Origin of the sequence: Kitasatospora sp. NPDC089797, assembly GCF_040684795.1 — a bacterium.
Taxonomy (GTDB): domain Bacteria; phylum Actinomycetota; class Actinomycetes; order Streptomycetales; family Streptomycetaceae; genus Kitasatospora.
Genome location: NZ_JBFBGS010000002.1, coordinates 56,558 through 111,608, shown reverse-complemented (window position 1 = coordinate 111,608; position 55,051 = coordinate 56,558). Strand labels below are relative to the sequence as shown.

Sequence of the window (55,051 nt, the reverse complement as noted above, 5' to 3'; positions counted from 1 at the left end):
CTCGGCGAACGGGGTGTCGATGAAGCGGCAGAGCGCCACGATGCCCTGCGGGGTCACCGTGTCGCAGATGTCGGCGATCACCTCGTCGGTGGCGGTCAGCACCGGCAGTCCCTCGGCCAGCGCGGCCTCGACGATGTCCGCGTGCCGCTCGGCGGCCTCCAGGCCCACGTACACCTCGACCACGGCGTGCTCGGACGTCCCCGGCAGCCGGCCGAACCCGACGGCCTCCCGGACGGCCTGCGGGCCCTCGACCAGGAAGCGGCGCTCCTTGGTGCGCTGGTTCCGCTTGGCGAGCCGGCGGGCGGCGACGACGCGCGGCGAGCGCAGGGAGGTGAGCAGGGGGGTGTCGGTGCTCGGCATGGTCTCGTTCTCTGTGGCGGGCGGCGCTGGTGAATGCAGAACCGGACCCGCAGAGAGCCTGCGGGTCCGGTCGGAGCTCAACCGATCTCGGAAGATCAGGCGGCGTCGGCGGCAGCCTTCGGGGCGTTCACGTCGGCCGGCAGCGCCTTCTGGGCGACCTCGACCAGGGAGGCGAACGCACCCGGGTCGTTGACGGCCAGGTCGGCCAGCATCTTGCGGTCGATCTCGACGCTGGCGGCCTTCAGGCCCTGCACGAAGCGGTTGTAGGTGATGCCGTTGGCACGGGCCGCAGCGTTGATGCGCTGGATCCACAGCTGACGGAAGTCGCCCTTGCGCTTCTTGCGGTCGTTGAAGTTGTAGACCAGCGAGTGGGTGACCTGCTCCTTGGCCTTGCGGTACAGGCGCGAACGCTGGCCACGGTAGCCGCTGGCGCGCTCCAGGATGACCCGGCGCTTCTTGTGGGCGTTGACTGCCCGCTTGACGCGTGCCACTTGATTACTCCTTGGGTTGGACCACGGACTACTTCACGTGGTCCGTCATTCGAATGGGTCGGGAAGGATCAGCTGCCCCGCACGCGGCTCGCGCCGGGCGGGAGGGCGATCACTTGCCGAGAAGCTTCTTGATCTTCTTGGCGTCAGCGGGGGCCAGCTCGACCGTCCCGGCCAGCTTGCGGGTCAGCGTCGAGGGCTTGTGCTCCAGGAGGTGGCGGCGGCCGGCGCGCTCGCGCAGCACCTTGCCAGAGCCACTGATCTTGAAGCGCTTGCTGGCGCCACTGTGCGTCTTCTGCTTCGGCATTTCGCCGTATCTCCTCGTCGGTCCCGTTCACGCCCGCGCGGCCTGAACCGGCGGGCGTGAACTGGATGGATCTGCGGTGACCGGGCGGGTGCCCCGTCACCGTGGGGGCCGACCCCGGACTGCCGTGAGCCTCGCGGCTCAGGCGCCCTGGGGGGCGGCCGGCTGCTCGACCGGAGCCTCGGCCTCGGGGGCCTCGACCTCGGCCGGGGCGTCCTGCACCTCGGTCACGTCGACGTCGTCGGCGATGTCGTCAACGATCTCGTCGGCGGCGTCCTCGTCGGACCCTGCGGTCCGGCCGAGCCGCTCGGCCTTACGGGCGTCCGCGAGGGCGCGGGCCTCGGCCATGGCCTCGGTCTTCTTCTTGTGCGGGCCAAGGACCATGATCATGTTTCGGCCGTCCTGCTTCGGCGAGGACTCGACGAAACCCAGGTCCTGGACGTCGTCGGCGAGCCGCTGCAGCAGACGGAAGCCCAGCTCGGGGCGGGACTGCTCACGACCGCGGAACATGATCGTGATCTTGACCTTGTCGCCCTGCTTGAGGAACCGGACGACGTGACCCTTCTTGGTGTCATAGTCGTGCGGGTCGATCTTCGGCCGGAGCTTCATCTCCTTGATGACCGTGTGCGCCTGGTTCTTGCGCGCCTCACGGGCCTTCATGGCCGACTCGTACTTGAACTTGCCGTAGTCCATGAGCTTGCACACCGGCGGCCGGGCGGTCGCCGCGACCTCGACCAGGTCGAGGTCGTACTCCTGCGCGAGCTCCAGCGCCTTGGCAAGCGGCACGATGCCGACCTGCTCGCCGCTGGGACCGACGAGTCGCACCTCCGGGACGCGAATCCGGTCGTTGATGCGGGGCTCGGTGCTGATGGGGCCTCCTCGGTTGCACCTTCTGCGATGCGGCCGTCGGACGGCGGTCGCACGTAGTGGACTCGACCACTGGGCGGGGCTTCATTCGTGCTGCGCTGCCCGGCACCTCTCGGTACCGCGTGCACCGCCACACGAAAAAAGCCCCGCTCGGTACAAGCGGGGCTCCACACAACCGGGGGCGGCGTCCGGTGAGGGACGCTGCGGGCGACTCGGCGCCGTGGCGCCCGTCGCGGACCGGGACCCGTCGACCGTGAGGCCGCTCAGGTGGGAGACTTTCGCGGTTGCCCTCTAGGGCCTCCTCGCAGTGGAGCCTCCACTTGCTGGCCGAGCGCCCATGCGGGATCCCGGCCGGTCAGTCTCGAAGCTTACAGCGTCCCGCTGTCGAACGCTATTCCGCCCCCGCGCACTGCCCTCCGTGCGCCTCCCGGGCCCCTTGTACGCTCCACCTGTACCCACACCGCACGACGGAACGAGCCCCCCTTGAGCAGCGAGCCCACCCAGAACCCCGGCGCGGACGACGACGCGATCGGCTTCGACGACCTCACCCGCGACATCGCCGAGGTGCCGGCCGTCGAGGTGATCACCACCGTCGCGGTGCACCTGATGAGCGCGGCGGCGGTCAAGTGCGGCCTGGCCGAGGGCGGCGAGAAGGACAAGGACCTCGACGAGGCCCGCAAGCTGATCACCGCGCTCGCCGGGCTGGTCACCGCCGGCGCCCCGGAGATCAGCAACTTCCACGCCGCCCCGCTGCGGGACGGGCTGCGCTCGCTCCAGCTGGCCTTCCGCGAGGCCTCGCTGGTGCCGGACGCGCCGGGCACGGGGCCGGGCGAGAAGTTCACCGGGCCGGTTTACAGCTGAGCGGGATCGATGAGGACCACCTACCGGATCCGGTAGGTGGTCTTCTTCGTTCCGGCTACCGCCGGTACAGCGGCTCCCCCGGCAGCTCGGCGCCGGCCGGCAGCACCGCGAGGTCCAGCCCCCGGTCCAGCCGGACCCGCAGCACCGGGTCCTCCGCCACCGCCCGGCCGACCCGCTGGGCGGCCTCCTGGAGTCCGGACCGGTCCAGCGCCGGGTCGAAGACCACCGCGAGCACCCCGTCCGCGTCCTCCGACGGCGCCAGCAGCCCGCCGGCCACCTGCGGTTCGGCCGCCAGCAGCGCCCGGACCGCCTCCCGCACCTCCGGGTCGCGCACCGGCGGCAGGTAGCGGCGGTTCTCCGCCAGGGCCCGCAGCCGGGCGCCGGTCAGCAGGAAGGTCACCGGCCCGGCCGGGTCGATCAGCAGCGTGTCCGCGCGCTCGGAGAAGGCGACCATCGCGGCCTGCGGGGCCGCGGTCGGCGCCGGGCGGGCGTCGGCGCGCCAGCGGGCCAGCGCCTCGAGCGACGTGAAGGCGGGCAGTGCGCGGCGCCCGTCCGGGGCCTCCAGCACCGGGACGGCCATGTCGCTGGTCTTGTCGTGCTTGTGCCCGTGCTCGTCCACCTCGACCTCGCCGAGGACGGCCACGATCGGGACCATCAGCCGGGTCGGGGCCAGCGCCGCCAGCACGTCGGGCTCGACCGCGCGGTCCTGCGACCAGCGGGCGAGGGCCGCGGTCAGCGCCGGGTCCGCCGTACCGTCGTCGTCGGAGAAGCCGGGGTTCGGGATGCTCTTGCCGACGAACGCCGGGTTGGAGAAGTCTTTGCGGTCCACCCGGCCGACCCTATGCCACCCCGGTCCGCGCGCGTCATTTCCCTGCACGCACCCCTACCCCCCGGTAGCGCACCTGTGGCAGCCTGCGCGCATGGTCATCCTCGTATCGCGCACCCCTGTCACGGACCGGCACCGGTACGACCGGGCCACCGCCCACCTGGACGGGCCGGTGGCCGTCGTGGACCTCGCCGCGTTCGACGCCAACGCCGCCGACCTGGTCCGCCGGGCGGGCGGCAAGCCGATCCGGGTCGCGAGCAAGTCGCTGCGCTGCCGGGCGCTGCTGGAGCGGGCGTTGGCGATGGACGGCTTCCTCGGGGTGATGAGCTTCACCCTGGACGAGTCGCTCTGGCTGGCCCGCACCGGCGTGCGCGACGTCCTGCTCGCCTACCCCTCCACCGACCGGACCGGCTACGCCGAGCTGACCGCCGACCCGGAACTGGCCGGCCGGGTCAGCGTGGTGGTGGACGACCCGGCCCAGCTCGACCTGATCGACAAGGCCCGCACCGGCGACGCCGAGGTGCGGGTCTGCCTGGAACTGGACACCGCGCTGCACCTGTTCGGCGGCAGGGTTCGGGTGGGCGCCCGGCGCTCGCCGCTGCACACCCCGGAGGAGCTGGGCGCCTTCGCCGAACTCGTCCAGCGCCGGGCGGGGTTCCGGGTGGTCGGCCTGATGGCGTACGAGGGGCACGTCGCCGGCGTGGGCGACCGGGTGCCGGGACGGCCGGTGCGCTCGCAGCTGATCCGGCTGATGCAGGCCAGGGCGCGGACCGAGCTCGCCGAGCGGCGCGCGGCGGCGGTGCGGCGGCTGCGGCAGGTGGCGGACCTCGAGTTCGTCAACGGCGGCGGCACCGGGAGCGTGGAGTCCACCGTGGCCGAGCGCGCCGTCACCGAGGTGGCCGCCGGCTCCGGGCTGTACCAGCCGCAGCTCTTCGACAACTACCGCGGGTTCCGGGGCCGGCCGGCCGCGCTGTTCGGCCAGCCGGTGGTGCGCCGCCCCGGTGTCGGGGTGGTGACCGTGCTCGGCGGCGGCTACCCGGCCTCCGGCGCGGCCGGGCCGGACCGCCTGCCGATGCCCTACCTGCCGCCGGGGCTCCAGTACGACCCGATGGAGGGCGCGGGCGAGGTGCAGACGCCGCTGATCGGCCCGGCCGCCGACGACCTGCTGATCGGCGACCGGGTCTGGTTCCGGCACGCCAAGGCGGGCGAACTGTGCGAGCGCTTCGCCGAACTGCACCTGATCGAGGGGGACCAGGTGGTGCGGACCGTGCCGACGTACCGGGGTGAGGGGAAGACGTACCTCTGACGGGCCGACGCCCGGTGCCCTACCGTGGGCGGCGGAGGCACCTGCGGGAGCGCGTGGGTGCTCGCGAAACGGAGGGGCCGCATGGACGCCGAGCTCGTTCAGGAGATGGTGAAGTCGGGGGCCACTGCGCTGGCCGGCCTGATGGCCAAGGCGGCCTGGGGGCAGGCCAGTTCGCGGGTCGCCAGGATGTTCGGGCGGGGCGATCGGGACGAGGAGGCGACCGCCGAGCTGGAGGTGATCCGGGCCGAGGTGCTGGAGGCCGGCGACGACCGGGAGGTGCTGGCCGACCAGACCGCGGCGCTGCGCAACCGGCTGCGCGCGCTGTTCCGGGAGAACCCGGAGGCGGTCGATGAACTCCGGGAGATCATGCGGGAGTTCACCCCTCAGGGGGCGATGCGGGTGCACAACGTGATCCGCGACTCAACGGTGAACAGCGACATCGTGATCCAGTCCGGCACCACCGACGCGCGGTTCTGACGCCGCCGATCTTTCCGGAGCCTTAAGCGGGCCCGATGGAACGCCTAACCCGGGCGCCCCGTCGGGCCTTTGCGCTGTTCGCGGCCTACGATCCGTCAACAGACGGCAATGACCGGACTATTGCGCTCTGGTCCAGACCAATCCTACGCTCTGGCCGGGGGTCGGCGATCCGGGCCGGCGGCCCCCGAACGGGCAGGCGTGTCCGCTCCCCCACACCCGCCCGGGACGACGGTCAAGGAGTCCCCACCCCATGTCCATCAAGCGAAGCGCCCTGTCCGTCGGCGTGGTCGGCGCCGCGGTGCTCGCGGTGGCCGCGACCACCGCCGGCACCGCCAGCGCCCACGGCACCATGACCGGCCCGGTCAGCCGGATCGCCGCCTGCTACGCCGAGGGCCCCGAGCACCCGGTGTCCCAGGTCTGCAAGGACCTCGTCGCCGCGAGCGGCACCCAGCCGCTGTACGACTGGAACGAGGTCAACATCGCCAACGCCAACGGCAACCACCAGGCGCTGATCCCGGACGGCAAGCTCTGCTCGGCCAACCGGGACAAGTACGCGGCGCTGGACTGGCCGCGCACCGACTGGCCGGCCACCCCGGTCCGCGCGGGCAGCTTCACCTTCCAGTTCCGCACCACCGCGCCGCACGTCGGCACCCAGACCGTCTACATCACCAAGGCGGGCTACGACCCGACCAAGCCGCTGAAGTGGTCGGACCTCGACCCGGCCCCGGTCGCCCAGGTGCAGGTCGACCGCACCGCCGTGAACGGGTACTACACCTACGCGGGCACCCTCCCGCAGCGCACCGGCCGCCAGCTGCTCTACACGGTCTGGCAGCGCAGCGACAGCCCGGAGGCGTTCTACAGCTGCTCGGACGTCGACTTCGGCGCCGCCACCACCGCCGGTGCCCCGGTGGTCTCCTCGCTCGCCGCCCCGGCCGCGCCCAGCGACGCCCAGATCGCCGCCGACGCGCCCAGGTCCACGGTCGCCCACCACGGGCACGGCGGGGACCCGAACGCCCCGGCCGGCCAGCCGATCCCGACCAGCTCCGCGGCCGTGGCCGGCACCTCCGCCACCGGTCCGCTGCTGCTCGCCGGGGCGGCCGCGCTCGGCGTCGGCTGGGCGGGCATGGTGCTCCGGCGCCGTCGCATCGAGGCTGTTCGACGCGACGCCTGACGCCGGACGACGCGGGCCGGGCCGGCCCACCCCCGTCCGGTCCGGTTCCGCGACTCCGGCAGGACCGGAGGCAACGGCGACGGCCCGCCCGGGAGGAGTCCTCCCGGGCGGGCCGTCGCGGTGCGCGTCGCCGGCTGCGTCGCGGAGTGAGCAGCGGGACGGCTCAGGTGCTGGCCGTCCCCGAGCCGTCGGAGCCGGCCGAGCCACCGGTCGAACCGGAACCACCGGAGGACCCGGACGAACCGGAACCGCCACCGGAGCCGGTGCCCGGCAGGCCGGGGATGCCGCCCGGCAGGCCCGGAACCTTGCCCTTGAAGTCGGCGATGCCCTTCACGATGGTGTCCATCACGGCGACGTCCGGCGCCTTGTCGGCGATGTCGAAGCCGAAGTGCACCGAGACCAGCGCCTTGCCGTCGGTGGTCGGGAAGACCACCGTCTGCACGTAGCCGCTGTTGCCCTTGGTCGCGTCCACCTTCCAGCGGATCAGGTAGCCGTCCTGGCCGTTGACCTTCACCGCCTCGGACTTGAGCTCCTGGTGTCCGCTGACGTCGTTGTAGGCGTCCTTGACGGCCTTGTCGATGTCCGCCTTCGCCGCCGCCTGGACGTCGGTGCCGCCACCGGTGATCCGTCCGGTGGTCACCCCGCCGAGGGTGCAGCGGTCGGTGCCGTCCGGGCAGGTGTACGCGCCGATGTTCAGAGCGGCGTAGCCGGCGTCGGTGGTGCCGCCCTGCCAGCCGGCGGGGGCGGGCAGGGTGAGGCCGTTGACCATGTCGATCGCCTTGCCGGCCCCGGGCTTCGCCTTCCCGCTGCCGCTGCCGCCGTTCCCCCCGGTGCCGCCGCCGTTCCCACTGCCGCCGCTGCCGTTGCCGCCACCGTTACCGCCGCTGCCGCCGCCGAACCCCGGGAAGCCGAACGGCCCGCTGCCCCCGTCGTTCGGCACCGGCTGCTGCCGGGCGCTGCTCAGCGGGCGGGAGTCGTTGTGGCCGTCCATCGCCAGGTAGGTGATCCCCGAACCGGCGCCCAGGCCGAGCACGGCGGCGACGACGGTGGCCACCACCAGCTTGGAGGGCTTGCGCCGGGGCCGGCCCGGCAGCGGCCCGCCCGGCACGCCGTACGCGGCGCCGAAGGGCGGGGGCTCCGGGTAGCGGACCATCGGCCCGCTCTCCAGGACCTCGCCCTCCAGCACCCGGGGCTGCTCGGACGTCTCCGGCCCCGGAGCCGCGGCGGCCGGGGGCTCCGGCTGCGGGGCGTCCGAGGGTGCGGGCCGGGTGTCGGCCGTCCAGCCCTTTCCGTCCCACCAGCGCTGTGCTCTCGGGTCGCCGGTGGTGTCCTTCGGGTCCGGGTACCACCCGGCGGGGATCTGCTCACTCACAGCAAAGAATCTAAAGGTAGCCGGATAAACGCGAAATCAGCGCAGCCGGGGATTCCGGTGGTTTTCGATGAGATTACGGTGAGAAGGCCGTCCGTGGCGGGCCGGAGGCCTACAGCGGAGTGACGTACGCCCCGGAGATGCCGCCGTCCACCAGGAACTCGCTCGCGGTGATGAACGAGGAGTCGTCGCTGGCCAGGAAGGCCACCGCGGCGGCGATCTCCTCCGCCCGGGCGAACCGGCCGAGCGGGATGTGCACCAGCCGGCGGGCCGCCCGCTCCGGGTCCGCGGCGAACAGCTCGCGCAGCAGCGGGGTGTCCACCGGCCCGGGCGACAGCGCGTTCACCCGGATCCCCTCCCGGGCGAACTGCACGCCCAGCTCGCGGGACATCGCCAGCACCCCGCCCTTGGAGGCGGTGTACGAGATCTGCGAGGTGGCCGCGCCCATCCGGGCCACGAAGCTGGCGGTGTTGATGATCGAGCCGCGCCCGTGCCGGCGCATGTACGGCAGCGCGGCCTTGCAGCACAGGTAGACCGAGGTCAGGTTGACCTCCTGGACCCTGCGCCAGGCGTCCAGGCCGGTGGTCAGGATCGAGTCGTCCTCCGGCGGCGAGATGCCGGCGTTGTTGAACGCGACGTCCACGCTGCCGCAGGTCTCGTACGCCTCGTCGAACAGCGCCTCGACCATGTACGGGTCGGTGACGTCGGTGTGCACGAACAGGCCGCCGACCGCCTTGGCGGCCGCCCGGCCGCTCTCCTCGTCCAGGTCGGCGCAGACCACCTTGGCGCCCTCGGAGGCGAGCCGGCGGGCGGCCGCCAGGCCGATCCCGCTGCCCGCGCCGGTGACCACGGCGGTGCGGCCGACCAGGCGGCGGCAGACCCTCTCGTCCTGCTCGGTCATCGGCGGTCACTCCTCGCTGTGGATGAAGACGTTCTTGGTCTCGGTGAAGTGGCGCAGGGCGTCCGGGCCCAGCTCGCGGCCCACCCCGGACTCGCCGAAGCCGCCGAAGGGCGTCCAGTAGCGCACCGAGGCGTGCGAGTTGACGGACAGGTTGCCCGCCCGCACGCCGCGGGCCAGCCGTAGCGCCCGGCCGACGTCCCTGGTCCAGATCGAGCCGGAGAGGCCGTAGCGGGTGGCGTTGGCCAGGCGCAGTGCGTCCGCCTCGTCGGTGAACGGCAGCACGGCGGCGACCGGACCGAAGATCTCCTCGGCGACCGCCGGGACGTCCGGGTCGGCGGGCGCCAGCACCGTCGGCGGGTACCAGTAGCCGGGCCCGTCCGGCACCGCGCCGCGGGCCAGCACCGGGAGGTCCGGGGTGACGTAGGACGCGACCCGGCGGACCTGGGCGGCCGAGATCAGCGGGCCGAGCTGGGTGTCCGGGGCGCTCGGGTCGCCGGTGCGCAGCGCCTCGACGGCAGGCAGCAGCAGGGCCAGGAAGTCGTCGTAGGCCTCGCGCTGGACCAGGATCCGGCTGCGGGCGCAGCAGTCCTGGCCGCTGTTGTCGGCGAAGGACATCGGGTCGGCGGCGCGGGCCAGGTCGGCGTCGGCGAAGACGATGCTGGGGCTCTTGCCGCCGAGTTCCAGGGTGACCCGCTTGGCCCGGGCGGCGCAGCGGGCGGCGACCTCCTTGCCGACCACGGTCGAGCCGGTGAAGACGATCTTGCGCACCGCCGGGTGGTCGACCAGGGCCCGCCCGGTGGTGCCGCCGGCGCCCGGGACGACCTGGAACAGCCCTTCCGGCAGCCCGGCCGCGAGCCCGAGCTCGGCCAGCCGCAGCGCGGTCAGCGGGGTCGCCTCGGCGGGCTTGAGCAGCACCGCGTTGCCGGCCGCGAGGGCGGGGGCGAAGCCCCAGGCGGCGATCGGCATCGGGAAGTTCCAGGGGGCGATCACCCCGACCACGCCGACCGGTTCGTGGAAGGTGACGTCCAGACCTCCGGAGACCGGGATCTGACGGCCGGTCAGCCGCTCCACTCCGCCGGCCGCGTACTCCAGCAGGTCCCGGACGTTGCCGGCCTCCCAGCGGGCGTTGCCCGGGGTGTGCCCGGCCTCGCGCACCTCCAGGGCGGCCAACTCCGGTACGTGCACCTCGATCTGGTCGGCGAAGCGGCGCAGCAGCCGGGCCCGGTCACCGGGCGGCAGGGCCGCCCAGCCCGGCTGGGCCTTCAGGGCGCGCCGGACGGCCGCGTCCACCTGCCCGGCCGTGGCGTCCGGGACGGTGGCGAGCAGTTCGCCGGTGGCGGGGTTGCGCACCTCGCTGCTGGTCGGATCGCTCATCTCTCACATCCGCTCGAAGGACCGGTAGCGCTCCCAGTCGGTGACCGTCCCGTCGTAGGCGGCCTGCTCGACCCGGGCCATGTTCAGGTAGTGCTCGACCACGTCGTCCCCGAAGGCCGTCCGGGCCAGCTCGCTCTCCGCCCACAACTCGGCCGCCTCGCGCAGCGATCCGGGCACCCGGGCGTACTCCTCGGCCGCGTAGGCGTTGCCCAGGCAGGGCGTCGGGAGGTCCAGTTTGTGCTGGAGGCCGTACAGTCCGGCCGCGATCATCCCGGCCACCGCGAGGTACGGGTTGACGTCACCGCCCGGCACCCGGTTCTCCATCCGCAGACCCGGGCCGTGGCCGACCACCCGGTAGGCGCAGGTGCGGTTGTCCCGGCCCCAGGCGACGGCCGTCGGGGCGAAGGAGCCCGGGCGGTAGCGCTTGTAGGAGTTGATGTTCGGCGCGTACAGCACGCTGAACTCGCGCAGCGCGACCAGCTGTCCGGCCAGGAAGTGCCGCATCGTGTCGGTCATCCGGCCGTCCCGGTCGGCGAAGGCGGGGGCGCCGACGGCGTCGCGCAGCGACAGGTGGATGTGGCAGCTGTTGCCCTCGCGCTCGTCGTACTTGGCCATGAAGGTGAGCGCGCAGCCCTGTTGGGCGGCGATCTCCTTGGCGCCGGTCTTGTAGACGCTGTGCTGGTCGCAGGTGGTGAGGGCGTCGGCGTAGCGGAACGCGATCTCGTGCTGCCCGAGGTTGCACTCGCCCTTGGCGGACTCGACGGTCAGCCCGGCGCCGGCCATCTCGTTGCGGATCCTGGACAGCAGCGGCTCGACCCGGGCGGTGCCCAGCATCGAGTAGTCGACGTTGTAGAGGTTCGCCGGGGTCAGGCCGCGGTAACCCCCCAGCCAGGCCTGCTCATAGGTGTCGCGGAAGACCAGGAACTCCAGCTCGGTGCCGATGTCCGCGGCCAGCCCGTACTCGGCGAGCCGGGCGATCTGGCGGCGCAGCAGTTGGCGCGGGGCGGCGTCCACCGGGCGGCCGCCGTGCCGGGCCAGGTCGGCGGTGACCTGCGCGGTGCCGGGCTGCCAGGGGGTCAGGCGCAGCGTCCCGAGGTCGGGGCGCATCGCGAAGTCGCCGTAGCCGGTGGCCCAGGAGGAGAAGGCGTAGCCGTCCACGGTGTTCAGGTCGACGTCCACGGCCAGCAGGTAGTCACAGGCCTCGGCGCCGTTCTCCGCCACCTCGTCGAGGAAGAAGCGGGCGGCGAACCGCTTGCCCTGCAGTCTGCCCTGCATGTCGGTGAAGGCGAGCGCGACGGTGTGCACCTCGCCCGCGTCCACCAGGGTGCGGAGCTCGTCCAGGGTCAGTGGCGGCCGGGGCCGCGGGCCCGCGGGGGCGTTCTCGGACATGCCGAAACCCTCCTCCTCGATCACTCTTCGAGATCAAGCGGTCACAGGTTCACGTTCACAGCGAACCGTACGGCCTGCGGCTCGCGGCGCGGAAGAGGGCGGACGGGTGTGGCGCGCCGATGCGCGTGTTCTGCGAGGTACCGGACGGTACGGGATGGAGAATGCCCGCCATGGATCGCAGGCCTTTCATCGGCGTCAGCACCTACCTGGTGGACGCGAGTTGGAGCGACTGGCGGGGCCGTCGCGTCGCCCTGGTGCCCGAGCGGTACACCGCCTACGTGCAGGACTCCGGCGGCATCGCCGTCCTGCTGCCGCCCGACGCCCCGGAGCGCGCCCCCGAGGTGCTCGCCCGGCTCGACGCCCTCGTCATCGCCGGCGGCCCGGACATCGACCCGGCCTACTACGGGGAGCCGGCCCACCCGCTGACGGACGTCGACTCGCCGGAGCGGGACGTCTGGGAGGTCGCCCTGCTGCGCGGTGCCCTGGCGGCGGGGATGCCGGTGCTCGGGATCTGCCGGGGGATGCAGGTGCTGAACGTGGTCTGCGGCGGAACCTTGGTCCAGCACCTCCCGGACGTGCTGGACGTCGACGTCCACGCGGGCACCCCCGGCCACTACGGCGCCCACCTCGTCCGGCCGGTGCCGGGGACGCTGGTCGGCGGCCTGCTCCCGGAGAGCGAGCTGGAGGTCCCCACCTTCCACCACCAGGCCGTCGACCGCCTCGGCGCCGGCCTGCGGGTCAGCGCCCTCGCCCCCGACGGGACGATCGAGGCCGTCGAGGGCGCCGGCTTCACCGTCGGCGTCCAGTGGCACCCCGAGCAGGGCGACGACCTCCGCGTCATGCGGGCCCTCGTCCGCGCCGCCACGGCGGCCACCCTGGACTCGGTGGCGCTGGCCTGAGCCGCGGCGGGGGACGGAATCGACCGCCATCGACCTGACGGTCTGTCATGTCGCGCTCGGCAGCAGCCCTTCGGGATCCCGACGGGCGGATTCCCCGGTGGCCGTCCCGGCGGACCGCGATCGCCGTCGACCGGCGCGTGACGGCGCGGACCGGGTGCACCCGGGCGGGTGACGGCCGCCTCCGGGGCGCCCGGGGCCCGTGCCGGCGGCATGCGACCGGGCCGTCCGGCGGAGCCCCTGATCGGCAACGACAACGGTCACCAGTACAGCCTTTGGATCTTTGTCGATTCTGCGGTTCACTTCGAGTGCGGGGCGATCGCCCCCTGTCTCCTTCCACCCCGTGCGTCCAGAGAGGACTTCGATGGCCGGGCACGAGCATTCCCACGATGATCATGCGCATGACCACCAGGATTCGCACGGCCACGAGCACGGTCATCGGGGCCACAGCCACGGACACGGACACGGTGGCCACTCGCACGGTGTCGCCGCCGACGCCGACCGCCGCTGGCTGGTCAGTGCCCTCGCCCTGATCGTCGTCTTCATGGCGGGCGAGGTCGTCGTCGGCTTCGCCGCCCAGTCCCTGGCCCTGATCTCCGACGCGGCGCACATGCTCACCGACGCCGCCTCGATCGTGCTCGCCCTGATCGCCATGCGGCTCTCCGCCCGCCCGGCCCGCGGCGGCTACACCTACGGGCTCAAGCGCGCCGAGATCCTCTCCGCGCAGGCCAACGGCGTGACCCTGCTGGTGCTGTCGGCCTGGCTCGGCTACGAGGGCATCAGCCGGCTGATCTCGCCGCCCGAGGTCACCGGCTCGCTGGTACTGGTCACCGCGCTGATCGGGATCGTGGTCAACCTGGCCGCCGCCTGGTGCATGTCGAAGGCCAACCGCAGCTCGCTGAACGTCGAGGGCGCCTTCCAGCACGTCCTCACCGACCTGTACGCCTTCATCGCCACCGCCGTCGCCGGTGCGGTCATGCTGACCACCGGCTTCGCCCGGGCCGACGCGATCGCCTCGCTGATCGTCGTCGTGCTGATGCTCAAGGCGGGCATCGGCCTGGTCCGGGACTCCGGCCGGATCTTCCTGGAGGCCGCCCCGGCCGGGATCGACCCGGACGCGGTCGCCGACCGGCTGGTCACCGAGCCGCTGGTCGAGGAGATCCACGACCTGCACATCTGGGAGATCACCTCCAACCAGCCGGCCCTGTCCGCGCACATCCTGGTCACCCCCGGCGGCGACTGCCACGCCGTCCGGCGCGAACTCCAGCGCCGGCTGGCCAAGGAGTACGGCATCACCCACAGCACCCTCCAGGTCGACCACGTCGGCGAGGACGCGGCCGGGGCCCTGCTGCAGATCGCCGGCCCGGGCGAGCCGGCCCCCGAGCACTGCGCCGACGCCCACGGCCCGGTGCACCGCGCCGGCCCGCACGAGCACTGAAACCGCTGCTTGTCGTCGCGGTGCGGCATGATCTGACGCGTGACCGCACCGCGACTGATGCTCCTCGACTCCGCCAGCCTGTACTTCCGGGCCTACTTCGGCGTACCGGACTCCCTGCGCTCGCCGCAGGGAGAGCCGGTCAACGCCGTCCGCGGCCTGCTGGACTTCATCGCCCGGCTGGTCCACGACCACCGGCCCGACGAACTCGTCGCCTGCATGGACGCCGACTGGCGCCCCCAGTGGCGGGTGGACCTCATCCCCTCGTACAAGACCCACCGGGTCGCCGAGCAGCCGGAGGCCGCCGCGGCCGGTGAGGAGGAGGTGCCCGACACCCTCGCCCCGCAGGTCCCGGTGATCGAGCAGGTGCTGGACGCCCTCGGCATCGCCCGGATCGGCTCCCCCGGCTACGAGGCCGACGACGTCATCGGCACCCTCACCGCCCGCGCGAAGGGCCCGGTGCAGATCGTCACCGGCGACCGCGACCTCTTCCAACTCGTCGACGACGCACGGCGGATCACCGTCCTCTACCCGGTCAAGGGCATGGGCAACCTCCAGGTCACCGACGACGCGCTGCTGCTGGAGAAGTACGGCGTGCGCGGCGCCCAGTACGCCGACATGGCCGCCCTGCGCGGCGACCCGTCCGACGGCCTGCCCGGCGTCAAGGGCATCGGCGAGAAGACCGCCGCCCAGCTCATCAACGAGTACGGCGACCTGGCCGCCATCCGCGCCGCCGCCCTGGACGTCGGCTCCAGGCTCACCCCGGCCCGCCGCCGCAACATCGTCGAGGGCGCCGGCTACCTCGACGTCGCCCCCAAGGTCGTCCGGGTCGCCGAGGACGCCCCCCTCCCCGCCTTCGACCCGGCCCTCCCCCACGAGCCGCTCGACCCGATGACCCTCGAACACCTCTCCACCCGCTGGGGCCTCGGCACCTCCCTCGACCGCCTCCTGGAGGCCCTCGCCGGTGGTCGCACTAGCCGACCGAGGAGTAGGCGATGATGCCGCGGCGGAGGCCGTCGACGGCCTTGCGGGCCGTCCTGCGGAGTTCGGCGTCCTCGCCGGCCGCGTCCTGGATCTGGCCGAGGACGTCGATCAGTTGCTTCGTCCAGCGGACGAAGTCGCCGGCCGGCATCTCGGCGTCGCGCAGGACCTGGTCGAGGTTGTGGCCGAGGGCCCAGCGGTAGGCGACCCAGGCGAAGCCGAGGTCGGGTTCGCGCTGGCCGACGCCCTCGGCGGTGTTGATCCGGTGCTGCTCCTCCAGGGCGTCCAGGTGACCCCAGATCCGGACCATCTGGCCGAGCGCCTCCTTGGTCGCGCCCTCCGGCACCCGCGGGGCGCCGGCGTCGTCGGCCTGGCGCGACTCGTAGACCAACGCCGAGGCGCAGGCGGCGAGTTCGGCGGCGGCGAGGCCGCTCCAGACGCCCTCGCGGATGCACTCGGAGGCGAGCAGGTCGAGTTCGCCGTAGAGCCGGCCGAGCCGCTTGCCGTCGTCGGTGACGGTGTCCCCGCTGAGGTAGCCGAGGTCGGTGAGCAGCGCGCAGACCCGGTCGAAGGTGCGGGCGATGGTGTGGGTGCGGGAGCGCATCCGGCGTTCCAGCAGCTCGGTGTCGCGGTGCAGCCGGTGGTAGCGCTCGGCCCAGCGGGCGTGGTCCTCGCGGTCGGAGCAGCCGTGGCAGGGGTGCTGGCGCAGTTCGGTGCGCAGCCGGGTGATCTCCGGGTCGTCGGCGGCGGCCGCGCGGCCGCGCCGGAACCGCTCGGGTTCGAGGTGGCCGGCCTTGGTGCGCAGCGCGGAGGCGAGGTCGCGCCGGGACTGGGGGCTGCGCGGGTTGAAGGACTTGGGGATGCGGACCCGCTCGATCGCCTCGACCGGGTGCGGGAAGTCGATCATCGCGAGCCGCTTGACCTGCCGCTCGGCGGTCAGCACCACCGGGCGCGGGCCGTCCTGGAAGTCGGGGTGGCGCGGGCCGCCCCGACCGGAGCGGTTGACCGGCGGCAGGCCCGGGTCGAGGACCAGCGCGAGCCCGGCGAACTTGCCGGTGGGGACGTGGATGACGTCGCCCGGCTTGAGCTGCTCGATCGACTCGACGGCGGCGGCCCGGCGCTGGCTGGTGCCCTCGCGGGCGAGCTCGTTCTCGCGGTCCTTGAGCCGGCGGCGCAGCTCCATGTACGCGTCGAAGTCGCCGAGGTGGCAGGTCATCGACTCGCGGTAGCCCTCCAGCCCCTCCTCGTTGCGCTGCACCTGGCGGGCGATGCCGACCACCGAGCGGTCCGCCTGGAACTGGGCGAAGGAGGTCTCCAGCAGTTCGCGCGAACGGTGCCGGCCGAACTGGGAGACCAGGTTGACGGCCATGTTGTACGAGGGCCGGAACGAGGACTTCAGCGGGTACGTGCGGGCGCCCGCCAGGCCGGCCAGCGCCTCCGGGTCGAGGCCGCGCTGCCAGAGCACCACGGCGTGGCCCTCGACGTCGATGCCGCGCCGCCCGGCCCGGCCGGTGAGCTGGGTGTACTCGCCGGGGGTGATGTCGGCGTGGGTCTCGCCGTTCCACTTGACCAGCTTCTCCATGACCACCGAGCGGGCGGGCATGTTGATGCCGAGCGCCAGGGTCTCGGTCGCGAAGACGGCCTTGACCAGGCCCTTCACGAAGAGCTCCTCGACGACCTCCTTGAACCGGGGCAGCATCCCGGCGTGGTGGGCGGCGATGCCGCGCTCCAGCCCGTCCAGCCACTCGAAGTAGCCGAGGACGTGCAGGTCCTCGTCGGGGATGTCGGCGCAGCGCTCCTCGACGATGGCGCGGACCCGGGCGCGGTCGGCGTCCTTGTTGAGCCGCAGGCCCGAGCTGAGGCACTGCTGCACGGCGGCCTCGCAGCCGGCCCGGCTGAAGATGAAGGTGATCGCGGGCAGCAGGCCCTCGGCGTCGAGCCGGTCGATGACGTCGACCCGGCCCGGGGTCCAGACCCGGCCGGGACGGCCGTTGGGCATCGAGCGGCCCCGGCCGCGGCCGAAGCGGTCGCGCGGGTTGCGGTCGAGCTCGGAGCGGGCCAGCCGGACCAGCTCGGGGTTGACGGCCTTGCCCGGGTTCTTGAGGCCGTGCTTGGGGCGGCCGTCCCGGTCCGGGTCCGCGAACAGGTCGTACATCCGGTTGCCGGCCATCACGTGCTGCCACAGCGGCACCGGGCGGGTCTCGGAGACGATCACCCTGGTGCCGCCGCGGACGGTGTCCAGCCAGTCGCCGAACTCCTCGGCGTTGGAGACGGTCGCGGAGAGCGAGACGAGGGTGACCGACTCGGGGAGATGGATGATGACCTCCTCCCAGACGGCGCCGCGGAAGCGGTCGGCGAGGTAGTGCACCTCGTCCATCACGACGTAGCCCAGGCCGTCGAGGGTGCTGGAGCCCGCGTAGAGCATGTTGCGCAGCACCTCGGTGGTCATCACCACCACGGGGGCGTCGCCGTTGACGGTGTTGTCACCGGTGAGCAGGCCGACCTTGGCGGCGCCGTAGCGCTTGACCAGGTCCCCGTACTTCTGGTTGGACAGCGCCTTGATCGGCGTGGTGTAGAAGCACTTGCGCCCGGCCGCGAGGGCCAGGTGCACGGCGAACTCGCCGACGATGGTCTTCCCGGAGCCGGTGGGGGCGGCGACCAGGACGCCGGATCCGGCCTCCAGCGTCCGGCAGGCCTCCAGCTGGAAGTCGTCCAGCGGGAAGTCGTACAGCTGCTGGAAGCCGTGCAGGGCGGTGGCCTGTTCCTGGGCCCGGCGACGGCTGGCCGCGTACGCCTCGGCGGGGCTGAGCTCCTGGACGTCCTGGGGCTCTGGATCGGGGGTGTTCATCGCCGTCCGGGTGTGGTTGGTGTGATCTCGCATCTCAGCGAGAGGTTACCCGGGAGGAGTGACATCGATAGCACCGTTTTTCCGTGCCGGGGGAGCGCCGGGGGATCACCGGAGGAGCGCCCGGGGATCACCCGAGGAGCATCGGGAGATCACTCCTCTCTCAGATCCATAGTTGCAAATGTCTTCAAGTGATCGGAGTTCGGCCGACTTCGAACGTCTCCGGTCATTCCCGGTGGAGCACGGCCCCGGCTCCCTACCTTCGGGTGCCACAGCCACCAACTCACGGGAGGACAGCGACGATGGCGAACCTGGAGACGTCCCTCAAGGACGCCCTCGGCATCGACGGCGCGATCGGCGTCGCCCTGGTCGACTACAGCAGCGGCATGGCCCTCGGCACCCTCGGCGACACCAACGAGCTCAACATGGACGTCGCCGCGGCCGGGAACACCGACGTGGTGCGCGCCAAGATGCGGGCGATGGAGATGCTCAACCTGCACGACAACGAGATCGAGGACATCCTGATCACGCTGACCCACCAGTACCACATGGTCCGCCCGATCACGACGCCCAGCGGCCGCGGCCTGTTCCTGTTCCTCGCGCTCCACCGCAACCGCTCCAACCTGGCGATGGCCCGCCACCAGCTCAAGCGGATCGAACTCGCGCTGGAGATCTGAGCCCACCGACACCAGGGAAGGGGGGCCTCGTGACGATGGGAGTACCTCCCGGCCGACGGCTGGGGGAGCTCTACCAGGTCAAGGCCGAGTTCTTCCGGATGCTCGGCCATCCCGTCCGGATCCGGGTGCTGGAACTGCTCCAGGACGGCCCGACGCCCGTCCGCGGGCTGCTCGCCGAGCTGGAGGTCGAGCCCTCCAGCCTGTCGCAGCAGCTCGCGGTCCTGCGGCGGTCGGGCATCGTCACCGCCACCCGGGAGGGCAGCACGGTGGTGTACGCGCTGGCCGGCGCCGACGTCGCCGACCTGCTGCGGGCGGCCCGGCGGATCCTCACCGGGCTGCTCGCGGACCGGAGCGTGCTGCTCGCCGAACTGCGGGCGGCGGGCGAGCAGCACGCTCCGGTCACGCCCCGCCGGCTCACTCCTTGAGCAGCTCCGCCAACCCGTCCGCGAGCCGCTCGTACTCCCCCGCCCGGTTGTACAGCTGGGCGCTGACCCGCAGCAGTCCGCCGCCCTCCCACGGCCGGACGGCGACCCGGGTGCCCAGCCGGCGCCACACCTCGCCGGTCAGCGGCCGGACGTCCTCCTCCGCCTCGACCCAGCCGACCGGCAACCGGACGGTGCGCATCGACACCCCGGGCGTGGCGGGCAGCGCCCGCAGGCCGGCCCGCTCGACCAGCACCCGCTGCCCGTAGGCCGCGAGCGCGGCGTTGTGCCCGGCCACCGCCGCCCAACCGAGCCCGCGCAGCAGCTCGAAGCCGGCCGGGGCGGCCAGCCAGCCGGTGTAGTCGCAGGTGCCGCGCCACTCGACGTTCCACGGGAAGCCCCGGTCGTGCTCCCAGGAGAAGGCGAGCGGCCGGACCCGCCTCGCCCACTCCGGGCGGACGGCGAGCAGCCCGGTGCCGCGCGGGGCGAAGGCCCACTTGTGCAGGTTGCCGAACCAGAAGTCGGCGTTCGGGTCGACCGGATCGGGCAGCATGCCGGGCGCGTGGGCACCGTCCACGACCGTGGTCACCCCGCGTTCGCGCAGGTCGGCGAGGAGCGCCGGGCCGGCCACCAGGCGGGCGGTGGGCGAGGTGATCTGGTCCAGGACGGCGACGGTGGTGCGGTCGTCGACGGCGGCGAGCACCGCCTCCCGGACGGCCTGCTCGTCCGGGGCGTCCAGCGGGAGCTCGACCGTGACCACCTCGGCCCCGGTCTCGTCGGCGCGCCGTCTGGCGGCGCGGTTGACCACGCCGTAGCCGTGGTCGGTGACCAGGATCCGGTCGCCGGGGGAGAACACGATGCTGTCCAGGGCGATCGCGACCGCCTCGGTGACGTTGGCGACCAGGGCGAGCCGGTCGGGGTCGACGGCCAGGTCGGCGGCGATCCGGGCCCGGGCCGCGCCGACCCGGGCGGGCAGGTCGGCGAAGAAGCCGTCCGGGTCGAGTTCGTGCTCGGCCCGCAGCCGCTCCTGCGCCCGGCGGACCGGGTGGGGCACGGCGCCGAACGAGCCGTGGTTCAGGTGGGCGGCGTCCGGCGAGACGTCGAACAGGCCGTCCGCGGCGGTGAGCGGGGCCGGCGGCTCGGCGGTCCACAGGTCCCCGGGCGTGTGGTTCATCAGGTTCCTCCCCTGGTCGTGACGCACTTTCGTGATGTGTGACATTTCACATGGCAGACTACTGGTCGGGGCACGCACCGCACGACCACCATCGGGCCGTGACCATCACCGACGCCCTCCTCGCCCTCAGCGCCCGCACCGGCCGGTTCGGCTACGGCGCCCCGCGCGCGTACACCCTCGCCGAGGACGGTACCCGGCTGCTGCTGCTCCGCTCGACCGGTCCGGAGGACCCGGTCGAGCGCCTCCACCTGCTGGACACCGTCACCGGCGCGGAGCGCCCGGTCGCCGACCCGGTCGCGCTGCTGCCCGGCCGCACCGGCGCCCGCGAACAACTCCCCACCGTCGAACGGCGGTTGCGCGAACGCACCCGGCTGGTCGCGGCCGGAATCGGCGACTACGCGGCCACCCCCGACCTGGCGGTCGCCGTCTTCACCCTCGACGGCCGGCTCTTCCGGACCGACACCGCCACCGGCACCACCGACGAACTCCCGGTCGCGGGACCGGCGTTCGACCCCCGGCCGGACGCCACTGGCCGACGCGTCGGCTACGTCGCCGACGACGCCCTGTACGTCACCCCGGACCCGACCCCGCTCTCCCCCGCCGACGGCGCCCGCTGGGGCGTCGCCGAGTTCGCCGCCGCCGAGGAGCTCGGCCGCTCCCGGGGCCACTGGTGGCGCCCCGACGGCGGTGCGCTGCTGGCCGCCCGGGTCGACGAATCCGCCCTCCCCCGGCGGTACTTCGCCGACCCGGCCCGCCCCGGCGAGCCCGCCGAGGACTTCGCCTACCCGCAGGCCGGCGGCCCCAACGCCGACGTCCAGCTCTGGGTGCTCGGCCTGGACGGCAGCCGGGTCCGACTGCACTGGGACGCCGCCGGGTTCCCGTACCTGTGCGCCGCCTCCTGGGCCTCCGACCACGAGGTGCTGCTCACCGTCGCCGACCGACTCCAGCAGCGCGTCCTGCTGCTCAGCGCCGACCCGGCCAGCGGCGAGACCAGTGAACTCTCGCGCACCACCGACGAGTTCTGGGTGGACGAGCTGCCCGGCACCCCGGCCCGACTGTCCGACGGCCGGCTGCTCACCCCCCACGACACCCCGCAGGCGCGCGGCCTCGCCGTGGACGGCGCACCGCTGGACACCACCGGACTGCAGATCCGCCGGGTGGTCGGCCGCCACCGCGGCCGGCTGCTCTGCGAGACCGGCCGGGGGGACCCGGCCGACCAGTACGTCCACCTGATCGACCCGGACGGCGGCGCCCCTGAACTGCTCAGCACCGGACCGGGCGTGCACTCCGCGCTCGCCGCCGCCGACACCCTGCTGCTCACCTCCGCCGCAGCCGAGGGCGTCCGCCGGGTCGTCGAACGGCCCGACCGCACGCTCCGGCTCACCGACCTCAGCGCCGCCCTGCCGTACGTCGTCCGCCCCCGGCTCGCCCGGGTCACCGACCGCGCCCTGCCCACCGCCGTGGTCTACCCGCGCGGGCACACCCCCGGCCGGCGACTGCCCGTCCTGCTGGACGTCTACGGCGGGCCCGGCTTCCAGGCCGTGTCCGCCGAACCGCGCCGCTGGCAGCTCCGCCAGTGGTGGGCCGACCAGGGCTTCGCCGTGGTCACCACCGACAACCGCGGCACCCCCTTCGTCTCCCCCGCCTTCACCCGGGCGGTCTTCCGGCGGTTCTCCCAGGTCGGCCTGGACGACCAGGTCGACGCCCTGCACGCGCTCGCCGCCGACCACCCCGACCTCGACCTGCGCCGGGTCGGCGTGCGCGGCTGGTCGTACGGCGGGTACCTCGCCGCACTCGCCGTGCTGCGCCGCCCGGACGTCTTCCACGCCGCCTGCGCGGGCGCCCCGCCCACCGATTTCCGGACGTACGACACCGCGTACACCGAGCGCTACCTCGGGCTGCCGCAGGACAACCCGGAGGGCTACGCCGACGACTGCCTGCTCACCGACGCACCGGGCCTGACCAGGCCGCTGCTGCTGATCCACGGGCTGGCCGACGACAACGTCCACTCCTCGCACACCCTGCTGCTCTCCCAGGCGCTCACCCGGGCCGGCCGGCCGCACAGCGTGCTGCCGCTGCCGGGCGTCACCCACATGACCCCGGGCGGGACCAGCGAGCAGCTGGCCACGGTCGAACTCGCCTTCCTGCGGGCCTCTTTGGGGTGATCCCCGGAGCGCCGCCGGTCCGGCGCAACGGACGGCGCCGGCGCACCGGACGGCGAAGGCCCGACGGACGGCGAAGGCCCCGGATCCCCCCGACGAAAAGGGATCCGGGGCCGGTCCGTACCCGCCTCACCGCCCGAGGCGGCGGGCGGTGAGCGCGGCCGTGGCCACCCCGGTCACGGTGATCGCGGCGATCCCGAAGGTCATGTACCGGGCCGAGGCCAGCAGGTCGTCCCCGCCCAGGGTGACCAGCGTCCCGGCCAGCGCCGAGGTCACCGAGAAGGCGATCAGCTGGGTGGTGTTGATCGCCGCGGCCGCCTTGCCGCCCTCGACCGGGTCCGTGCTGCTGCGCATCGCGGCCACGCTCAGGTGCGGGAAGGCCAGCCCGATCCCGGTACCGGCGGCGAACAGCGCCACCGCCCACACCACCACCCGCAGCCCGGAGGCGTGCCCGGTCTGGGTCAGCGCGTACACCAGCAGGCCCGCCACCAGCACCACCGGCGCGGTCCGGATCGCCCGGGCCCGGCCGCGGGCGGACTCGATCCCCACGCTGAACAGCTGCGCGGCCGTCCAGCCCGCCGAGGTCGCGGCGCCGAGGAAACCGGCCACCAGCGGGCCCAGCCCGCCCAGCCCCTGCCCGAACAGCGGGATGAAGTTCTCCGCCACCACGCCCGCGCACAGCACCGCCACGGTCAGGTACAGCCACTTCAGACCGTTCCCGGCCCGGTACGTCCGGTGCGGCAGCACGGTCGCGCTGCTGCGGCGTTCGACCGCCACGAAGCCCGCCAGCAGCACCGCCCCGCCCACCAGGCAGGCCACCGTCGCCCAGCCGACCGGGACGGTCGAGCTGACGCTGAAGACGGCCGCCGCCAGGGTGAGCAGCAGCAGCGAGGGCAGCGGCACCGGGCCCGCGCCCGTCCCGGGGCCGGACGCCGGGCCGGGCAGCACCCGGCGGGCCAGCACCGCCAGCACCAGCGCGGCGATCAGCAGCAGGACGTACGCCCCGCGCCAGGCGCCGAACTGGGCGAAGAGCCCGCCCAGCGAGGGCCCGACCAGGGTGCCGACGCCCCACATCGCGGAGACCAGCCCGGCCGCGCGGGTCCACAGCCGCTCCGGCAGCGCGCTGCGGATCACCGCGTAGCCGAGCCCGGCCACCAGCCCGCCGCCGAGGCCCTGCACCACCCGGCCGAGGATCAGCGCGACCATCGACGGGCTGGCCGCGTTGAGCACCGCGCCCGCGCCGAACACCAGGAAGCCGAGCACGTAGGCGCGGGCGGCGCCCAGCCGGGCGAGCAGCCGGCTGACCAGCATCGAGGCGATCACGGCGGCCATCAGGAAGCCGGTGGCCACCCAGGCGTAGTACCGCTCGCCGCCGATGTCGGCCACGATCGAGGGCATCAGCGCCGCCGTGAAGTACAGGTTCATCGCGTACAGCGCGACGCCCCCGGCGAGGATCGACGCGGCGGCCGCGAATCGGCGGGAGAACAGTTCGCCCCAGCCCCCGCCGGTACCGTCCGGCGGTGGTTGCGGAGCGTAACTCGGCTGGTCGGCAAGGGCAGTGGAGGCCTGAGCGGCGGAAGATTCGGTCACGTCCGGTACGCTAGGACTTCAACAGAACTTGAAGTCAAGGAGCGGCCATGAGCGGCGGCGGCACGGCACCGGTCGACCTGCTGAGCGTCGGGGAGGTGGCCCGGCGGGCGGGCATCGCCACCTCCGCGGTGCGCTTCTACGAGGACCAGGGGCTGATCTCCTCCGAGCGCTCGGCCGGCAACCAGCGCCGCTACCGGCGGCACGTGCTGCGCCGGATCTCGCTCATCCTGGTCGCCAAGCGGCTCGGCATCCCGCTCGCCGAGGTCGCCGAGGTCTTCACCGGACTGCCCGAGGACCGGATGCCCGGCAAGCACGACTGGGAGCGGATCTCCCGGCGCTGGGCCGAGCAGCTGCGCGCCCGCCGGACGGAACTGGAGCGCCTGGAGGGCGAGTTGACCGGCTGCATCGGCTGCGGCTGCGTGTCGCTGCGCCGCTGCCGGGTGCTCAACCCGGGCGACGAGCTCGCCACCGAGGGCCCCGGTCCGCGCCTGCTGCTGCCGGCCGACGACCACTGACAGCCGGTGGTACCCGGTCGGACGCGGCCCTCGTGAGGTTCCCCGCCGCGCCCGACCGGGGGCTTGAAGGAGCTACCCCGGGAAGTGGCAGGCGGCCTCCCGCCCACCCGTCCCGACGATCCGCAGCAGCGGCCGTTCCGTCCGGCACACCTCCTGCGCCTTGGGGCAGCGCGGGTGGAAGCTGCACCCGGGCGGCGGGGCCGCCGGGCTCGGCGGATCGCCGAGCAGCACGATCCGCTCCCGGGCCCGCTCGGCCGCCGGGTCCGGCAGCGGCACGGCGGACAGCAACGCCCGGGTGTACGGGTGCGCCGGACTGCCGTACACCTCGGCCTTGTCGCCGATCTCGACGATCCGGCCCAGGTACATCACCGCGACCCGGTCGCAGACCCGCTTCACCACCGAGAGGTCGTGCGCGATGAACACGTACGCCAGCCCCAGCTCGCGCTGCAACCGCTCCATCAGGTTGACCACCTGGGCCTGGATGGAGACGTCCAGCGCGGACACCGGCTCGTCGGCGACGACCAGCTTCGGCGAGGTGGCCAGCGAGCGGGCGATCCCGATCCGCTGCGCCTGGCCGCCGGAGAACTCGTGCGGGTAGCGGTCCAGGTGCTCGGGGATCAGCCCGACCAGCTCCATCAGCTCGGCGGCCCGGGTGCGCGCCTGCGCCGCACTCCCGCCCTGGACCAGCAGCGGCTCGGAGATGATCCGGGCCACCGTCTGCCGGGGGTTGAGCGAGGAGTACGGATCCTGGAACACCATCTGCAGGTGCCGCCGGTGGGGCCGCAGCCGGCGCTGCGGGAGCCCGCCGATCTCGGTGCCGTCGAAGGTGACGGTGCCCGCGGTCGGGTCGAGCAGCCGGACGATCATCCGCCCGGTGGTGGACTTGCCGCAGCCGGACTCGCCGACCAGGCCGAGCGTCTCGCCCGCGCCGAGGTCGAAGCTGACCCCGTCGACGGCCCGGATCGGCGCGCCGGCCCGGCCGGTGCGGCTCCGCCGCCCGGCGAAGGTCTTCACCAAGTCCCTTACCGACAAGAGCGGTTCGGTCATCACGACACCCCTTCCGGCACCAACGGCAGGTGGCAGGCGGCCTGGTGGCCGGGGGCGAGCGGGCCGAGCGTGGGTCGTTCGGCCCGGCAGCGGGCGTGCTCCTCGGCGGACGCGGCGGTGGTGCGGGCGCAGCGCGGGGCGAAGGAGCAGCCGGGGGCGGGGGCGAGCAGCGACGGCGGGCTGCCGGGGATGGCCCGCAGCGGGGCGTCGTCGGTGTCGTCCAGGCGCGGCAGCGAGTCCAGCAGGCCGCGGGTGTACGGGTGCGCGGGCCGGGCGAACAGCCGGTCCACCGGGGCCTGTTCGGCGGCCCGGCCGCCGTACATGACCAGCACCTCGTGGGCGACCCGGGCGACCACGCCCAGGTCGTGGGTGATCATCACGACGCCGAGGCCGCGCTCCTGCTGGATCCGGGCGATCAGGTCGAGGATCTGCGCCTGGACGGTGACGTCCAGCGCGGTGGTCGGCTCGTCGGCGATCAGCAGCTCGGGTTCGCAGGCGAGCGCCATGGCGATCATGACGCGCTGGCGCATGCCGCCGGAGAACTGGTGCGGGTACTCGTCCACCCGGCGGGCCGGCTCCGGGATGCCGACCTCGGCCAGCATCTCGACGGCCCGGGCCCGCCCGGCCCTGCGACCGGCCTTGAAGTGCACCCGGTAGTGCTCGGCGATCTGCTCACCGACGGTGTAGAAGGGGTGCAGGCTGGACAGCGGGTCCTGGAAGATCATCGCGATCCGCCGGCCCCGCACGGTGCCCAACTCCCGCTCCCCCAGGCCGTTCAGCTCCCGGCCGTCGAGCCGGATCGAGCCGGTGACGGCGGCGCCGCGGTGCAGGCCCATGACGGCGAGCGAGGTGACGGACTTGCCGCTGCCGGACTCGCCGACCAGGCCGAGGGTGCGCCCGGCCTCGACCGCGAAGGAGAGGCCGTCCACGGCCCGGACGGTGCCGCGCGGGGTGTCGAAGCAGACCCCGAGGTCTGCCACCTCCAGGAGGGCCATCAGTACCTCACTCTCGGGTCGACGAACGCGTACAGCAGGTCGACCAGCAGGTTCGCCGCGACGATGAAGAAGGCCGCGAGCAGGGTGACGCCGAGGATGACGGGCTGGTCGGAGCGGACCAGCGCGTCGTAGAAGAGCCGGCCGACGCCGGGCAGGCCGAAGATGGACTCGGTGATGACGGCGCCGGCCAGCAGCCCGCCGAGGTCCATGCCGAAGAGGGTGAGGATCGGTGTCATCCCGGAGCGCAGCCCGTGCTTGACGGTCACCGTGCGCGCCGGGAGCCCCTTGGCGCGGGCGGTGCGGATGTACGGCTCGGCCATCGCCTCGATCATCGAGTTGCGGCTCTGCCGGGCGTACATCGCCGCGTACAGCAGGGCCAGCGCGATCCAGGGCAGCAGCAGGTTGGAGGCCCACCCGGCCGGGTCGTCGGTGAACTGGTGGTACGCCGGGTAGGGCAGCAGGCCGGCGGTCCGTACGACGCCCCAGATCAGCATGATCGAGGTGAAGTAGACCGGCAGCGAGGCGGCGCCGACCGAGAGCACCATCAGCGTCCGGTCGGTGGCACCGCCCTTGCGCAGCGCGGAGGTGACGCCCGCGCCGAGGCCGAGGAGCAGCCAGAGCACCGACGCGCCGAGGGCCAGCGAGACGGAGACCGGCAGGCGGTCGGTGAGCAGGTTCCACACCGGCAGCGAGTACTCGTAGGAGTAGCCGAGGCAGGGGAAGGAGCAGTGGGTGGCGCTCGCCCCGGTGCCGTAGTCGCGGCCGGCGAAGATGCCGGTGACGTAGGTGAGGAACTGGTCCAGGACCGGCTTGTCCAGGCCCATCGCGGCCTTGACCTCGGCGATCCGTTCGGGGCTGCAGGTCTTGCCGCACGCGGCCACCGCCGGGTCGGCGGGCAGCAGGTAGAAGATGGTGAAGGTGATCGCGCAGATCGCCAGCAGGATGCCGAGCGCGGCGAGCAGGCGTCGGCCGAGGTAGAGGATCACGACCGGCCTCCCCGGGGGTCGAGGATGTCGCGCAGCGCGTCGCCGAGCAGGGTGAAGGCGAGCACGGCCAGGAACAGGAAGACCGTCGGGATCAGGAAGTACGTCGGGTCGGTCTCGTAGAAGCTGATGCTCTCCGCGATCATCTGGCCCCAGGACGGGGTGGGCGGGCGCACGCCCACGCCGAGGTAGCTGAGCGCCGCCTCGGTGGCGATCATGCCGGGCACCAGCAGCGTCGTGTAGGCGATGATCGGGCCGGAGACGTTGGGCAGGATCTCCCGGGTGAGGATCCGCCAGGGACGGGCGCCGCCGACCTTGGCCGCCTCGACGTACTCGCGGTGCTTGAGCGAGAGGGTCTGGCCGCGCACCACCCGGGCGATGCCGGGCCAGGTGAACAGGCCGATCACCAGGGTGATCAGCAGGATCCGGTTGGCGTCCTTGGCCACCGACATCATCGAGATCATGAAGATCAGCGACGGGAAGGACATCGTGAGGTCCATCAGCCGGGAGAGCACGGCGTCGGTGCGGCCGCCGAAGTAGCCGGCCGCGATCCCGACCAGGGTGCCGGTCGTCACGACCACGGCGGTCGCGACGAAGGCGATCAGCAGGGAGACCTGGCCGCCGTGCAGCACTCGGGCGAACAGGTCGCGCCCGGTGCCGGGTTCGGCCCCCAGCCAGTGCCGGGTGCCGATCCCGCCGAAGTCGCCGATCGGCTGGCCGCCCAGGTACGGGTCGATCGCCCGTTTGTCGAACTCCTCGGGCGTCCATCCGCCGAGCGCGCTCAGCGGGTCGGCCAGGGCCGTCAGCAGGACCAGCAGGGCCACGGTGACCAGGCCGAAGCGGGCCGAGCCCTTGGCCCAGAGCTGGGCCCGGACCAGTCGCCAGGGGCCTCGTCGGGCGGCCTTCGCCGGCCCCGCCGCCGCGCCGTCGTCCACGGCGACGGGCTCAGTGGTGGTACTCATCGTCGGACGACCCCTCAGCCCTGGCCCTTGGCGGGGTCCTTGAGGCCGATGGTGGCGAAGTCCCACTGGCCGGTCCACACCGGGCTGCCGAAGGCGCCGGCGATGTTGGTGCCGGCCAGCAGCGGACGGCGCTGCCACAGCAGCGGCACGGTCGGCGCCTTCTTCAGCAGGTCGTCGTTGAGCTGGAGCCAGGCCTTGTTGGCCTCGGTGACGTCGGTCATCGCGTTGATCTGGTCGATCCGGTCCGAGGTGGCCTGGTCGCGGAACTGCTCGACGTTGCCCTGGTTGCCCTTCTCCTTGATGGTGCGGCCGTCGAAGACCATCGGCAGGAAGGTCGCGCCGGAGGGGTAGTCCGGGCACCAGCCGAGGATGGCGAGGTCGGGGGCGTTCTTGGTGTCGCCGACGGTGTCGTAGTAGACGGACGGGTCGGCGGTGTTGATGGTGACCTGGATGCCGACCTTCGACAGCGACTGCTGCAGCGCCTCGGCCCGGGTCTTGTCGCCGGAGGAGACGGTCAGCGAGACCTTGAGGTCGGCCTTGCCCGCCTCCTTGAGCAGTTGCCTGGCCTTCTCGGGGTCGCCGGTCGAGGGGATCTTCAGCGGGTCCAGCTTGGCGCCGCCGGCGAGCGCGGGCGGCAGGTAGGAGGTGGCCACGTCGCCCATGGCCGGGCCGCCGTTCGCGGTGACCTGGGCGTCCCGGTCCACCGCGTACATCAGCGCCTCGCGCACCTTGGGGTCGTCGAAGGGCGCCTTGGAGGTGTTGGGGTAGAGCATGTCGGTGCAGCCCTGCTGCTCGGCGATCAGCCGGGACTTCACGTCCGCCTTGGGCAGCACCTTGGACACCGACTCGGGGCGCAGGTTCATCCACTCGATCGAGGAGGCGTCCGCACCCTCACTGGCGATGATCCGGTCGTCCACCTGGCCGCCCTTGAGGCCCTGGGTGACCACGATCCGGTCCGGGTAGGCCTTGCGGACCTGGTCGGTGGACGGGTCCCAGTGGGTGTTGCGGACGAGCACCAGCTGCTTGCCGCGGTCGTAGGTCTCGATCTTGTACGGGCCGGAGGAGAACGGCCGCAGGTCGTACTGGGTGCCCTTGTCCTGGGACTGCGGCACCGGGGAGAAGGTCGGCAGGGTCGCGGTGTACGAGAACTCGGCGACCGGGCGCTTGAGGTGGAAGACGATGGTCCGGTCGTCCGGGGTCTCGATGCTCGACAGGTGCTCGCCGTTCAGCGGGCCCTTGTAGTTCTCGCCGCCGGCCAGGTACTGCTGGGCGTAGTCGGGGCCGCCGGTGAGGTCGGGGGCGAAGGAGCGCTCGACGTTGTACTTGACGTCGGCGGACTTGATCGGCGTGCCGTCCTCGTACGTGAGGCCCTCCTTGAGGGTGAAGGTCCAGGTCCGGCCACCGTCGGCGGACCGGCCGAGGTCGGTGGCGAGGTCGGGGACGATCTCGCTGCCCGCCGCACCCGGTTCGGCCTTGAAGGTGACGAGGGTGCGGTAGAGCAGCCGGATGCCGAAGTCCATGTTCGGCATGGTCCAGTTGCGGGCCGGGTCGAGGTGGGCGAAGTCCTGGTTGGACAGCACGGTCAGGGTGCCGCCCTTGACCGGGGTGCCGCCGACGATCGAGCCGGACGCGGCGCCCGGGCCGTGGCTGTCGGCCGGTGCGGCGCCGCTGCCGCCGTCGCTCTTGTCGTTCTTGCAGGCCCCGAGGCCGAGGGTGAGGGTCGCCGCGAGGGCAGCCGCGAGAGCGGCATGGGTGCGCCTGGTCATGTGCAACTCCGCTGTGGGGGGCCTGCTCCGGCCGCTCCGCTGTGTGACCCGTAACATAGTAATGTGAAATTGCACTGCACAAGAGGTGACACCGGCCGTTACCCAGCTGTGTCCGTGCGCCCCACCTCCCCCGCCCCGCTTAGGAGTTCACCGGTGACCCACCCGCAGACCGGCCTCAACACCGGGAGCCACGACCTCCCGGTCTCCCCCGCCCTGGCAGCCTTCATGGGCGCGGGCTGGGCCGCCACCCCGCTCCCCGCCGACCGGCGCGTCCCCGGCCACGACCGGTTCCCGGGCCGCCGCGCCCGGCTCTCCGCCGCCTTCCCCGGCGAGCGGCTGGTCATCCCGGCCGGCCGCCTCAAGGTCCGCTGCAACGACCTCGACCACCGCTTCCGACCGCACAGCGCCTACACCTGGCTCACCGGACTCACCGGCGAGGACCAGGCCGACCACGTCCTGGTCCTCGAACCCGCCGGCCCCGAGGGCCACGAACCGGTGCTGCACGTCCACCCCCGCTCCCCGCGCAGCGGCGGCGAGTTCTACCGCGACCGCCGCTACGGCGAGTTCTGGGTCGGCCGCCGCCCCGACCTCGCCGAGGCCGCCCGGCTCACCGGCATCCGCACCGAACACCTCGACGACCTGGGGACGTTGCTCGACGGACCGCAGCCGCCCACCCGGGTGCTGGCCGGCACCGACCCGGCCGTCGACCGGGCCACCGGCCGCGGCGCCCTCCCCCAGGACGCCGAACTCGCCGCCGTTCTCTCCGAGTTGCGCCTGGTCAAGGACACCTGGGAGATCGAACAGCTGCAACTCGCCGTCGACCACACCGTCACCGGCTTCGAGGACGTCGTACGCGCCCTGCCCACCGCGCTGCGCCACCACCGCGGCGAACGCTGGATCGAGGGCGTCTTCGACCTGCGCGCCCGCGCCGAGGGCAACGGCACCAGCTACACCACCATCGCCGCCTCCGGCGCCCACGCCTGCGTGCTGCACTGGATCCGCAACGACGGCGCCCTGGACCCGAACTCCCTGCTCCTGCTGGACGCCGGCGTCGAGACCGACACCCTCTACGCCGCCGACATCACCCGCACCCTCCCGCTCAGCGGCACCTTCACCCCGGTCCAACGCCAGGCCTACGACCTCGTCCTGGCCGCCCAGAGCGCCGGCATCGCCGCCCTGCGCCCGGGCGCCCGCTTCCGCGACTTCCACCGCGCCGCCATGCGCGTCATCGCCGAGGGCCTCGCCGACTGGGGCGTCCTGCGCATCCCCGCCGAGCAGGCCCTCGCCGAGGACAACGGCCTGTACCGCCGCTACACCCTGTGCGGCAGCGGCCACATGCTCGGCCTCGACTACCACGACTGCGCCAAGTCCCGCGCCGACCGCTACCTCGACGGCACCCTGGAACCCGGCATGGTCCTCACCGTCGAACCGGGCCTCTACCTCCAGCCCGACGACGAGACCCTCCCCCTCGAACTCCGCGGCCTCGGCATCCGCATCGAGGACGACCTGGTCATCACCGAGGACGGCGCCCACCTGATGTCCGCCGCCCTCCCCCGCACGGCCCCGGCCGTCGAGTCCTGGATGGCCGACCTGCTGGGCTGACGGACCGGGGGCGGACGATCAGGCCACCTTGACCGTCCGCTCCCCCTGCCGCACGGTGCGTCCGCTCACGCCCGGGCGCTCCGCCACAGGTCCGTGACGATCGTCTCCGCCGGGCCGGTGCGGGCCAGGTGGTGGGCGGTGCCCGCCCAGAGGTGCATGGCGGCGGTGTCGGCGCGGCGGGTGGCGGCGGCGCGCAGCGGGGCGGTGAGGTGGTGGACCTCGGGGTAGGCGGGCGGGGCGTACGGGCCGTGGCGGTCGATGAAGGCGTTGCGCAGACCGCGGGCCGGGCGGCCGGTGAAGGCCCGGGTGACGACGGTCTCCGGCAGCTCGGTGAGCGCGGCCCGGTGGGCCGCCGAGGCGCCGGACTCGTCGGAGCGCAGCAGCGCGGTGCCCAACTGCACCGCGTCGGCCCCGGCCCGCAGCGCCGCCGCGATCGCCGGGCCGTCGCCCAGCCCGCCGGCCGCGATCAGCGGCAGCGCGGTCACCGCCCTTACCGCGGGCAGCAGTTGGAGCAGCGGCAGCTCGCCGGGCCGGTCCGCGGTCCGGTGCGTGGAGCGGTGCCCGCCGGCCTCCGGCCCCTGCACGCACAGCGCGTCCAGCCCGACCGCCTGCGCCGCGCGGGCCTCCTCCGGCGTGGTCACCGTGCCCACCTGGAGGATGCCGGCGCCGCGCAGCGCGGCCGCCTCCCCGGCCGTCGGCAGCCCGAAGGTGTACGAGACCACCGGCACCGGGTCGGCGAGCAGCGCGGCGAGCTTGGCCTCCCAGTCGTCCCGGTCCGGCCCGATCAGCTCCGGCAGCGCCACCCCCCACCGTTCGGCCTCGGGCCGCAGCCGCTCCCGGTAGCCGGCCACCGCCGCCGGATCCCCGGGCGGGCCCGGCACGAAGAGGTTCACCCCGTACGGCCGGTCGGTCGACTTCCGTACCGCGGCGATCTGTTCGGCCATCCCGGTGGCGCTGCGGTACCCGGCCGCCAGGAACCCCAGTCCGCCGGCCCGGTTCACCGCGGCCACCAGCTCGGGCGTCGAGGCGCCGCCCGCCATCGGGGCGCCGATCACCGGAACGGCCAGGTCGGCGAGACGGACGGTCATCGGGGTGCTCCTCACACTGCCGCGGGCACGGAACACCCCCACCCTACGCCCGGCCCCGGCGCGCGGACCGGCCCCGCCCGCTCAGCGGATCAGGCCCCGCCCGCGCGCCTCCCGCACCGCCGCGGTGCGCGAGTCCACCCCCAACTTGGTGTAGATGTGCACCAGATGAGACTTCACGGTGGCCTGGCTCAGGTGCAGGTGCTGGCTGATCTGCTGGTTGGTCAGCCCGTCCGCGACCAGCCCCAGCACCTCGGTCTCCCGGCCGCTGAGCGCCGCGGCGGGCGTCCGCATCCGCTCCAGCAGCCGGTCGGCCACGCTCGGCGCCAGCGCGCTGCGTCCCGCCGCGGCCGCCCGGACGGCCTGGGCGAGCTCCTCCGGCGGCGCGTCCTTGAGCAGGTACCCGGTGGCGCCCGCCTCCAGGGCCGGCAGGGTGTCCGCGTCGCTGTCGTAGGTGGTGACCACCAGCACCCGCGGCGCACCCGCCCGGGCGGTGATCGCCGCCGTCGCCTGCGCCCCGTTCATCGCCGAACCGGGCCCGAACTGCAGGTCCATCAGCACCACGTCCACGCCCGGCTCCGCCGCCAGCTCGACGGCCCGCTCGGCGGTGGCCGCCTCCGCCACGATCGCGAAGTCCGGTTCGCTCTCCAGCACCGCCCGCAGCCCGGCCCGCACCACCGGGTGGTCGTCGGCGATCAGCAGCCGGATCACGACCCGGCCTCCGGACCGATCGGCAGCTGCACCGCCAGGGCCGTGCCCTCGCCGGGCGCGGACTCCACGGTGAAGCTGCCGCCGAGCGCCCGGGCCCGGGCCCGCATCGAGGGCAGCCCGAAGCCGCCCTCCCCGCCGGTGCGGCCGGCCACCGCCAGCGGGTCGAACCCCGCCCCGTCGTCGAACACGTCCAACGCCACCTCGCCCTCCATGTAGCTGAGTGTCACCTCGGCCCGCGAGGCCTGCGCGTGCCGCACGGTGTTGCCGAGCGCCGACTGCGCGATCCGCAGCAGCGCCACCTCCTGCGCGGCCGGCAGCCGCACCTGGTCCCCGGAGACGTGCAGGTGGACGGGCAGACCGCTGTGCGCCGCGGTGGTCGCGCACAGCCGCTCCAGCGCGACCGACAGCGGATCGCCGTCCAGGGCGGGCGGGGTGAGCGCCCGGACGAACCGCCGGGCCTCGTCCAGGTTGTCCTGGGCGGCCTGCCGGGCCTGCTCGACGTACCCGGCGGCGGCCTCGGTCCGCTCGGGCAACGCCCGCTGGGCGGCCCGCAGCAGCAGCTGGATCGAGCTGAGGCTCTGCGCGAGGGTGTCGTGGATCTCCCGGGCGAGCCGCTCGCGCTCGGCGAGCACCCCGGCCGCGTGGTGGGCGGCGGCGAGGTCGGCGCGGGCGGCGGTCAGCTCGTCGATCAGCCCGCGCCGCTCCTCGCTCTCCCGGTACAGCGCCTGGTAGCCGAGCACGGTCGCGGTGGCGACGGCGGCGCCGAGTGCGGGCCCGATCGCCGCGGCCGCGTTGAAGGCGTGCTGGTGCCAGGACCAGGCGGCGATCGCCCCGGCGGCGGTGAGGGCCACCGCGGTCAGCCCGCCGCGCCGCCCGAGCAGGTGCAGTTCCAGGAAGTACAGCGGGAACGCCAGCCACACCGCGTCCTGGGTGGCGACCAGCAGGCCCGCCCAGGTGACGCCGAGCAGCGCCAGCCAGAGCGCGGCGCCCCGGCGGGAGCGGTGCACGGCGGCCAGCTTCGGCCCGACGGCGTACACGGCGGCCATCGCGGAGGCCGCGGCGGCGACGGCCGCCGGGTCGCCGTCACCCCGCCCGGTGAGGACGGCGCGGGCGACGGCGAGGGCGAGCAGGCCCGCCACGAGCAGGTGCAGGCAGACCTGGAGGACGCGGGCGACGGAGGTGGTTCTGGAGCGTTCGGTCGCCATCCCTCCAGCCTAGGTTCCGCCCCGGCGGGCGGCATCAATCAAAAGGTTGAACTCCGCCTCTGCCCTTCGATGCCCAGGAAGCAAACCCCGGCGCGATGCCCGGGGCACCCCGGTCCGGGGAGTGTTGGCAGGGTCACCAGTCCCCCTGCCGCAGGAAGGCCCGCCGTGTTCGTCGCCTGGAGGGATCTCCGGTTCGCCAAGGGCCGGTTCGCCCTGATGGGATCCGTCATCGTGCTGATCACCGTGCTGGTCGGCCTGCTGTCCGGCCTGACCGCCGGGCTCGGTCGGCAGAACATCTCCGCGATCACCGGCCTGCCCGCCGACCACCTGGTGTTCGCCAAGCCCGCCGACGGGCAGCAGCTCTCCTTCACCGACTCCCAGCTCACCCCCGACCAGTGGCAGGCCTGGTCCCGCGAGCCGGGCGTCACCTCCGCCCAGCCGCTCGGCATCACCACCACCAAGGCCGCCGCCGGCACCCGCACCGCCGCGCTGTCCGCCTTCGGCGTCCCGGACGGCTCCGGCCTGGCCCCGCAGGGCGGCCGGATCGCCCCCGGCCTGGCCGTGCTCTCCGGCACCGCCGCCGAGAAGCTCGGCCACCTCACCGCCGGCGCCGACTTCACCCTGGGCGGGCACCCGCTGCGGGTCGCCGCCGTCGACGGCGACGCCGCGTACAGCCACACCCCGGTGGTCTGGACCAGTCTCACCGACTGGCAGCAGTTCACCCCCGGCGGCGCCGGCCACGCCACCGTCATCGCCCTGCACACCGCCAAGGGAGCCGACCTCCCCGCCGCCGACGCCCGCCACGGCACGGTGACCCGCACCCGGGACGACGCCCTCGCCGCGATCGGCTCCTACACCTCGGAGAACGGCTCGCTGCAGCTGATGCGCGGCTTCCTGTTCGCCATCTCCGCCCTGGTGATCGGCGCCTTCTTCACCGTCTGGACGATCCAGCGCAGCGGTGACATCGCCGTGCTGAAGGCCCTCGGCGCCTCCACCCGCTACCTGCTCCGGGACGCCCTCGGCCAGGCGGTGCTGCTGCTGGTGCTCGGCACGGCCGTCGGCACCGCGATCGCCACCGGCTTCGGCGCGCTGATCGGTTCCGCCGTCCCCTTCGTCCTGGACGCCCCGACCGTCCTGCTGCCCGCCCTCGTCATGATCGCCCTCGGCGCGGTCGGCGCGGCCCTGTCCGTCCGCCGGATCACCTCCGTCGACCCGCTGACCGCCCTGGGGAGCGCCCGATGAGCCTCGAACTCGACCGCATCACCCTCACCTACCCGGACGGCGACGACCGGCTGACCGCCCTGGACGAGGTCTCGCTGACCGTCCCCAAGGGCTCCATCACCGCCGTGGTCGGCCCCTCCGGCTCCGGCAAGTCCAGCCTGCTGGCCGTGGCCGCCACCCTGATCACCCCGGACTCCGGCCGGGTCGTGGTCGACGGCACCGACACCGGCGGCCTCAGCCGCGCCGACCTGACGGCGCTGCGCCGCGGCCGGGTCGGCATCGTCTTCCAGCAGGCCAACCTGCTGCCCTCGCTCACCGCCGCCGAGCAGCTCCAGGTGATGGCCCACCTCGACGGCCGCGACCCCCGGGCGGCCCGCACCCGCGCCCTCGAACTCCTCGACGCCGTCGGCCTGCGCGACCAGGCCGCCCGCCGCCCCCACCAGCTCTCCGGCGGCCAGCGCCAGCGCGTGAACATCGCCCGGGCCCTGATGAACGACCCCACCGTCCTGCTCGTCGACGAGCCCACCAGCGCCCTCGACCACGAACGCGGCGCGGCGGTCCTGGACCTGATCACCGACCTCACCCACCGCCGGGCGACGGCCACCGTCCTGGTCACCCACGACCGCACCCACCTGACGGCCGTCGACCAGATCGCCGAGGTCCACGACGGCCGCCTCACCGTGCCGGCGGCGGTGGCCTAGCTCTTCGCGATGAGCATGTCGTCCACCACGAGCGTCACCGACGCCCCGACCGAGGCAGGCAGCAGGAACGACTGCCCGGGGTGGTGGACGGCATGGACCCGGTACTCGCCGTCCTCGGGCTCGGTCAGCACCATGACCTTCAGATTCTTCCGATCCACGATCACGTAGACGGGGACTCCCGCCTCGGCATACAGCGTCGGTTTGACCTTCAGATCGGCCGAGTGGTTCGACGACGTCACCTCCAGTACGAGCCTGAAGATCACGGGGTCGTAGCAGTTGTGTCCGGTCCAGTGGTCGGCGTAGTCGGCATCGACCAGCGACAGGTCCGGGACGGCGAAGTCCGAAGGCCCACCCGGCAGCCTGAGCCCGATCCCTTGGATCACTCGGGTCGTCCGACCATGGAGCCCCGCCATGATGAACGGGACGCTGATGGTGGTGAGGGCGTCACCGTGCTGGCCGTCAGGTGGCGGCGTCACTGTGATCTGACCTCCAAAGATCTCGACCCGGTGTCCCACGAGCCGCTTGGAGATGAGCTCTGCGGCATCGAGCAGCGTCATCCGCTTCTCGGGCACTTCGGCGGTGCACTCGAAGGACTCTTCGTACCCAAAGGGCCCTTCCATTGCTGCGGCGGACATGGAGTTCCTCCTGACTGCCGATGTCGAGAACATCATCGTAGGACGCGAGCGCCCTCCGACCCCCGCTTCCCACTCTTCACCCGAACGGGTGGTTTGGCCCCCTACCGCGCCCGCAGCCGCAGGGCCGGCCGCTCGGCTTCCGCCGCCTCGTCCTGGCCGGCCCAGAGCGACCGCACATGGCTGAGGTGTCGCGTCATGCAGGCCTCCGCCGCCTCCGCGTCGCCGGTGAGCATCAGGTCCAGCAGCTCCACGTGCTCCTCCGCCGAGGACACCAGCTGCCCCAGCTCGTCCAGCCGGTTCAGCCCGTACAGCCGGGACCGCTTGCGCAGGTCCCCGACGACGTCCACCAGCCGCGCGTTGCCCGCGAGCCCCAGCAGGTCGAGGTGGAACTGCCGGTCGGCCTCCAGGTAGCCGATCAGGTCGTGCTTGCGCGCCGCCGCGACGATCGCCTCGGCCTGCGGGCGCAGTCGCTCCAGCTGTTCCCCGGTCGCCGTCCGGGTGACCAGGCCGACGGTCGGGACCTCGATCAGGGCGCGGATCCCGGTGTAGTCGTCGAGGTCGCGCTCGGTGAGCTCGGTGACCCGGAAGCCCTTGTTGCGGACGGCCTCGACCAGCCCCTCGCGGGCGAGGTCGAGCATGGCCTCGCGGACGGGGGTCGCCGAGACGCCGAAGTCGGCGGCGAGCGCGGGCGCGGAGTAGACGACGCCGGGGCGCAGTTCGCCGGAGATGAGGGCCGCCCGGAGGGCGTGGGCGACCTGGTCGCGGAGCCGCTCCTGCACGGAGATCAGGGTGCGGGATTTGAGCTCGGCCATGGTGTTCCTCCGGGTGGGTGCAGAACACCAGCGTACAATGTCACGTTACGTTGAGCGCGCAACAACCCGGGATCCGGACGCCTCGTCAAGCCCACCGCTGCCCATCGTGGCAGCGGCCGTCGACCGTGACAACGGCCGACGGCACACGATCTGCCCACACCCCCGGAGCCTCCGCGCCGACTCCGGCCACACGACCCGCCGACCCGGCACCAGGAGCAACGGACATGGGCATCGAACTCGCCCTGCACGACGGCCGCCCGAACACCGGCCGCCGCACCGCCCCGACGGTGCTGCACCTCTCCACCGACCACGGCCAGGCCCTCGCCGAGGCCCTGGCCGAGCACGCCCGCCCCACCGAGCACCGGCTCCGCCGGATCGACCCGTACGGCGACACCCACTTCAACGAGCAGGACGCGGCCGCCGCCTTCGAGGAGGCGACCGCCCTGCTCGCCCGCTGCACCACCGGGCGGCACCGCGCAGCCGTCCGCGACCTGCGCAACCTGCTCGCCAACTGCGCTGCCATTCCCGGCAGTTGGCTCAGCTGCTACGGCGACTAGACCATCAGGAAGCAGCTCGGGCCCGTCCGGCCCGGTACACCTCGGCCGCCACCGCCAGGTCCTCCCAGGCCATCCCGACGCTCTTGAAGAAGCGCGGCCGCCCGACCGGCACCAGCGCGTCGCCGCGCACCAACTCGGCCAGGTTCCACACCTGCCGTCCGACCACCCCGGCCATCAGCAGGTCCCCGGCCTCCCGGGCCGCGACGCCGCGCGCCTCCACGTACAGCTCGGCGCGTCCGACCAGCACCTCGTCCACCTCGCGGGCGGCCGGCTCGTGCGAGCCGACCGCCGCGACGGCCGCGTGCCCGGGCACCAGCGCACCGTCGAACAGCGGGGTGCGCGCCGTGGTGCAGCAGACCACGAGGTCCGCCGCCGCCACCGCCTCCGGCCCGCCCACCGTACCCGCCAGTCCGAGCCCGCGCCCGTACGCCGCGAGCGCGGCGGCCCGCCCGGCGTCGCGTGCCACCACCGTGACCCGCCGGAGCGGCCGGACGGCCAGCAGCGCGTCCAGGTGCCCGTACGCCTGCGGCCCGGAGCCGAACACCACCAGGTGCTCGGCCTCCGGCACCGCAAGCCGCGCGAGCGCCGCCGCCGTCACGGCGGGCGTGCGCAGGGCCGTGAGGGCCGCGCCGTCCAGGACGGCCAGCGGCTGCAGGGTGGGCCCGTCCAGCAGCAGGTAACTGCCGGTGATCCGGGGCAGTCCGAGCGGCGGGTTGGCCGGCGCCACCCCGGCGATCTTGACGCCCGCGAAGGGCCCGGCGGCGGCCGGCATCAGCAGCAGTTCGCCGGCCGGTACCGGTACGGCCGACCGGGCGGGTGCCGTTTCCGGGTCGAACCCGTCCAGCAACACCCGCTCGATCGCCCGCACCGCGTCGGCGGGCCCCACTCCGCCGACTCCCGGCACGGCGTACTGGAGCGGCTCAGCCGCCGCGCCGGGCAACACGGAACCGGGCAGGACGGAACCAGCCGGCACGGAACCGGGCAGGACGGAACCAGCCGGCACGGAACCGGGCAGCACGGAACCGGACGGCACGGAGGCGGTCACAGCAGGAACCCCGTCCCCAGCGAGTCCCCCGACTCCAGCAGGAACCGGTGCTCCCCGGTGCGGTGCGCCGTCCCGCCGACCTCGGTGACCACGCCCTCCGCCAGCGGGTCGCCGCCGGCGAGGACCTGCCCGGTGAACACGGTGCCGATGATCGACTCGTGCCGCAGCACCTCCCCCGGGGCGAGCCGTCCCTCGGCGGCGAGCACGGCGAGCCGGGCCGAGGTGCCGGAGCCGCAGGGCGAACGGTCGATCTGCCCGTCCGCGAAGACGGTCACGTTCCGCTGCCGCAACTCACCACCCTCGGAGGGGAGTTCGTCGTACAGCACCACTCCGTACACCCCGGACAGCAGCGGGTCCGTCGGGTGGACGACCGCCTCGGCGTCGGCCAGCAGCTCCCTGATCTCCCGCCCCGCGGCGGTGAGTTCGGGCAGCTGTCCGGGCTCCACCGCCAGCCCGAGGGCAGCGGCCGGCACCGAGGCGTAGCACGCCCCGGAGTGCGCCACCGCGACCTCGACCACCCCGCGCGAGGTGGTCACCGGCAGCTTCAGTGCGCTGACCCGGCTGGGCACGTTGCGGAAGGTCACCCCGGTGGTGCGTCCTCCGGCCCGGTGCACCAGCGCGGTGACCCGCCCGGAGGGCACGTCGATCCGCACCCGGGCCGTGCCGTCCAGGGGGGCCGGGACCAGCCCGGAGTCCACCGCCCAGGCGCCGAGCGCGATGGTGCCGTGCCCGCAGGCCGTCGAGTAGCCGTCCTTGTGCCAGAACAGCACGCCCAGGTGCGCCTCGTCGTCCGGCGGCACCAGGAAGCCGCCGTACATCCCGGCGTGCCCGCGCGGCTCCCGGACGAGCAGCTGCCGCACGCTGTCCAGCGCGCCGGGCCGGGGCGCGGTGGCGCTGCCCCCCGCGCCGAGCGCGATGGCCCGGCGCTCGGCGACGCTGTCGCCGGGGATCGGGGGCAGCCCGCCCAGCACGATCCGGAACGGCTCGCCGGCCGTGTGGTAGTCGACGGTGTCGACGCGGTGCTCGGCGCGGTGCTCGACGCGGTGCTCGGCACGGTGCTCGGCGCGGGCGCCCATCAGGCGGTCCCGCCCGGCAGCACGCTGACGGTACGGCTGACGGTGTAGAAGTCCAGTGCGGCCAGGCCCTGTTCGCGGTCGCCGTGGCTCGCGCCCTTGGCCCCGCCGAAGGGCAGGTGGAAGTCGACGCCGCTGGAGGGGGCGTTGACCCGGATCATGCCCGCGTCCAGCCGGTCGGCGGCGGCCAGCGCCGCGTCCAGGCTGCGGGTGTGCACCGAGGTGGCGAGGCTGTGCGGGGTGTCGTTGGCGAGCGCGATCGCCTCGTCCAGGTCGGCCGCCCGGTGCAGCACCGCGACCGGGCCGAAGAACTCCTCGCGGGCCAGCGGGTGTTCGGCCGGCACGTCGGCGAGCAGGGTCGGTTCGACGTACCAGCCGGTCCGCTCGGGCACGCCGCCACCGGCCAGCAGTTCGGCCCCCGCGGCCACCGCCGAGTCGACGGCGAGCGTCAGCCGCTCCCGCGCGGCGGCGTTGATCACCGGTCCGCACACCGCGTCGTCGACCGCCGCCAGCGCCTTGACCAGCGCCTCGCGCAGCGGCGGGTACGCCGCACCGACCGCGATCACCCGGCTGGTGGCGGTGCACTTCTGCCCGGCGTACCCGGCCACGGCGGCCGCGATGTGCCCGGCGGCCAGCTCGATGTCCGCGTCCGGAAGCACCAACGCGGCGTTCAGGCCGCCGAGTTCGGCCTGCACCGGGACCCCGCGCCCGGTGGCGGCCCGGACCACCTCGCGCCCCACACCGGTCGAACCGGTGAAGGACACCACGTCCACCGCGTCGACCAGCGCCGCGCCCTCCTCGGCGCCGCCGGGCAGCACCGTGAGCACGTCCGCGGGCAAGCCGGCCAGGCCGGCCAGCTCGGCCAGCCGCAGCGCGCACGCGGTCGCCTCCGGCGCCGGCTTCAGCACCACGGTGTTGCCGACCGCCAGCGCCGGCGCGGCCTTCCAACTCGGGATCGCCAGCGGGAAGTTCCAGGGCGCGATCAGCCCGGCCACCCCGTACGGGCGCCGCCGGGTGAGCAGCAGTCCGGGCCCGGCGGCCGTCTCGTGCACCGCCCCGGACGGCACGTACGGCGCCTGCGCGTAGTACCGCCAGATCGCCGCCGTCCGGGCGACCTCGCCGCGCGCCTCGGCGAGCGGCTTGCCGACCTCGCGCACGATCAGCGCGGCCAGCTCCCCGGCGTGCGCCTCGACCGCCTCCGCGATCCGCCCCAGCGCCGCCGACCGGGCCCCCGCCCCGGCCGCGAGCCAGCCGCCCTGGGCGGCCCGGGCCCGTCCGACGGCGGCCCGCACGGCCTCGGCGCCGGGCGCCTCGACCGCGACCACCAGGTCGGTCGGATCAGCGGGGTTGTACGAGGTGATGCTCACGACTACCAGCCCTTCCACACAGGTTCGAGATCAATCGTCAGAGCAGGAAGCCCGCCGGGAACGGGTCGTCCGGGTCGAGGAAGTACTGGGCGGTGCCGGTGACCCAGGCCCGCCCGGTGACGGTGGGCACCACCGCGGGCCGCCCGGCGACCTCGGTCTCCTCGACCAGCCGCCCGGTGAAGGTCGTCCCGATGAAGGAGTCGTTGCGGAAGTCGCGCCCGAGCGGCAGTTCGCCGCGGGCGTGCAGCTGCGCCATCCGCGCCGAGGTGCCGGTACCGCAGGGCGAACGGTCGAACCAGCCGGGGTGGATGGCCATCGCGTGCCGGGAGTGCTCGGCGGTGGAGCCGGGGGCGAGCAGCTGGACGTGGTGGCAGCCGTGGATCGACGGGTCCTCCGGGTGCACCGGCCGGTCGGGGCCCGCGTTGACGGCGGCCATCAGGGCCAGGCCCGCGTCCAGGATCTCCTGCTTGCGCTCGCGCTCGAAGGGCAGCCCGAACTCGGCGAGCGGCAGGATGGCGTAGAAGTTGCCGCCGTACGCGAGGTCGTAGCCGACCGTGCCGTAGCCGGGCACCTCGATCTTGCGGTCCAGCGCGACGGAGTACGAGGCCACGTTGCGGATGGTGACCGCCTTGGCGGCACCGCCCTCGACCCGCACCTCGGCGACGACCAGCCCGGCGGGCGTGTCCAGCCGCACCGTGGTGACCGGCTCGACCACCGGCACCATCCCGGTCTCGACCAGCACGGTGGCGACCCCGATGGTGCCGTGCCCGCACATCGGCAGCAGCCCGGAGACCTCGATGTAGAGCACCCCGAAGTCGGCGTCCGGCCGGGTGGGCGGCTGCAGGACGGCACCGCTCATCGCGGCGTGCCCGCGCGGTTCGTACATCAGCAGGGTGCGGAAGTGGTCCAGGTGCTGCTGGAAGTGCACCCGGCGCTCGGCCATGGTGGCACCGGGGATGACGCCGAAGCCGCCGGTGATGACCCGGGTCGGCATGCCCTCGGTGTGCGAGTCGACGGCGTGGAACACGTGACGGCTCCGCATGGCCTCACAACTCCCTCTGAGAAAGGTTCCGCGAATGGTTCGGTCGAGGCCGGCTGCCCGCACAGCCGGCCCGGGGGTTCAGGCGGTCAGGCGAGCCCCTCGGCCAGCGCCTTCTCGGTGGCCGCACGGACGACCGCCTCGATCTCCGGGAGCAGCGGCTGACGCGGCGCCCGGACCGGGCCGCCGGGGCGGCCGGCGATGTCCATGGAGAGCTTGATGGCCTGGACGAACTCGGTCTTCGAGTCCCAACGGAACAGCGAGTGCAGTGACTTGTACAGCGGCAGCGCGGTCTCCAGGTCCAGCGAGACGGCGGCGTCGTAGAGCGCGACCGAGGCCTCCGGCAGCGCGTTGGGGTACCCGGCGATCCACCCGACGGCCCCGGCCAGCGCCAGCTCCAGCAGGACGTCGTCGGCCCCGATCAGCAGGTCCAGCCCGGGGGCCAGCTCGGCGATTTCGTACGCCCGGCGGACGTCCCCGGTGAACTCCTTGACCGCCACGATCGAGCCCTCGCCGTGCAGTTGGGCGAGCAGCGGGGGCACCAGGTCGACCTTGGTGTCGATCGGGTTGTTGTACGCGACGACCGGCAGGCCGGCCTTGGCGACCTCGGCGTAGTGGGCGCGCACCGAGCCGTGGTCGGCCCGGTAGGCGTTCGGCGGCAGCAGCAGCACGGAGCCGGCCCCGGCCTCGGCGGCCTGCTCGGCCCAACGGCGGGACTCGGCGCTGCCGTACGCGGCGACGCCGGGCATGACCCGGGCGCCGTCGCCGGCCGCCTCGACCGCCACCTCGACGATCCGGGCGCGCTCCTCAGCGGTGAGCGTCTGGTACTCGCCCAGCGAGCCGTTGGGCACCACGCCGTCACAACCGGCCTCGATCAGGCCGCGGACGTGCTCGGCGTAGGCGTCGTAGTCGACGGAGTGGTCCGGGCGCAGCGGGATCGTGGTGGCGACCATGATGCCGCGCCAGGGGCGGGTGGTGTCACGAGGGGTGATGGACACGGTGTACTCCTTGGTGAGGTGTGACATTTTATTAGAGGAGACGGGCCGGAGACAAGAGTCCCCTGCCCGCGCGTTCGGCGGATAGGGCCCGAGCGGCCCTAATCGGCCTCGGCCGACGGACCCGGATCCGCCGAGACGGCGACGGAGGCGGCCCCGTCGGCCCCCGCGGCCAGCTGGGCGAGCGGCACCGGGCAGGCGAACGGCCGCCGGTCCGCCCCCGGCTCGTCCGCACCGGACAGCCGGGCCACGGCCGGGCCGCACATCCGCCCCTGGCACCAGCCCATCCCGGCCCGGGTGAGCAGCTTGACGGTCCGGGGGTCGCCCGCGCCCAGTTCCTCCACCGCCTCCCGGATCCGCGCGACCGGCACCTCCTCGCACCGGCACACGTCGGTGTCCGGCCGCAGCCACCCGGTCCAGCCGGGCCCCGGCCGGTGCGCGGCCGCCATCAGCGCGGCGAAGGCCCGCAACCGTGCGCGGCGGCGCAGCAGGGACCGCCCGGGCCGCTCCCCCGCGGCCGCCCGGCCGGCGAGGTCCCCGGCGATCGCGTGCGCGGCCAACTCCCCCTCGGCGAGCGCGAGGTCCGCGCCGCCGACGCCGTTGGTCTCCCCCGCGGACCAGAGGCCGGGGACGGAGGTGCGCAGCCGGGCGTCGACCCGCAGCGCGACCGCGCCGTCCGCCCCGGCGACGGTGGCCGCGCCGAGTTCGACGGCCAGCTCGATCTGCGGCAGCAGCCCGTGGCCGACGGCGAGCGCGTCGCACTCGATCCGTCGTCCGGTGCCGGGCAGCGGCCGCCAGTCGGCGTCCAGCCGGGCGACCGTGACGGCGGTGACCCGGTCCGTCCCGTGCGCCTCCACCACCGCGCTGCGGGGCCGCAGCCGGACGCCGTGCCGCAGCAGCGCCCGGCCGTGCCCGGCGCCCTCGACCAGCTTGGCGGGGACGGCCGCCAGCACGCCGGGGCGCCGGGCGTACCCGAGGTAGGCCGTCGCCTCGACCACCGCCGGGACCTCGGCCCCGGCGGTGACCAGTGAGGAGGCCGCCGCGAGCAGCAGCGGCCCGCTGCCGGCCACCACGATCCGCCGGCCGGGCAGCACCAGCCCGGCCTTGAGCATGGCCTGGGCGCCGCCCGCGGTGACCACACCGGGCAGGGTCCAGCCGGGGAAGGGCAGTTGCCGTTCGTAGGCCCCGGTGGCGAGCAGGACGGTCCGGGCCCGGACGGTGGCCCGGTCACCGGCCTCCGGCCCGCGGGTGACGTGCACCGCGAAGCCCCGCCCGGTCCGTTCCAGCGCCCACACCTGGTGGCCGCCGCGGAACACCGCCCGCCCGGAGCGCTCGTGGGCGTCCAGCCGCTCGGCCAGCCCGGTGTAGACCGACCAGCCGTGGTGCAGCCGGTCCGGGCGGGCCGCGCCGAGACCCGGCGCCGGGTGCCGGTAGTACTGCCCGCCGCTGCGCTGCCCGCCGTCGAGCAGGACGCAGCGCAGCCCGAGGTCGGCGGCGGTGACGGCGGCGGCCAGCCCCGCGGGCCCGGCACCCACCACGGCGAGGTCGAAGACCCCCGACGCCTCGAACGCCCCCGACACCCCTGACCCCTCAGGCACCCCAGAAGCCTCCGGCGACGCGAACGACTCGAACGACTCAGACGACTCAGACGGCGAGGTCGGCACGGCCGTGGCCCTCCTGGGTGGTGACGACGGTGCCCGGTTCGGCGGGCAGCAGACAGGTGCGCTGGTTGGGCCGGCCGTCCACGACGGCCAGGCAGTCGAAGCAGGCGCCGATCCCGCAGAACACCCCGCGCGGCCGCCCGCCGACCCGGGTGGTGCGCCAGGAGAGCACGCCGTCGGCCCAGAGCGCGGCGGCGATCGACTGCCCGGGCAGGGCGGCGACGGGGCGGCCGTCGAACTCGATCTGGTGGGCGGGGCCGGGCGCGGCCTCGACCAGCCCGGCGGGGGTGCGGCGACGGGTCACCGGATGCTCCATTCCAAGGGTCCTGAATTCCGGGGGTCCTGAACGGGGGCTCAGGCGACCGGGAACCGGTCGGGTCGGAACGGCGTGAGGTCCAGCTCCGGCTGCTTGCCGGTGAGCTGTTCGCTGATCAGCAGCCCGGTGGCCGGCGCCAGCCCGATCCCGGCGCCCTCGTGCCCGCAGGCGTGGTAGAGACCGGGTACCCGGGGGTCCGCCCCGACGGCCGGCAGGTGGTCCGGCAGGTACGGCCGGAAGCCCCGGTAGGCACGCATCACGGCGACCCCGGCGAGCACCGGGAACAGGGCCGCGGCCTGGCCGGCCAGCCGGCGCAGCACCTCCTGGGAGAGCGTGCGGTCGAAGCCGACCCGCTCCCGGCTGGCGCCGATCAGCACCGGCCCGCCCGGCGTCCCCTCGACCACGGCCGAGGTCTGCAGCCCGGCGGAGCCGCTGGCCACGTCGGCCACGTAGTCGGCGGCGTACACCTTGTGCCGGACGATCCGCGGCAGCGGCTCGGTGACCAGGACGAAGCCCCGCCGGGGCAGCACCGGCAGCCGCACCCCGGCGAGCGCGGCCAACTCGCCGCCCCAGGTGCCCGCCGCGTTGACCACGGCGGGCGCGGCCAGCCGGCGCCGGTCGGTCCGGACGCCGCGCACGGCGCCGTCCGGCCCCCGGTCCACGGCCGTCACGTTCTCCCCGGTGAACAGCTCGGCGCCGGCCCGACGGGCCTCGCGCAGCAGGTGGGCGGCGGCCAGGGCGGGCTGCACCTGGGCGTCCTGCGGGTAGTGGAAGCCGCCCGCCAGTCCGGGCGCGAGGTGCGGCTCCAGCTCGCGCAGCCGGTCCGCCGGGACCTCCTCGGCGGTCACCCCGGCGGCGGCCTGCCCGGCGGCGAAGGCCCGCAGCGCCTGCTGCCCGGCGGTCGTGGCGGCGACCACCACCCCGCCCTTCGGCTCGTACTCCACGGCCGGGCCGAGCAGCTCGGCGAGTTCCCGCCAGAGCCGGGTGCTGAGCAGCGCGAGGTCGAGCTCGGGCCCGGGTTCCTTGTCCGAGACCAGCAGGTTGCCCTCGCCCGCCCCGGTGGTGCCCCCGGCCACCGGCCCGCGGTCCACGACGGCGACGGCGAGCCCGGCACGGGCGGCGTAGTAGGCGCAGGCGGCGCCGACCACGCCGGCGCCGACCACGACGACGTCCAGGAGAGGTCTCTGGGTCTTCAGCACGTCAGTAATATGTCACATGCCATCCATCGTGCCAAGAGCACACCCCCTCCCCGCGAGGCGCCGGGAAACCCCGCGAGACCCCGGGAAGGCCGAGTGAGTAGACCCGAGGGAACCCGAAGACGCCCGAGACGCCGAACGGCCCCGGCCCCCGCACCAGGCGGAGGACCGGGGCCGTCGGCGGCCCGTCGGATCAGGTGATGTCGTCCATCTGCTCCCGGCGCGCGGTCGGCACCGGTGCGGCACCCGCCTCCGGGGTCGCCGAGGCCTGGACCAGCTCCGTCCCCTCCACCGACTGCACCGTGAGGTCCACCTGCGAGGCCTCCTCGTCGTCCAGCTCGGCGTCCGGGTTGTTCCGGCGCTTGCGCCGGTCGTTCAGGAGCGCGATGCCCACCGCGACGAAGTACAGCGCCCAGATCGGCGCGGCCAGCGCCAGCATGCTCAGCGGGTCGGCGCTCGGCGTGGCGAAGGCCGCGAACACCGTGATCCCCATGACCATGCCGCGCCACCAGCCGAGCAGCCGCTTGCCGGTGATGATCCCGACCTGGTTCAGCATCACCAGCAGCAGCGGGAACTCGAAGGCGAGGCCGAAGACCAGCACCATCCGGGTCGCGATGTCGAAGTAGTCCTCGGGCGGCAGGATCGGCGTGGTGCCGTTCGGGGTGAACGAGATCAGCACCTGGACCGTGGTCGGCAGGGTCAGGATCGCCACGCCCACACCGGCCAGGAACAGCGGCGCCCCGCAGAGCATGAAGATGACCGTGTACTTCTTCTCGTGCCTGTGCAGGCCGGGCGCCACGAAGGCCCACACCTGGTAGAGCCAGATCGGCACCGTGCCGACCACGCCGGCGGTCAGCGAGACCTTGAGCATCCAGGTGAAACCGGCGGTCAGGCCGATGTTGGAGACCTGGGCGCACTTGCCGCCGTACTGCCCGGAGGTCTCCTTGGTGCACTGCGGCAGCGGCTCCAGCAGGAAGGTCTCGATCTGCTTGTGGTAGATCGCCGCGATGATGGTGATCACCACGATCGCCAGGACCGACTTGACCACGCGGTTGCGCAGTTCCCGCAGGTGGTCGGCGAGGGCCATCCGCCCCTCAGGATCCTTGGGCGCCTTCTGCGGCGCCTTGGAGAGCTTGCTCAACCCCGGTCCTCAACTCGTGCGTCGAGGCCCGCCGGTCGACGGGCCTCCGTGGTCGCGTGCGTCGCGCGCGCCGTGTGCTCCGGGTACGTCACGTACCTCACGTACGTCGGGTACCTCACGCGCACCGCGCTCAGTGCGGGCGGTCGCCGCCGGGCGCGCCCGACCCGGCGCCGGGCTCGGCCACCGGACGGGCCGTGGCCGAGGCCCCCGGAGCGGACTGGACGGTCCTGACCGTCGGCTCCGCCGCGACCTGCGGCGGTGCCGGCGGCTCGGCCGGTGCGGCGCCGTCCGGCTCGTTCTCCGAGCGCATCGCCTTGGCCTCGCTCTTCAGGATCCGCATCGACTGGCCCAACGACCGTGCCAGATCGGGCAGCCGCTTGGCCCCGAACAGCACGATGGCCACCACCACGACCAGCACGATCGCGGTCATCGAGAAGCGCATGCGCCGACCACCTTCCGCATCCGCGGCCCGGCGGGCCGCCTGCCGCGGATGGTAACCGCTGCGGGTGACGCCCCGACGAAGGCCGCCCGAACAAGGACAGCGGCCCCCGGTTCGCAGTTCAGGAGCCACTTGAGAGCGTAACCCGCCCCTACCCCCGCGCAGCAGCCCCCGTACCGCCCGCGCCCCGACTGTGCTACCGGCCGGGCTCTCCCCGGCCGCCGGGAACGGCCGCGGCCAGCTCCTCCGACGCCCCGGTCAGCGCCCGCGCGGCCGCGTCCACGCCCTTGGCCAGCGCCCGCACGTCCAGCCAGAGCCGGATCGCGAGGACCCCGAGGACCAGCAGGCCGGCGGTGGCGAGCAGGACGGCGGCGACGAGCATCCAGGACATGCGCCCCACCCTATACGGGCCGGTACGGGGGCCACCCCGCCGCCGGGACGGGCCGCGGGGTCACCCCTCCGCCGGGACGAGCCGCATGGTGCGCACCCCCGCCCCGGTGAGCGCCTCGACGATCTTCTCCCCGGCGGCCTTGCGCACCGCCGCCCCGCACAGCGGGCAGCCGAAGCTGTAGTGCGCCTGCGCCGGGGTCCGGCCGAGGGTCAGCCGGAACTCCTCCGCCGGGAGCTCGACCTTCTCCCGGCACTGCGAGCAGTACACCTTGAATCTCGTCCCGGGCTCCACCGCTCAGACCCGCCCCTCCCCGTAGGCGGCCAGCGCCTCCCGCGCGGCCGAGCGCGCCTGCTCGGCCAGTTCGGGCGGCGAGACGATCCGGCCGTCCCGGCCCAGCCGCAGCGCCAGCGGGCGCAGCTGGGAGGGGTCGGCGCTGCGCAGGGTGATCCGCAGCCCGCCGTCGGGCAGTTCCTCGGCCCGGTCGTGGGTGTAGTACTCGGCGACCCAGCGGCCGCCGGAGGACACCTCGACCACCACCTCCGGGTCGTCCGCCGCCGGGTTGACCAGCCCGCCGCTCAGGTCCCGCGGCTCGCGCCGGGGCGGGTCGGCCGGGACGTCCAGGACGCGGATCTCGGCGACCCGGTCCAGCCGGAACATCCGGTGGTCCTCCGAGGTGCGGCACCAGGCTTCCAGGTAGGTGTGGCCCTCGGTGAGCAGCCGGATCGGGTCGACCTCGCGCTCGGTCATCCCGCCGCGCCCGTGCGAGTAGTAGCGCAGCCAGAGCCGGCGGCCCTCGCTGAGCGCGCGGTCGATGTCGGCGAAGACGTGGCTCTCGGCCTCGAAGGTCACGCCGACCCGGGCGCTGCTCTCGGCGCTCTCCCCCGCCGCGTTCTCGATCTTGGCGACGGCCCGGGTGAGCGCCTCACGGTCCCCGGCCCGCAGGCCCGGCAGCCCGGCCACCGCCCGCGCGGCGACCAGCAGCGCGGTGGCCTCGTCGGCGGCCAGCCGCAGCGGCTGGGCCACGTCGTCGACGTTGTGCCACCAGATCCGCTCGCCGTCGGTGTCGATGTCGAGCAGGTCGCCGCCGCGGAAGCTGGTGCCGCACATCGGCAGCACGTTGAGGTCCCCGATCAGCTCGCGCTCGCTGATCCCGAACGCCCGGGCCACCTCGGCGACCTCGGCCCCGGGCCGCTCGCGCAGGTAGGTGACCAGCGACAGCATCCGTCGCGTCTGGTCGATGGCGTTACTCACGCTTCCGCTCCTTCAAGCCCCGCGACCGCCCGCAGCCGGTCGACCACATCCGCCCGCAGTTCCTCCGGCCCGAGCACCAGCACGTCCGGCCCGAACTCCGCGAGGTCGGCGCCCAGCCCGTTGCCGTACGGGATCTCCAGCTCGTCCCAGTCCCCGTCCACCCGGGCGCTGGCCAGCGCCTTGGTGCGCAGCGGGAAGCCGGCGTCCCGGCGGACCCGGACGGTCGCGGTGGCGGTGGCCCCCTCGCCCGCGAACTTGGCCACGGTGGCCCGGACGTCGACGTGCTCCGGCACGGTGCCGAGGAAGGCGCCGCCCTTGGCCCGCACCTTGCCGGTGATCCGGCTGAGCCGGAACACCCGGGCGTCGCCGCGGTCCCGGTCGTACCCGGCCAGGTACCAGTGCCCGCGCCAGCACTCCAGCGCCCACGGCTCGACGCTGCGCAGCTCGACGGCGGCGGCCCCGGCCTTGCGGTACTCGAAGGTGACCGGACGGCGGTCCCGGGCGGCGGTGAGCAGCGGCTCGAACGCGGCCTCCCGGGCGGGGATCCGCGGCTCCAGGGCGGTGCGGCCCTCGGCCTCGGTGAACGGCACCCCGGCCGCGCGCAGCTTCTGCAGCGCGCCGCTGGCCGCACCGGACATCTTGGCCTGCTGCCAGACCCGGGCGGCCAGGGTGAGCGCGGCCGCCTCCTCGGCGTCCAGCGCGATCTCCGGCAGCCGGTTGCGGTCGGCGCGGGCCAGGTAGCCGAGCTCGCCGTCCAGCGCGTTCTCGTCGACGTCGATCACCAGGCCGAGCTCGCGCAGGTCGTCCTTGTCCCGCTCGAACATCCGGTTGAAGGCGTCCTCGCTGCTGTTCTGCCAGGCCTCGCGGTACGCCTCGATGGATTCCCGCAGCTCCTTCTTGGAGAGCGGACGTCTGGTGTTCATCAGGCACAGGGCGAGATTCATCAGCCGCTCTGCCTTGGCGATCGCCATCGCTGACCCTTCCGGTGTGCCGCGCCGCGCGCGGGGTGCGCCAACCGGGAGATCCTCACCCGGCGGGACCGACCGTACCGGTAGCGGTACGCACTGCAAAAGCCGCGTCCGGAAACACCGCCGCCCCGAACCCCGGGAGGGGTTCGGGGCGGCGCCGCAGCAGGCTCAGACGCCCAGCAGGTCGACCACGAAGATCAGGGTCGAGTGCGGCGGGATGGCCGGGGTCGGCGACTGCGCGCCGTAGGCCAGCCGCGACGGGATGGTCAGCTCGCGACGGCCTCCGACCTTCATGCCGACGACGCCCTGGTCCCAGCCCTTGATGACCCGGCCGCCGCCCAGCGGGAAGCGGAACTCGTTCGGGCTCCGGTTCCAGCTCGCGTCGAACTCCTCGCCGGTCTCGAAGGTCACGCCGACGTAGCGGACGCTGACGACCTGACCCGACTTGGCCTCGTCGCCGTCACCCACGACGATGTCGCGGATCTGCAGCTCCGTCGGGGCGTCGCCGATCGGGAAGTCGATCTCGGGCTTCTCGTTCAGGTTCACAGCCATGGTCCCTCTTCTCACGTTCGCAATTCCACACACGACCAAGCGGCGGGCGCCCGCACCCCGGTCCGTTCCAGGACCACGGTACGGGCGCCCGCCGCCCGTCGGGACCCGGCCACGCGGCCGGTCCCGAAGGTCACACGCCGTCTATTGTCACCGAAAAGTGGATCAGCCCTGACCGGCGTCGAGGATGTCCACCACGAAGACCAGGGTCGCGCCGGGCGGGATGTCGCCCTGGCCCTTGTCCCCGTATCCCAGCGAGGCCGGGATGACCAGCTCGACCCGGCTGCCGACGGTCTGGCCCACCAGCCCCTGGTCCCAGCCCTGGATGACCTGGCCGCCGCCGACCGGGAAGGAGAACGCCTGGCCCTTGCTGAGCGAGGAGTCGAAGACCTTGCCGTCCTTGGCCAGCGCGCCGGTGTACTGGACGACGACCTTCTCGCCCTTCTCCACCGCCGGCCCGGTGCCCTTGATCAGGACGTGGGTCTTCAGCTCGGTCGGGTCCTTGGCGCCGGCCACCGGGGTGATCTCGGCCGGCTTCTTGCCGTTGTCCTTGACCTGCGGGAAGTCCGCGGGCGGCGGGGTGACGGTACCGCTCACCACGGCGTCGGGCGCGCTGGTGTTGCGGATGTCGATCACGAAGATCAGGTCGTCCTTGGCGCCGATCGACATGTCCGGCTTGCCCTGGGAGCCGAAGCCGGCGGCCGGCGGGGCCACCACCAGCACCCGGCTGCCGGCCTTCTTCCCGATCACGGCCTGGTCCAGCGCGGGGATCAGCGCGTCCGTGCCGGCCTGGAAGATCTGCGGCTTGCCGTTGTTGTCGTAGGAGCTCGGGATGTCCTTGCCGGTGTTCCAGTCCTTGGCGGTGTAGTCCACCGAGGTCCAGTTGTTCTTGTCCACCTTCGGGCCGCTGCCCTCGGAGAGCACCTTCACCACGAAGGAGCCGTCGGAGGCCTCACCCGGCACCTGGATCTCGGCCTTCTTGCCGAAGTCGCCGGCCACGGTCGGCAGCACCTTGGCGCTGTCCTTGATCGGCGGCACCGGCTCGGCGGTCGGCGTGGGCGGCGCGGACTTCGTCGCGTCCGGCTTGGCCGCCGACGCGGCGTCGTCCTTGGAGCCGTCCTTGTTGACCATGTACAGGGTCACGCCGCTGCCGACCAGCAGCAGGGCGATCACCGTGCCGAGGATCACGCCCAGCCGGCCGACGCCGGGCGGGTTCTCGTCGTACCCGGCCTCCGAGCTGTCGCTCTTGCGCACGTTGCTGGCGAAGATCTGCGGGGCGTCGTCCTCGTCCGTCTTGGTCCCGCCCGCCGGCCGCGGCTTCTCGCCGGGCTGCGCCCAGCCGGCCTGCTGCGCCAGGATCGCCGGGGGCACGACGATCGACTCGCGGTCCGCGGCGACCGGGCCGCCGGGGCGGGAGGCGGCCGGGTCACCCGCAGAGCTGTCGTTCGCCGCGGTGCCGGCCCCGCCCGGGCTCGGCGTCTTCTCAGTCATGACTCCCCATCCATCTCGCCACGAGGTCTTCCAGGTCTGCGCCCGGCGTGGTGAGCGCCGGTCTGCCGCCGCACGGTCCGCCCCCGGACCTCGGCGCCGGGCGGCGCCTGCCACAGTGCGAGGGCAGTATGACAGCTCAGGATGAGGGCGGACGCTTCGTTGTACGAGCGTCCGCCCAAGCGTACGGAATCCTCCCGACGACTTCCTAGACCGTCCGCTAGACGGCTTCCAGAATGTCGATCACGAAGACCAGCGTGGAGTTCGGCGGGACCGACCCCTGGGCCTGGTCCTTGTACCCGAGCGCCGGCGGCACCACCAGCAGCACCCGGCTGCCCACGTTCTGCCCGACCAGCCCCTTGTCCCAGCCCTCGATCACGCTGCCGGTGCCGATCTGCACCGCCTGCGCGCCGCCGTGCGTCCAGGAGGCGTCGAACTGCTGCCCGTTGGCCCACAGCACCCCGGTGTACTGCACCACCAGGGTCTGCCCGCTCTTGACCTGCTTGCCCTCGCCCTTGATCAGCACGGCCTGCTGGAGGTCGGTGGGCGCGGCCTGCCCGGCCGGCACGGTGATCCCCACCGGCGCCTTGCCGTTGTCCTTGACCTGCGGCAACGTCGCGGCCGCCTGGGTCATGGTGCCGGTCAGCGTGGAGTCCTGCGGCAGGCTCTCCACGATGTCCAGCACGAACACCACGGTGTCCCCCTTGTTCACCCCCAGCTGGCTGGAGCCCTGCTCGCCGAAGGCCGCCGCCGGCGGGGCCACCACCAGCAGCCGGGTGCCCACCTTCTTGTCGATCACGGTCTGGTCCAGCGCGGGCACCAGCTGCCCGCTGCCGGCCTGGTAGAGCTGCGGCTTGCCGCTCGGGTCGTACGAGCTGGCCAGGTCCTTGCCGGTGGTCCAGTCCTTCGCCGTGTAGTTGACGGTCACCCAGTCGCCCTTGTTCACCGTCGACCGCTCCCCGTCGACCACCGTGTTCACCACGAACTGGCCGCTGGGCTGCTGCCCCTCGGGAATGGTGATGGTGGCCTTGCTGCCGAAACCGCCACCCGAAAGAGTGGGCATCGGGGAGGCCTCGCCCACCGGCGCGGGCACCGTCGGAGCGGCGCTCGCGGTGGACGGCGTCGCCGGGCCGGCCGCCTTGGGCGAGCTGCTGCAGGCGACCGCGAGCAGCAGCGGCAGGGTGAGAAGCAAACCGGCGGTGCGGCGCACGGTGGTCCTAACTGTCGGTCGAAGTCGGCCCCCCGAATCGACGGACAGCGTATGCCCGGCACGCGTCCGGCCCCGGTAGACACCACCGGGGCCGGACGCACCGCGTGGATCACGGTGCGGGGAGCGCGGTCACATGCCCGCGATCAGCTTCTCCACCCGCTCGTCGACCGAACGGAACGGGTCCTTGCACAGGACCGTGCGCTGCGCCTGGTCGTTCAGCTTCAGGTGCACCCAGTCCACCGTGAAGTCC

General features: G+C 73.7%; 55 protein-coding genes (2 of these 55 cut by a window edge). 15 read left to right on the top strand and 40 right to left on the bottom strand.

What is annotated here, in order from left to right:
• The 4 genes from AB0O91_RS02140 to infC form a co-directional block, all read right to left on the bottom strand.
• Positions 1-360, bottom strand: partial view of an RNA methyltransferase gene (locus AB0O91_RS02140; protein WP_363427200.1) — the 5' portion only. The gene continues 507 nt to the left of window position 1, outside the view; the window shows 360 of its 867 coding nt (coding positions 1-360); the start codon lies at positions 358-360; the stop codon falls past the left edge of the window.
• A 95-nt stretch (positions 361-455) separates the two neighbouring features.
• On the bottom strand, positions 456-851 hold the full coding sequence (rplT, locus tag AB0O91_RS02135) for a 50S ribosomal protein L20 (RefSeq protein WP_030055649.1): 396 nt from the start codon (positions 849-851) through the stop codon (positions 456-458).
• A gap of 109 nt (positions 852-960) precedes the next feature.
• Entirely contained in the window at positions 961-1,155 is a 195-nt protein-coding gene (gene rpmI / locus AB0O91_RS02130) for a 50S ribosomal protein L35 (protein ID WP_030055648.1), read from the bottom strand.
• Positions 1,156-1,293: 138 nt separating this feature from the next.
• Positions 1,294-2,022 (bottom strand): translation initiation factor IF-3, encoded by a 729-nt coding sequence (infC, locus tag AB0O91_RS02125; RefSeq protein ID WP_363427393.1) that lies wholly within the window; start codon positions 2,020-2,022, stop codon positions 1,294-1,296.
• Between the two features lie 480 nt (positions 2,023-2,502).
• On the opposite strand from infC, the gene AB0O91_RS02120 reads away from it, so the two are divergent.
• Entirely contained in the window at positions 2,503-2,880 is a 378-nt protein-coding gene (locus AB0O91_RS02120; RefSeq protein ID WP_363427199.1) for a DUF1844 domain-containing protein, read from the top strand.
• 55 nt (positions 2,881-2,935) lie between these two features.
• Here AB0O91_RS02120 and AB0O91_RS02115 read toward each other — a convergent pair whose 3' ends face one another.
• The gene (locus tag AB0O91_RS02115) at positions 2,936-3,709 is read right to left on the bottom strand and encodes an SseB family protein (protein ID WP_363427198.1); all 774 of its coding nucleotides are present in this window, start codon (positions 3,707-3,709) and stop codon (positions 2,936-2,938) included.
• Positions 3,710-3,800: 91 nt separating this feature from the next.
• On the opposite strand from AB0O91_RS02115, the gene AB0O91_RS02110 reads away from it, so the two are divergent.
• The 3 genes from AB0O91_RS02110 to AB0O91_RS02100 all read left to right on the top strand — a co-directional run bounded on the left by AB0O91_RS02110 (position 3,801) and on the right by AB0O91_RS02100 (position 6,660).
• Positions 3,801-5,012, top strand: coding sequence for an alanine racemase (locus AB0O91_RS02110; RefSeq protein ID WP_363427197.1), 1,212 nt, complete (start codon positions 3,801-3,803; stop codon positions 5,010-5,012).
• Between the two features lie 81 nt (positions 5,013-5,093).
• A complete protein-coding gene (locus AB0O91_RS02105) occupies positions 5,094-5,489 on the top strand; it encodes a hypothetical protein (RefSeq protein ID WP_363427196.1) in 396 nt (131 codons plus the stop codon).
• 250 nt (positions 5,490-5,739) lie between these two features.
• Positions 5,740-6,660: a lytic polysaccharide monooxygenase gene (locus AB0O91_RS02100; RefSeq protein ID WP_363427195.1), complete on the top strand. Its 921-nt coding sequence runs from the start codon at positions 5,740-5,742 to the stop codon at positions 6,658-6,660.
• A gap of 163 nt (positions 6,661-6,823) precedes the next feature.
• On the opposite strand, the gene AB0O91_RS02095 is transcribed toward AB0O91_RS02100, so the two are convergent.
• The 4 genes from AB0O91_RS02095 to AB0O91_RS02080 all read right to left on the bottom strand — a co-directional run bounded on the left by AB0O91_RS02095 (position 6,824) and on the right by AB0O91_RS02080 (position 11,693).
• Positions 6,824-8,032 carry a DUF2510 domain-containing protein gene (locus tag AB0O91_RS02095; protein WP_363427194.1) on the bottom strand — a complete coding sequence of 403 codons (1,209 nt, stop codon included), beginning with the start codon at positions 8,030-8,032 and terminating at the stop codon, positions 6,824-6,826.
• A gap of 109 nt (positions 8,033-8,141) precedes the next feature.
• Positions 8,142-8,930, bottom strand: a complete 789-nt coding sequence (locus AB0O91_RS02090; RefSeq protein ID WP_363427193.1) for a 3-oxoacyl-ACP reductase — start codon at positions 8,928-8,930, stop codon at positions 8,142-8,144.
• A gap of 6 nt (positions 8,931-8,936) precedes the next feature.
• A complete protein-coding gene (locus AB0O91_RS02085) occupies positions 8,937-10,304 on the bottom strand; it encodes an aldehyde dehydrogenase family protein (protein WP_363427192.1) in 1,368 nt (455 codons plus the stop codon).
• A 3-nt stretch (positions 10,305-10,307) separates the two neighbouring features.
• Positions 10,308-11,693: a glutamine synthetase family protein gene (locus AB0O91_RS02080; RefSeq protein WP_363427191.1), complete on the bottom strand. Its 1,386-nt coding sequence runs from the start codon at positions 11,691-11,693 to the stop codon at positions 10,308-10,310.
• Positions 11,694-11,863: 170 nt separating this feature from the next.
• On the opposite strand from AB0O91_RS02080, the gene AB0O91_RS02075 reads away from it, so the two are divergent.
• The 3 genes from AB0O91_RS02075 (at position 11,864) to AB0O91_RS02065 (ending at position 15,023) form a co-directional block, all read left to right on the top strand.
• On the top strand, positions 11,864-12,592 hold the full coding sequence (locus AB0O91_RS02075; protein WP_363427190.1) for a gamma-glutamyl-gamma-aminobutyrate hydrolase family protein: 729 nt from the start codon (positions 11,864-11,866) through the stop codon (positions 12,590-12,592).
• A 361-nt stretch (positions 12,593-12,953) separates the two neighbouring features.
• On the top strand, positions 12,954-14,027 hold the full coding sequence (locus tag AB0O91_RS02070; RefSeq protein WP_363427189.1) for a cation diffusion facilitator family transporter: 1,074 nt from the start codon (positions 12,954-12,956) through the stop codon (positions 14,025-14,027).
• 57 nt (positions 14,028-14,084) lie between these two features.
• Positions 14,085-15,023: a 5'-3' exonuclease gene (locus tag AB0O91_RS02065; RefSeq protein ID WP_363427392.1), complete on the top strand. Its 939-nt coding sequence runs from the start codon at positions 14,085-14,087 to the stop codon at positions 15,021-15,023.
• On the opposite strand, the gene AB0O91_RS02060 is transcribed toward AB0O91_RS02065, so the two are convergent.
• Complete coding sequence (locus AB0O91_RS02060; protein ID WP_363427391.1) at positions 14,998-17,853, bottom strand: DEAD/DEAH box helicase; 2,856 nt, start codon at positions 17,851-17,853, stop codon at positions 14,998-15,000. The genes AB0O91_RS02065 and AB0O91_RS02060 overlap by 26 nt on opposite strands.
• Positions 17,854-18,152: 299 nt before the next feature.
• Here AB0O91_RS02060 and AB0O91_RS02055 point away from each other — a divergent pair, with 299 nt between their 5' ends.
• The gene (locus AB0O91_RS02055; protein WP_363427188.1) at positions 18,153-18,527 is read left to right on the top strand and encodes a hypothetical protein; all 375 of its coding nucleotides are present in this window, start codon (positions 18,153-18,155) and stop codon (positions 18,525-18,527) included.
• Between the two features lie 35 nt (positions 18,528-18,562).
• Positions 18,563-18,952: a metalloregulator ArsR/SmtB family transcription factor gene (locus tag AB0O91_RS02050; protein WP_363427390.1), complete on the top strand. Its 390-nt coding sequence runs from the start codon at positions 18,563-18,565 to the stop codon at positions 18,950-18,952.
• On the opposite strand, the gene AB0O91_RS02045 is transcribed toward AB0O91_RS02050, so the two are convergent.
• On the bottom strand, positions 18,942-20,123 hold the full coding sequence (locus AB0O91_RS02045; protein WP_363427187.1) for an aminotransferase class V-fold PLP-dependent enzyme: 1,182 nt from the start codon (positions 20,121-20,123) through the stop codon (positions 18,942-18,944). The two genes, AB0O91_RS02050 and AB0O91_RS02045, sit on opposite strands and share 11 nt — an antisense overlap.
• A 98-nt stretch (positions 20,124-20,221) precedes the next feature.
• Between AB0O91_RS02045 and AB0O91_RS02040 the strand changes: the two genes are divergently transcribed.
• The gene (locus AB0O91_RS02040; protein WP_363427186.1) at positions 20,222-22,288 is read left to right on the top strand and encodes a prolyl oligopeptidase family serine peptidase; all 2,067 of its coding nucleotides are present in this window, start codon (positions 20,222-20,224) and stop codon (positions 22,286-22,288) included.
• 126 nt (positions 22,289-22,414) lie between these two features.
• Here the strand turns inward: AB0O91_RS02040 and AB0O91_RS02035 are convergent, their stop codons facing one another.
• Positions 22,415-23,875 (bottom strand): MFS transporter, encoded by a 1,461-nt coding sequence (locus AB0O91_RS02035; RefSeq protein WP_363427185.1) that lies wholly within the window; start codon positions 23,873-23,875, stop codon positions 22,415-22,417.
• Between the two features lie 47 nt (positions 23,876-23,922).
• Between AB0O91_RS02035 and soxR the strand changes: the two genes are divergently transcribed.
• Complete coding sequence (gene soxR / locus AB0O91_RS02030) at positions 23,923-24,390, top strand: redox-sensitive transcriptional activator SoxR (protein WP_363427184.1); 468 nt, start codon at positions 23,923-23,925, stop codon at positions 24,388-24,390.
• A gap of 72 nt (positions 24,391-24,462) precedes the next feature.
• On the opposite strand, the gene AB0O91_RS02025 is transcribed toward soxR, so the two are convergent.
• From AB0O91_RS02025 to AB0O91_RS02005, 5 genes are read right to left on the bottom strand one after another with little or no spacing between them, the layout of a single operon-like run.
• On the bottom strand, positions 24,463-25,437 hold the full coding sequence (locus AB0O91_RS02025) for an oligopeptide/dipeptide ABC transporter ATP-binding protein (protein ID WP_363427183.1): 975 nt from the start codon (positions 25,435-25,437) through the stop codon (positions 24,463-24,465).
• Entirely contained in the window at positions 25,437-26,432 is a 996-nt protein-coding gene (locus AB0O91_RS02020) for an ABC transporter ATP-binding protein (protein ID WP_363427182.1), read from the bottom strand. The genes AB0O91_RS02025 and AB0O91_RS02020 overlap by 1 nt, the downstream gene beginning before the upstream one ends.
• Positions 26,432-27,418 carry an ABC transporter permease gene (locus AB0O91_RS02015; RefSeq protein ID WP_363427181.1) on the bottom strand — a complete coding sequence of 329 codons (987 nt, stop codon included), beginning with the start codon at positions 27,416-27,418 and terminating at the stop codon, positions 26,432-26,434. The genes AB0O91_RS02020 and AB0O91_RS02015 overlap by 1 nt, the downstream gene beginning before the upstream one ends.
• A complete protein-coding gene (locus AB0O91_RS02010) occupies positions 27,415-28,377 on the bottom strand; it encodes an ABC transporter permease (RefSeq protein ID WP_363427180.1) in 963 nt (320 codons plus the stop codon). Before AB0O91_RS02010 ends, AB0O91_RS02015 begins: the two co-directional genes overlap by 4 nt.
• 14 nt (positions 28,378-28,391) lie before the next feature.
• Positions 28,392-30,143, bottom strand: a complete 1,752-nt coding sequence (locus AB0O91_RS02005) for an ABC transporter substrate-binding protein (protein ID WP_363427179.1) — start codon at positions 30,141-30,143, stop codon at positions 28,392-28,394.
• Between the two features lie 153 nt (positions 30,144-30,296).
• Between AB0O91_RS02005 and AB0O91_RS02000 the strand changes: the two genes are divergently transcribed.
• Positions 30,297-31,745 (top strand): aminopeptidase P family protein, encoded by a 1,449-nt coding sequence (locus tag AB0O91_RS02000; RefSeq protein WP_363427178.1) that lies wholly within the window; start codon positions 30,297-30,299, stop codon positions 31,743-31,745.
• 65 nt (positions 31,746-31,810) lie between these two features.
• On the opposite strand, the gene AB0O91_RS01995 is transcribed toward AB0O91_RS02000, so the two are convergent.
• The 3 genes from AB0O91_RS01995 to AB0O91_RS01985 form a co-directional block, all read right to left on the bottom strand.
• Positions 31,811-32,833 (bottom strand): nitronate monooxygenase, encoded by a 1,023-nt coding sequence (locus AB0O91_RS01995; protein ID WP_363427177.1) that lies wholly within the window; start codon positions 32,831-32,833, stop codon positions 31,811-31,813.
• 81 nt (positions 32,834-32,914) lie between these two features.
• The gene (locus AB0O91_RS01990) at positions 32,915-33,541 is read right to left on the bottom strand and encodes a response regulator transcription factor (protein ID WP_363427176.1); all 627 of its coding nucleotides are present in this window, start codon (positions 33,539-33,541) and stop codon (positions 32,915-32,917) included.
• Positions 33,538-34,746 carry a sensor histidine kinase gene (locus AB0O91_RS01985; RefSeq protein WP_363427175.1) on the bottom strand — a complete coding sequence of 403 codons (1,209 nt, stop codon included), beginning with the start codon at positions 34,744-34,746 and terminating at the stop codon, positions 33,538-33,540. Before AB0O91_RS01985 ends, AB0O91_RS01990 begins: the two co-directional genes overlap by 4 nt.
• 165 nt (positions 34,747-34,911) lie before the next feature.
• On the opposite strand from AB0O91_RS01985, the gene AB0O91_RS01980 reads away from it, so the two are divergent.
• Both AB0O91_RS01980 and AB0O91_RS01975 read left to right on the top strand, forming a co-directional pair.
• The gene (locus AB0O91_RS01980) at positions 34,912-35,988 is read left to right on the top strand and encodes an ABC transporter permease (protein ID WP_363427174.1); all 1,077 of its coding nucleotides are present in this window, start codon (positions 34,912-34,914) and stop codon (positions 35,986-35,988) included.
• A complete protein-coding gene (locus tag AB0O91_RS01975) occupies positions 35,985-36,668 on the top strand; it encodes an ABC transporter ATP-binding protein (protein ID WP_363427173.1) in 684 nt (227 codons plus the stop codon). The genes AB0O91_RS01980 and AB0O91_RS01975 overlap by 4 nt, the downstream gene beginning before the upstream one ends.
• On the opposite strand, the gene AB0O91_RS01970 is transcribed toward AB0O91_RS01975, so the two are convergent.
• Together AB0O91_RS01970 and AB0O91_RS01965 are read right to left on the bottom strand one after the other, a co-directional pair.
• Entirely contained in the window at positions 36,665-37,303 is a 639-nt protein-coding gene (locus tag AB0O91_RS01970; protein WP_363427172.1) for a Uma2 family endonuclease, read from the bottom strand. The genes AB0O91_RS01975 and AB0O91_RS01970 overlap by 4 nt on opposite strands.
• A gap of 101 nt (positions 37,304-37,404) precedes the next feature.
• On the bottom strand, positions 37,405-38,115 hold the full coding sequence (locus AB0O91_RS01965) for a GntR family transcriptional regulator (protein ID WP_363427171.1): 711 nt from the start codon (positions 38,113-38,115) through the stop codon (positions 37,405-37,407).
• Between the two features lie 224 nt (positions 38,116-38,339).
• Here AB0O91_RS01965 and AB0O91_RS01960 point away from each other — a divergent pair, with 224 nt between their 5' ends.
• A complete protein-coding gene (locus tag AB0O91_RS01960; RefSeq protein ID WP_363427170.1) occupies positions 38,340-38,672 on the top strand; it encodes a hypothetical protein in 333 nt (110 codons plus the stop codon).
• Between the two features lie 4 nt (positions 38,673-38,676).
• Here the strand turns inward: AB0O91_RS01960 and AB0O91_RS01955 are convergent, their stop codons facing one another.
• From AB0O91_RS01955 to pafA, 18 genes are all read right to left on the bottom strand, one after another.
• Complete coding sequence (locus tag AB0O91_RS01955; protein ID WP_363427169.1) at positions 38,677-39,558, bottom strand: ornithine cyclodeaminase family protein; 882 nt, start codon at positions 39,556-39,558, stop codon at positions 38,677-38,679.
• A 155-nt stretch (positions 39,559-39,713) separates the two neighbouring features.
• The gene (locus tag AB0O91_RS01950; RefSeq protein ID WP_363427168.1) at positions 39,714-40,793 is read right to left on the bottom strand and encodes a proline racemase family protein; all 1,080 of its coding nucleotides are present in this window, start codon (positions 40,791-40,793) and stop codon (positions 39,714-39,716) included.
• Positions 40,793-42,157, bottom strand: coding sequence for an aldehyde dehydrogenase family protein (locus tag AB0O91_RS01945; RefSeq protein ID WP_363427167.1), 1,365 nt, complete (start codon positions 42,155-42,157; stop codon positions 40,793-40,795). The genes AB0O91_RS01950 and AB0O91_RS01945 overlap by 1 nt, the downstream gene beginning before the upstream one ends.
• Before the next feature lie 37 nt (positions 42,158-42,194).
• Positions 42,195-43,199 (bottom strand): proline racemase family protein, encoded by a 1,005-nt coding sequence (locus AB0O91_RS01940; protein WP_363427166.1) that lies wholly within the window; start codon positions 43,197-43,199, stop codon positions 42,195-42,197.
• 86 nt (positions 43,200-43,285) lie between these two features.
• Entirely contained in the window at positions 43,286-44,194 is a 909-nt protein-coding gene (locus AB0O91_RS01935) for a dihydrodipicolinate synthase family protein (protein WP_363427165.1), read from the bottom strand.
• Positions 44,195-44,292: 98 nt separating this feature from the next.
• Positions 44,293-45,771: an NAD(P)/FAD-dependent oxidoreductase gene (locus AB0O91_RS01930; protein ID WP_363427164.1), complete on the bottom strand. Its 1,479-nt coding sequence runs from the start codon at positions 45,769-45,771 to the stop codon at positions 44,293-44,295.
• 64 nt (positions 45,772-45,835) lie between these two features.
• Positions 45,836-46,168 carry a (2Fe-2S)-binding protein gene (locus AB0O91_RS01925; protein WP_363427163.1) on the bottom strand — a complete coding sequence of 111 codons (333 nt, stop codon included), beginning with the start codon at positions 46,166-46,168 and terminating at the stop codon, positions 45,836-45,838.
• Positions 46,169-46,206: 38 nt separating this feature from the next.
• Entirely contained in the window at positions 46,207-47,364 is a 1,158-nt protein-coding gene (locus AB0O91_RS01920; protein ID WP_363427389.1) for an FAD-dependent oxidoreductase, read from the bottom strand.
• A 193-nt stretch (positions 47,365-47,557) separates the two neighbouring features.
• On the bottom strand, positions 47,558-48,505 hold the full coding sequence (tatC, locus tag AB0O91_RS01915) for a twin-arginine translocase subunit TatC (protein WP_363427162.1): 948 nt from the start codon (positions 48,503-48,505) through the stop codon (positions 47,558-47,560).
• A 130-nt stretch (positions 48,506-48,635) separates the two neighbouring features.
• Complete coding sequence (tatA, locus tag AB0O91_RS01910; protein ID WP_363427161.1) at positions 48,636-48,947, bottom strand: Sec-independent protein translocase subunit TatA; 312 nt, start codon at positions 48,945-48,947, stop codon at positions 48,636-48,638.
• A gap of 193 nt (positions 48,948-49,140) precedes the next feature.
• Complete coding sequence (locus AB0O91_RS01905) at positions 49,141-49,335, bottom strand: hypothetical protein (protein ID WP_363427160.1); 195 nt, start codon at positions 49,333-49,335, stop codon at positions 49,141-49,143.
• Between the two features lie 60 nt (positions 49,336-49,395).
• Positions 49,396-49,602, bottom strand: a complete 207-nt coding sequence (locus AB0O91_RS01900) for a hypothetical protein (RefSeq protein ID WP_363427159.1) — start codon at positions 49,600-49,602, stop codon at positions 49,396-49,398.
• Between the two features lie 27 nt (positions 49,603-49,629).
• Entirely contained in the window at positions 49,630-50,556 is a 927-nt protein-coding gene (locus tag AB0O91_RS01895; protein WP_363427388.1) for a WYL domain-containing protein, read from the bottom strand.
• Between the two features lie 26 nt (positions 50,557-50,582).
• The gene (locus AB0O91_RS01890) at positions 50,583-51,557 is read right to left on the bottom strand and encodes a WYL domain-containing protein (RefSeq protein ID WP_363427158.1); all 975 of its coding nucleotides are present in this window, start codon (positions 51,555-51,557) and stop codon (positions 50,583-50,585) included.
• Between the two features lie 165 nt (positions 51,558-51,722).
• The gene (locus AB0O91_RS01885; RefSeq protein WP_363427157.1) at positions 51,723-52,106 is read right to left on the bottom strand and encodes an FKBP-type peptidyl-prolyl cis-trans isomerase; all 384 of its coding nucleotides are present in this window, start codon (positions 52,104-52,106) and stop codon (positions 51,723-51,725) included.
• A 162-nt stretch (positions 52,107-52,268) separates the two neighbouring features.
• Complete coding sequence (locus AB0O91_RS01880) at positions 52,269-53,594, bottom strand: FKBP-type peptidyl-prolyl cis-trans isomerase (protein ID WP_363427156.1); 1,326 nt, start codon at positions 53,592-53,594, stop codon at positions 52,269-52,271.
• A gap of 217 nt (positions 53,595-53,811) precedes the next feature.
• On the bottom strand, positions 53,812-54,801 hold the full coding sequence (locus AB0O91_RS01875) for an FKBP-type peptidyl-prolyl cis-trans isomerase (protein WP_363427155.1): 990 nt from the start codon (positions 54,799-54,801) through the stop codon (positions 53,812-53,814).
• Positions 54,802-54,930: 129 nt separating this feature from the next.
• Positions 54,931-55,051 carry the 3' portion of a Pup--protein ligase gene (gene pafA, locus AB0O91_RS01870; RefSeq protein ID WP_363427154.1) on the bottom strand. The gene runs 1,241 nt beyond the window's last position, so only the last 121 of its 1,362 coding nucleotides appear in the window; the start codon falls outside the window, past its right edge — the gene reads right to left on this strand; it ends in the stop codon at positions 54,931-54,933.

What these genes read in the sequence shown, in the direction of transcription:
- AB0O91_RS01995 (WP_363427177.1), bottom strand. Translation starts at nt 32,833, where the DNA reads ATGACCGTCCGTCTCGCCGACCTGGCCGTTCCGGTGATCGGCGCCCCG.
- AB0O91_RS02060 (WP_363427391.1), bottom strand. Translation starts at nt 17,853, where the DNA reads ATGAACACCCCCGATCCAGAGCCCCAGGACGTCCAGGAGCTCAGCCCC.
- AB0O91_RS02010 (WP_363427180.1), bottom strand. Translation starts at nt 28,377, where the DNA reads ATGAGTACCACCACTGAGCCCGTCGCCGTGGACGACGGCGCGGCGGCG.
- AB0O91_RS02070 (WP_363427189.1), top strand. Translation starts at nt 12,954, where the DNA reads ATGGCCGGGCACGAGCATTCCCACGATGATCATGCGCATGACCACCAG.
- AB0O91_RS02100 (WP_363427195.1), top strand. Translation starts at nt 5,740, where the DNA reads ATGTCCATCAAGCGAAGCGCCCTGTCCGTCGGCGTGGTCGGCGCCGCG.
- AB0O91_RS01975 (WP_363427173.1), top strand. Translation starts at nt 35,985, where the DNA reads ATGAGCCTCGAACTCGACCGCATCACCCTCACCTACCCGGACGGCGAC.
- AB0O91_RS02045 (WP_363427187.1), bottom strand. Translation starts at nt 20,123, where the DNA reads ATGAACCACACGCCCGGGGACCTGTGGACCGCCGAGCCGCCGGCCCCG.
- tatA (WP_363427161.1), bottom strand. Translation starts at nt 48,947, where the DNA reads ATGCGCTTCTCGATGACCGCGATCGTGCTGGTCGTGGTGGTGGCCATC.
- soxR (WP_363427184.1), top strand. Translation starts at nt 23,923, where the DNA reads ATGAGCGGCGGCGGCACGGCACCGGTCGACCTGCTGAGCGTCGGGGAG.
- AB0O91_RS02025 (WP_363427183.1), bottom strand. Translation starts at nt 25,437, where the DNA reads ATGACCGAACCGCTCTTGTCGGTAAGGGACTTGGTGAAGACCTTCGCC.
- AB0O91_RS02075 (WP_363427190.1), top strand. Translation starts at nt 11,864, where the DNA reads ATGGATCGCAGGCCTTTCATCGGCGTCAGCACCTACCTGGTGGACGCG.
- AB0O91_RS02050 (WP_363427390.1), top strand. Translation starts at nt 18,563, where the DNA reads ATGGGAGTACCTCCCGGCCGACGGCTGGGGGAGCTCTACCAGGTCAAG.
- AB0O91_RS02020 (WP_363427182.1), bottom strand. Translation starts at nt 26,432, where the DNA reads ATGGCCCTCCTGGAGGTGGCAGACCTCGGGGTCTGCTTCGACACCCCG.
- AB0O91_RS01985 (WP_363427175.1), bottom strand. Translation starts at nt 34,746, where the DNA reads ATGGCGACCGAACGCTCCAGAACCACCTCCGTCGCCCGCGTCCTCCAG.
- AB0O91_RS02105 (WP_363427196.1), top strand. Translation starts at nt 5,094, where the DNA reads ATGGACGCCGAGCTCGTTCAGGAGATGGTGAAGTCGGGGGCCACTGCG.
- AB0O91_RS01965 (WP_363427171.1), bottom strand. Translation starts at nt 38,115, where the DNA reads ATGGCCGAGCTCAAATCCCGCACCCTGATCTCCGTGCAGGAGCGGCTC.
- AB0O91_RS02065 (WP_363427392.1), top strand. Translation starts at nt 14,085, where the DNA reads ATGCTCCTCGACTCCGCCAGCCTGTACTTCCGGGCCTACTTCGGCGTA.
- AB0O91_RS02090 (WP_363427193.1), bottom strand. Translation starts at nt 8,930, where the DNA reads ATGACCGAGCAGGACGAGAGGGTCTGCCGCCGCCTGGTCGGCCGCACC.
- AB0O91_RS01925 (WP_363427163.1), bottom strand. Translation starts at nt 46,168, where the DNA reads ATGGAGCATCCGGTGACCCGTCGCCGCACCCCCGCCGGGCTGGTCGAG.
- AB0O91_RS01880 (WP_363427156.1), bottom strand. Translation starts at nt 53,594, where the DNA reads ATGACTGAGAAGACGCCGAGCCCGGGCGGGGCCGGCACCGCGGCGAAC.
- AB0O91_RS02055 (WP_363427188.1), top strand. Translation starts at nt 18,153, where the DNA reads ATGGCGAACCTGGAGACGTCCCTCAAGGACGCCCTCGGCATCGACGGC.
- AB0O91_RS01960 (WP_363427170.1), top strand. Translation starts at nt 38,340, where the DNA reads ATGGGCATCGAACTCGCCCTGCACGACGGCCGCCCGAACACCGGCCGC.
- AB0O91_RS02080 (WP_363427191.1), bottom strand. Translation starts at nt 11,693, where the DNA reads ATGTCCGAGAACGCCCCCGCGGGCCCGCGGCCCCGGCCGCCACTGACC.
- AB0O91_RS01970 (WP_363427172.1), bottom strand. Translation starts at nt 37,303, where the DNA reads ATGTCCGCCGCAGCAATGGAAGGGCCCTTTGGGTACGAAGAGTCCTTC.
- AB0O91_RS01940 (WP_363427166.1), bottom strand. Translation starts at nt 43,199, where the DNA reads ATGCGGAGCCGTCACGTGTTCCACGCCGTCGACTCGCACACCGAGGGC.
- AB0O91_RS01905 (WP_363427160.1), bottom strand. Translation starts at nt 49,335, where the DNA reads ATGTCCTGGATGCTCGTCGCCGCCGTCCTGCTCGCCACCGCCGGCCTG.
- AB0O91_RS02005 (WP_363427179.1), bottom strand. Translation starts at nt 30,143, where the DNA reads ATGACCAGGCGCACCCATGCCGCTCTCGCGGCTGCCCTCGCGGCGACC.
- rpmI (WP_030055648.1), bottom strand. Translation starts at nt 1,155, where the DNA reads ATGCCGAAGCAGAAGACGCACAGTGGCGCCAGCAAGCGCTTCAAGATC.
- AB0O91_RS02085 (WP_363427192.1), bottom strand. Translation starts at nt 10,304, where the DNA reads ATGAGCGATCCGACCAGCAGCGAGGTGCGCAACCCCGCCACCGGCGAA.
- AB0O91_RS01885 (WP_363427157.1), bottom strand. Translation starts at nt 52,106, where the DNA reads ATGGCTGTGAACCTGAACGAGAAGCCCGAGATCGACTTCCCGATCGGC.
- AB0O91_RS01895 (WP_363427388.1), bottom strand. Translation starts at nt 50,556, where the DNA reads ATGCTGTCGCTGGTCACCTACCTGCGCGAGCGGCCCGGGGCCGAGGTC.
- AB0O91_RS01950 (WP_363427168.1), bottom strand. Translation starts at nt 40,793, where the DNA reads ATGGGCGCCCGCGCCGAGCACCGTGCCGAGCACCGCGTCGAGCACCGC.
- AB0O91_RS02110 (WP_363427197.1), top strand. Translation starts at nt 3,801, where the DNA reads ATGGTCATCCTCGTATCGCGCACCCCTGTCACGGACCGGCACCGGTAC.
- AB0O91_RS01890 (WP_363427158.1), bottom strand. Translation starts at nt 51,557, where the DNA reads ATGGCGATCGCCAAGGCAGAGCGGCTGATGAATCTCGCCCTGTGCCTG.